The sequence below is a fragment of the Streptomyces brevispora genome (assembly GCF_007829885.1).
GTDB lineage: Bacteria > Actinomycetota > Actinomycetes > Streptomycetales > Streptomycetaceae > Streptomyces > Streptomyces brevispora.
The window spans coordinates 3,759,936-3,817,125 of sequence record NZ_VIWW01000001.1; the positions used below are offsets into that span (position 1 = coordinate 3,759,936).

53 protein-coding genes, 4 tRNA genes and 2 pseudogenes (2 of these 59 only partly in view) are annotated in these 57,190 nt (G+C 68.7%); 45 read left to right on the forward strand and 14 right to left on the reverse strand.

The features are described from left to right. The 4 genes from FHX80_RS17560 to FHX80_RS17575 form a co-directional block, all read right to left on the reverse strand. On the reverse strand, positions 1–1,339 hold the 5' portion of the coding sequence (locus FHX80_RS17560; RefSeq protein ID WP_145765050.1) for a 2-oxoacid:acceptor oxidoreductase subunit alpha. The gene continues 614 nt to the left of window position 1, outside the view; the window shows 1,339 of its 1,953 coding nt (coding positions 1–1,339); it begins with the start codon at positions 1,337–1,339; its stop codon lies beyond the left edge, outside the window. A 307-nt stretch (positions 1,340–1,646) separates the two neighbouring features. Further along, entirely contained in the window at positions 1,647–2,306 is a 660-nt protein-coding gene (locus FHX80_RS17565) for a response regulator transcription factor (protein WP_145767360.1), read from the reverse strand. Between the two features lie 271 nt (positions 2,307–2,577). Then, positions 2,578–3,933 carry a sensor histidine kinase gene (locus tag FHX80_RS17570; protein ID WP_145765051.1) on the reverse strand — a complete coding sequence of 452 codons (1,356 nt, stop codon included), beginning with the start codon at positions 3,931–3,933 and terminating at the stop codon, positions 2,578–2,580. Positions 3,934–4,240: 307 nt separating this feature from the next. Continuing rightward, positions 4,241–5,467 carry a sensor histidine kinase gene (locus FHX80_RS17575; RefSeq protein WP_145765052.1) on the reverse strand — a complete coding sequence of 409 codons (1,227 nt, stop codon included), beginning with the start codon at positions 5,465–5,467 and terminating at the stop codon, positions 4,241–4,243. A 169-nt stretch (positions 5,468–5,636) separates the two neighbouring features. Here FHX80_RS17575 and FHX80_RS17580 point away from each other — a divergent pair, with 169 nt between their 5' ends. The 14 genes from FHX80_RS17580 to FHX80_RS17645 all read left to right on the forward strand — a co-directional run bounded on the left by FHX80_RS17580 (position 5,637) and on the right by FHX80_RS17645 (position 18,073). Then, on the forward strand, positions 5,637–6,047 hold the full coding sequence (locus FHX80_RS17580) for an NADH-quinone oxidoreductase subunit A (protein ID WP_145765053.1): 411 nt from the start codon (positions 5,637–5,639) through the stop codon (positions 6,045–6,047). Continuing rightward, on the forward strand, positions 6,038–6,766 hold the full coding sequence (locus tag FHX80_RS17585) for an NADH-quinone oxidoreductase subunit B (protein ID WP_145765054.1): 729 nt from the start codon (positions 6,038–6,040) through the stop codon (positions 6,764–6,766). The genes FHX80_RS17580 and FHX80_RS17585 overlap by 10 nt, the downstream gene beginning before the upstream one ends. Then, positions 6,763–7,995 (forward strand): NADH-quinone oxidoreductase subunit C, encoded by a 1,233-nt coding sequence (locus tag FHX80_RS17590; protein ID WP_145765055.1) that lies wholly within the window; start codon positions 6,763–6,765, stop codon positions 7,993–7,995. Before FHX80_RS17585 ends, FHX80_RS17590 begins: the two co-directional genes overlap by 4 nt. Next, positions 7,992–8,960, forward strand: coding sequence for a complex I subunit 1/NuoH family protein (locus FHX80_RS17595; RefSeq protein ID WP_145765056.1), 969 nt, complete (start codon positions 7,992–7,994; stop codon positions 8,958–8,960). The genes FHX80_RS17590 and FHX80_RS17595 overlap by 4 nt, the downstream gene beginning before the upstream one ends. Continuing rightward, on the forward strand, positions 8,960–9,559 hold the full coding sequence (locus FHX80_RS17600; RefSeq protein WP_145765057.1) for a NuoI/complex I 23 kDa subunit family protein: 600 nt from the start codon (positions 8,960–8,962) through the stop codon (positions 9,557–9,559). Before FHX80_RS17595 ends, FHX80_RS17600 begins: the two co-directional genes overlap by 1 nt. A gap of 62 nt (positions 9,560–9,621) precedes the next feature. Further along, entirely contained in the window at positions 9,622–10,170 is a 549-nt protein-coding gene (locus FHX80_RS17605; RefSeq protein ID WP_145767361.1) for an NADH-quinone oxidoreductase subunit J family protein, read from the forward strand. Then, on the forward strand, positions 10,170–10,592 hold the full coding sequence (nuoK, locus tag FHX80_RS17610; RefSeq protein WP_145765058.1) for an NADH-quinone oxidoreductase subunit NuoK: 423 nt from the start codon (positions 10,170–10,172) through the stop codon (positions 10,590–10,592). The genes FHX80_RS17605 and nuoK overlap by 1 nt, the downstream gene beginning before the upstream one ends. Further along, a complete protein-coding gene (locus tag FHX80_RS17615; protein ID WP_145765059.1) occupies positions 10,589–12,589 on the forward strand; it encodes an NADH-quinone oxidoreductase subunit 5 family protein in 2,001 nt (666 codons plus the stop codon). The genes nuoK and FHX80_RS17615 overlap by 4 nt, the downstream gene beginning before the upstream one ends. Positions 12,590–12,616: 27 nt before the next feature. Continuing rightward, entirely contained in the window at positions 12,617–14,167 is a 1,551-nt protein-coding gene (locus tag FHX80_RS17620) for a complex I subunit 4 family protein (protein WP_145767362.1), read from the forward strand. Continuing rightward, positions 14,164–15,687, forward strand: a complete 1,524-nt coding sequence (locus FHX80_RS17625) for an NADH-quinone oxidoreductase subunit N (protein WP_145765060.1) — start codon at positions 14,164–14,166, stop codon at positions 15,685–15,687. Before FHX80_RS17620 ends, FHX80_RS17625 begins: the two co-directional genes overlap by 4 nt. A gap of 97 nt (positions 15,688–15,784) precedes the next feature. Further along, positions 15,785–16,249 carry a large conductance mechanosensitive channel protein MscL gene (gene mscL, locus FHX80_RS17630; RefSeq protein ID WP_145765061.1) on the forward strand — a complete coding sequence of 155 codons (465 nt, stop codon included), beginning with the start codon at positions 15,785–15,787 and terminating at the stop codon, positions 16,247–16,249. Between the two features lie 198 nt (positions 16,250–16,447). Beyond that, positions 16,448–17,311, forward strand: coding sequence for a zinc metalloprotease HtpX (htpX, locus tag FHX80_RS17635; RefSeq protein ID WP_145765062.1), 864 nt, complete (start codon positions 16,448–16,450; stop codon positions 17,309–17,311). After that, positions 17,308–17,700 (forward strand): YccF domain-containing protein, encoded by a 393-nt coding sequence (locus FHX80_RS17640; protein WP_145765063.1) that lies wholly within the window; start codon positions 17,308–17,310, stop codon positions 17,698–17,700. Before htpX ends, FHX80_RS17640 begins: the two co-directional genes overlap by 4 nt. A gap of 100 nt (positions 17,701–17,800) precedes the next feature. After that, positions 17,801–18,073, forward strand: coding sequence for a GlsB/YeaQ/YmgE family stress response membrane protein (locus tag FHX80_RS17645; protein WP_145765064.1), 273 nt, complete (start codon positions 17,801–17,803; stop codon positions 18,071–18,073). Between the two features lie 12 nt (positions 18,074–18,085). On the opposite strand, the gene FHX80_RS17650 is transcribed toward FHX80_RS17645, so the two are convergent. From FHX80_RS17650 to FHX80_RS17660, 3 genes are all read right to left on the reverse strand, one after another. Then, a complete protein-coding gene (locus tag FHX80_RS17650; RefSeq protein ID WP_145765065.1) occupies positions 18,086–18,745 on the reverse strand; it encodes an alpha-ketoglutarate-dependent dioxygenase AlkB family protein in 660 nt (219 codons plus the stop codon). Next, positions 18,745–19,251, reverse strand: coding sequence for a methylated-DNA--[protein]-cysteine S-methyltransferase (locus FHX80_RS17655; RefSeq protein ID WP_145765066.1), 507 nt, complete (start codon positions 19,249–19,251; stop codon positions 18,745–18,747). Before FHX80_RS17655 ends, FHX80_RS17650 begins: the two co-directional genes overlap by 1 nt. A gap of 150 nt (positions 19,252–19,401) precedes the next feature. Continuing rightward, on the reverse strand, positions 19,402–19,890 hold the full coding sequence (locus FHX80_RS17660) for a YajQ family cyclic di-GMP-binding protein (RefSeq protein WP_123461029.1): 489 nt from the start codon (positions 19,888–19,890) through the stop codon (positions 19,402–19,404). Positions 19,891–20,106: 216 nt separating this feature from the next. Between FHX80_RS17660 and FHX80_RS17665 the strand changes: the two genes are divergently transcribed. Both FHX80_RS17665 and FHX80_RS17670 read left to right on the forward strand, forming a co-directional pair. Continuing rightward, positions 20,107–20,188, forward strand: a tRNA-Tyr gene (locus FHX80_RS17665). Between the two features lie 64 nt (positions 20,189–20,252). After that, entirely contained in the window at positions 20,253–20,702 is a 450-nt protein-coding gene (locus FHX80_RS17670; RefSeq protein WP_145765067.1) for a 2-thiouracil desulfurase family protein, read from the forward strand. Positions 20,703–20,751: 49 nt separating this feature from the next. On the opposite strand, the gene FHX80_RS17675 is transcribed toward FHX80_RS17670, so the two are convergent. Both FHX80_RS17675 and FHX80_RS17680 read right to left on the reverse strand, forming a co-directional pair. Next, positions 20,752–21,408, reverse strand: coding sequence for an SDR family oxidoreductase (locus FHX80_RS17675; RefSeq protein WP_145765068.1), 657 nt, complete (start codon positions 21,406–21,408; stop codon positions 20,752–20,754). Between the two features lie 36 nt (positions 21,409–21,444). Further along, positions 21,445–22,722, reverse strand: a complete 1,278-nt coding sequence (locus FHX80_RS17680) for an amidohydrolase family protein (protein WP_145765069.1) — start codon at positions 22,720–22,722, stop codon at positions 21,445–21,447. A gap of 287 nt (positions 22,723–23,009) precedes the next feature. Between FHX80_RS17680 and FHX80_RS17685 the strand changes: the two genes are divergently transcribed. From FHX80_RS17685 to FHX80_RS17720, 8 genes are all read left to right on the forward strand, one after another. Beyond that, positions 23,010–23,082 (forward strand) — tRNA-Thr (locus FHX80_RS17685). A 45-nt stretch (positions 23,083–23,127) separates the two neighbouring features. Beyond that, a tRNA-Met gene (locus tag FHX80_RS17690) sits at positions 23,128–23,200 on the forward strand. An 88-nt stretch (positions 23,201–23,288) separates the two neighbouring features. After that, positions 23,289–23,453, forward strand: coding sequence for a 50S ribosomal protein L33 (gene rpmG / locus FHX80_RS17695; RefSeq protein WP_003956487.1), 165 nt, complete (start codon positions 23,289–23,291; stop codon positions 23,451–23,453). 119 nt (positions 23,454–23,572) lie between these two features. Further along, on the forward strand, positions 23,573–24,025 hold the full coding sequence (locus FHX80_RS17700; protein ID WP_145765070.1) for a MaoC family dehydratase N-terminal domain-containing protein: 453 nt from the start codon (positions 23,573–23,575) through the stop codon (positions 24,023–24,025). Further along, a complete protein-coding gene (locus FHX80_RS17705; RefSeq protein WP_145765071.1) occupies positions 24,025–24,453 on the forward strand; it encodes a MaoC family dehydratase in 429 nt (142 codons plus the stop codon). Before FHX80_RS17700 ends, FHX80_RS17705 begins: the two co-directional genes overlap by 1 nt. Before the next feature lie 167 nt (positions 24,454–24,620). After that, the gene (locus FHX80_RS17710) at positions 24,621–25,169 is read left to right on the forward strand and encodes a TetR/AcrR family transcriptional regulator (RefSeq protein WP_145767363.1); all 549 of its coding nucleotides are present in this window, start codon (positions 24,621–24,623) and stop codon (positions 25,167–25,169) included. Positions 25,170–25,244: 75 nt separating this feature from the next. Then, positions 25,245–26,675, forward strand: coding sequence for an MFS transporter (locus tag FHX80_RS17715; RefSeq protein ID WP_145765072.1), 1,431 nt, complete (start codon positions 25,245–25,247; stop codon positions 26,673–26,675). A 70-nt stretch (positions 26,676–26,745) separates the two neighbouring features. Then, the gene (locus tag FHX80_RS17720) at positions 26,746–27,801 is read left to right on the forward strand and encodes a UDP-N-acetylmuramate dehydrogenase (protein WP_145765073.1); all 1,056 of its coding nucleotides are present in this window, start codon (positions 26,746–26,748) and stop codon (positions 27,799–27,801) included. Between the two features lie 24 nt (positions 27,802–27,825). Here FHX80_RS17720 and FHX80_RS17725 read toward each other — a convergent pair whose 3' ends face one another. Beyond that, positions 27,826–28,461, reverse strand: a complete 636-nt coding sequence (locus tag FHX80_RS17725) for an NAD(P)-dependent oxidoreductase (RefSeq protein WP_145765074.1) — start codon at positions 28,459–28,461, stop codon at positions 27,826–27,828. A gap of 87 nt (positions 28,462–28,548) precedes the next feature. Between FHX80_RS17725 and FHX80_RS17730 the strand changes: the two genes are divergently transcribed. Beyond that, a complete protein-coding gene (locus FHX80_RS17730) occupies positions 28,549–29,154 on the forward strand; it encodes a TetR/AcrR family transcriptional regulator (protein WP_145765075.1) in 606 nt (201 codons plus the stop codon). Between the two features lie 16 nt (positions 29,155–29,170). Here the strand turns inward: FHX80_RS17730 and FHX80_RS17735 are convergent, their stop codons facing one another. After that, positions 29,171–30,193 (reverse strand): adenosine deaminase, encoded by a 1,023-nt coding sequence (locus FHX80_RS17735; RefSeq protein WP_145765076.1) that lies wholly within the window; start codon positions 30,191–30,193, stop codon positions 29,171–29,173. Positions 30,194–30,318: 125 nt separating this feature from the next. After that, positions 30,319–31,545 (reverse strand): pyridoxal phosphate-dependent aminotransferase, encoded by a 1,227-nt coding sequence (locus FHX80_RS17740; protein WP_145765077.1) that lies wholly within the window; start codon positions 31,543–31,545, stop codon positions 30,319–30,321. 235 nt (positions 31,546–31,780) lie between these two features. Between FHX80_RS17740 and FHX80_RS17745 the strand changes: the two genes are divergently transcribed. The 16 genes from FHX80_RS17745 to FHX80_RS17825 all read left to right on the forward strand — a co-directional run bounded on the left by FHX80_RS17745 (position 31,781) and on the right by FHX80_RS17825 (position 52,858). After that, positions 31,781–31,853, forward strand: a tRNA-Trp gene (locus tag FHX80_RS17745). A gap of 106 nt (positions 31,854–31,959) precedes the next feature. After that, positions 31,960–32,247, forward strand: coding sequence for a preprotein translocase subunit SecE (gene secE / locus FHX80_RS17750; RefSeq protein WP_073732696.1), 288 nt, complete (start codon positions 31,960–31,962; stop codon positions 32,245–32,247). Between the two features lie 73 nt (positions 32,248–32,320). Continuing rightward, positions 32,321–33,250, forward strand: coding sequence for a transcription termination/antitermination protein NusG (nusG, locus tag FHX80_RS17755; protein ID WP_145765078.1), 930 nt, complete (start codon positions 32,321–32,323; stop codon positions 33,248–33,250). A 190-nt stretch (positions 33,251–33,440) separates the two neighbouring features. Then, entirely contained in the window at positions 33,441–33,875 is a 435-nt protein-coding gene (rplK, locus tag FHX80_RS17760) for a 50S ribosomal protein L11 (protein ID WP_024494105.1), read from the forward strand. Positions 33,876–33,955: 80 nt separating this feature from the next. Further along, the gene (gene rplA / locus FHX80_RS17765) at positions 33,956–34,678 is read left to right on the forward strand and encodes a 50S ribosomal protein L1 (RefSeq protein WP_145765079.1); all 723 of its coding nucleotides are present in this window, start codon (positions 33,956–33,958) and stop codon (positions 34,676–34,678) included. Positions 34,679–34,836: 158 nt separating this feature from the next. After that, positions 34,837–35,733, forward strand: coding sequence for an SCO4651 family lipoprotein (locus tag FHX80_RS17770; RefSeq protein WP_145765080.1), 897 nt, complete (start codon positions 34,837–34,839; stop codon positions 35,731–35,733). A gap of 274 nt (positions 35,734–36,007) precedes the next feature. Further along, entirely contained in the window at positions 36,008–36,565 is a 558-nt protein-coding gene (gene rplJ, locus FHX80_RS17775) for a 50S ribosomal protein L10 (protein ID WP_145765081.1), read from the forward strand. An 83-nt stretch (positions 36,566–36,648) separates the two neighbouring features. Further along, positions 36,649–37,032 carry a 50S ribosomal protein L7/L12 gene (gene rplL / locus FHX80_RS17780; RefSeq protein ID WP_145765082.1) on the forward strand — a complete coding sequence of 128 codons (384 nt, stop codon included), beginning with the start codon at positions 36,649–36,651 and terminating at the stop codon, positions 37,030–37,032. Positions 37,033–37,629: 597 nt separating this feature from the next. Beyond that, positions 37,630–41,115, forward strand: coding sequence for a DNA-directed RNA polymerase subunit beta (rpoB, locus tag FHX80_RS17790; RefSeq protein WP_145765083.1), 3,486 nt, complete (start codon positions 37,630–37,632; stop codon positions 41,113–41,115). Positions 41,116–41,244: 129 nt separating this feature from the next. Next, positions 41,245–45,144, forward strand: a complete 3,900-nt coding sequence (locus tag FHX80_RS17795) for a DNA-directed RNA polymerase subunit beta' (protein WP_145765084.1) — start codon at positions 41,245–41,247, stop codon at positions 45,142–45,144. Between the two features lie 425 nt (positions 45,145–45,569). Next, complete coding sequence (gene rpsL / locus FHX80_RS17800) at positions 45,570–45,941, forward strand: 30S ribosomal protein S12 (protein WP_003948652.1); 372 nt, start codon at positions 45,570–45,572, stop codon at positions 45,939–45,941. A gap of 2 nt (positions 45,942–45,943) precedes the next feature. Next, complete coding sequence (rpsG, locus tag FHX80_RS17805; RefSeq protein WP_014047773.1) at positions 45,944–46,414, forward strand: 30S ribosomal protein S7; 471 nt, start codon at positions 45,944–45,946, stop codon at positions 46,412–46,414. A gap of 38 nt (positions 46,415–46,452) precedes the next feature. Further along, positions 46,453–48,582: an elongation factor G gene (fusA, locus tag FHX80_RS17810; RefSeq protein WP_145765085.1), complete on the forward strand. Its 2,130-nt coding sequence runs from the start codon at positions 46,453–46,455 to the stop codon at positions 48,580–48,582. 161 nt (positions 48,583–48,743) lie between these two features. Further along, entirely contained in the window at positions 48,744–49,937 is a 1,194-nt protein-coding gene (gene tuf / locus FHX80_RS17815; RefSeq protein ID WP_145765086.1) for an elongation factor Tu, read from the forward strand. A gap of 811 nt (positions 49,938–50,748) precedes the next feature. Continuing rightward, positions 50,749–51,318, forward strand: coding sequence for a hypothetical protein (locus FHX80_RS17820; RefSeq protein ID WP_145765087.1), 570 nt, complete (start codon positions 50,749–50,751; stop codon positions 51,316–51,318). A 619-nt stretch (positions 51,319–51,937) separates the two neighbouring features. Then, complete coding sequence (locus FHX80_RS17825; protein WP_145765088.1) at positions 51,938–52,858, forward strand: hypothetical protein; 921 nt, start codon at positions 51,938–51,940, stop codon at positions 52,856–52,858. Between the two features lie 183 nt (positions 52,859–53,041). Here the strand turns inward: FHX80_RS17825 and FHX80_RS17830 are convergent. Further along, positions 53,042–54,540, reverse strand: a pseudogene (locus FHX80_RS17830) (endonuclease/exonuclease/phosphatase family protein); the annotation flags it as partial. Continuing rightward, a pseudogene (locus tag FHX80_RS17835) lies at positions 54,438–54,968 on the reverse strand (RNA ligase family protein); the annotation flags it as partial. The pseudogenes FHX80_RS17835 and FHX80_RS17830, both read right to left, overlap by 103 nt. Before the next feature lie 526 nt (positions 54,969–55,494). On the opposite strand from FHX80_RS17835, the gene rpsJ reads away from it, so the two are divergent. The 4 genes in view from rpsJ to rplW are tightly spaced (at most 14 nt apart) and all read left to right on the forward strand, a layout consistent with a single transcriptional unit that may run on beyond the window. Next, on the forward strand, positions 55,495–55,803 hold the full coding sequence (gene rpsJ / locus FHX80_RS17840) for a 30S ribosomal protein S10 (RefSeq protein ID WP_003948644.1): 309 nt from the start codon (positions 55,495–55,497) through the stop codon (positions 55,801–55,803). A gap of 14 nt (positions 55,804–55,817) precedes the next feature. Next, a complete protein-coding gene (gene rplC, locus FHX80_RS17845; RefSeq protein ID WP_014154591.1) occupies positions 55,818–56,462 on the forward strand; it encodes a 50S ribosomal protein L3 in 645 nt (214 codons plus the stop codon). A 4-nt stretch (positions 56,463–56,466) separates the two neighbouring features. Beyond that, a complete protein-coding gene (rplD, locus tag FHX80_RS17850; protein WP_145765089.1) occupies positions 56,467–57,117 on the forward strand; it encodes a 50S ribosomal protein L4 in 651 nt (216 codons plus the stop codon). Continuing rightward, positions 57,117–57,190: the start of a 50S ribosomal protein L23 gene (rplW, locus tag FHX80_RS17855; protein WP_014154589.1), read on the forward strand. 250 nt of this gene lie beyond the right edge of the window; the window shows 74 of its 324 coding nt (coding positions 1–74); it begins with the start codon at positions 57,117–57,119; the stop codon falls past the right edge of the window. The genes rplD and rplW overlap by 1 nt, the downstream gene beginning before the upstream one ends.

Here is a 57,190-nt window from a genome sequence, read left to right on the forward strand (position 1 = left end):
AGGGCTCGGAGCCGTTGGCCAGGTAGCCGTCGGAGAGGAGGAAGACCGGGGTGCGGTAGGTCAGGGCGATCCGGGCGGCGTCGAGCGCCGCGTCGAAGCAGTCCGCCGGGGTCTTCGGGGCCACGATCGGCACCGGGGCCTCGCCGTTGCGCCCGTACATCGCCTGGAGCAGGTCGGCCTGTTCGGTCTTGGTGGGCAGGCCGGTGGACGGCCCGCCGCGCTGGATGTCGATGATCAGCAGCGGCAGTTCGAGGGAGACGGCGAGGCCGATGGTCTCCGACTTCAGGGCCACCCCCGGCCCCGACGTGGTCGTCACCCCGAGCGCACCGCCGAACGCGGCACCCAGTGCGGCGCCGATGCCCGCGATCTCGTCCTCGGCCTGGAAGGTGCGCACGCCGAAGTTCTTGTGCTTGGACAGCTCGTGCAGGATGTCGGAGGCCGGGGTGATCGGGTAGGAGCCCAGATAGACCGGCAGGTCAGCCTGCCGGCCCGCCGCGATCAGCCCGTAGGACAGCGCGAGGTTCCCCGAGATGTTGCGGTACGTGCCGGTGGGGAAGGCCTGGGAGGCCGGGGCCACCTCATAGCTGACCGCGAAGTCCTCGGTGGTCTCCCCGAAGTTCCAGCCGGCCCGGAAAGCGGCCACGTTCGCCTCGGCGATCTGCGGCTTCTTGGCGAACTTGGCCCGCAGGAAGGTCTCGGTGCCCTCGGTCGGACGGTGGTACATCCAGGAGAGCAGCCCGAGTGCGAACATGTTCTTGGAGCGCTCGGCCTCCTTTCGGGAGAGCCCGAACTCCTTCAGCGCCTCGATGGTGAGGGTGGTCAGCGGCACCGGGTGGACGTTGTACGCCTCCAGCGAGCCGTCCTCCAGCGGACTTGTCGTGTATCCGACCTTGGCCATGGGGCGTTTGGTGAACTCATCGGTGTTCACGATGATTTCGGCGCCGCGCGGCACATCCTCGATATTGGCCCTGAGCGCGGCCGGGTTCATCGCGACGAGCACATTGGGTGCGTCGCCGGGAGTCAGGATGTCGTGGTCGGCGAAATGCAGCTGGAACGACGACACGCCCGGCAGGGTGCCTGCGGGGGCCCGGATCTCGGCGGGGAAGTTCGGCAGGGTGGAGAGATCGTTCCCGAAGGATGCGGTCTCCGAGGTGAACCGGTCACCCGTGAGCTGCATACCGTCGCCGGAGTCACCCGCGAAGCGGATGATCACCCGGTCCAGACGGCGGATCTCCTTGTCACCGTTGCCCGGTGCGGACTGGGGGGCACGCTGTCCCCCCACGAGCGCCTCACTGGCCTCATCGGCCTGATCGGCTGGGCTACTGACCTGGCTGGTCACTTACTGGACCTCCCTCGGCGCGGCGGCTCGGAACCATCCGGCCCGCCGGCGGTCCCAGGCCCCACCCTACGTCTGTAAGGGTCGCCTTCCTCTGGCCGATCACATGGTGGACGGCATTTTGAGACGCTTTTCGGCGCTGTTCCGTCATGATTCATCAGCCACCCGGTTCCTCGCCGGAGCCTCACTGGAGGCGGCCTGGAGCGAGTCGCCGGGTGCCCTGTCCGGACGTTGCCGGGAAGTACCCCGGCAACCATCTGACAGAGTGTCAGATGGTTGGGTGTTCCATCAGCAGTTCAGAGGTGTTCCATCAGGAGTTCAGATAGGTCAGCACGGCCAGCACCCGCCGGTGGTCGCCGTCGCTGGGGGACAGCCCGAGCTTCTGGAAGATGTTGCTGACGTGCTTCTCCACCGCGCCGTCGCTCACCACCAGCTGCTTGGCCACCGCCGAGTTCGTCCGCCCCTCCGCCATCAGGCCGAGGACCTCGCGCTCACGCGGCGTCAGCCCGGCCAGCACATCCTGCTTACGGCTCCGGCCCAGCAACTGCGCCACCACCTCGGGGTCCAGCGCCGTCCCGCCCTGCGCCACCCGGACCACCGCGTCGACGAACTCCCGCACGTCGGCGACCCGGTCCTTCAGCAGATACCCGACACCCCGGCTGGACCCGGCCAGCAGCTCGGTGGCGTACTGCTCCTCCACGTACTGCGAAAGGACCAGCACCCCGATCCCGGGGTACTCCTTGCGCAGCCGCACCGCGGCGCGCACACCCTCGTCGGTGTGGGTCGGCGGCATCCGCACGTCGGCGACCACCACATCGGGCAGCGCGTCCTGCGCGGCGAGCTCGCCCACCGTCGCGATCAGGGCTTCCGCGTCCCCGACCCCTGCCACGACGTCATGACCGAGATCGGTCAGCAGCCGGGTGAGTCCCTCCCGGAGCAGTACCGAATCCTCGGCGATGACTACGCGCACCCTGTCCTCCACCACGACGTCCTTTTCCCCCACTGCTCGCTGTTCCCGCCCGTATGCCGTTCAGGTTTCCGGTCTCCCGGTCTCCCAGCATCTCAGTATCGGCGGTGACGCCGTGAACGTTCGGAGGGTTGCGTTGCCGGGTTGCGTCGCCTCGCGGGGCGCGGGGCGACGCGGTGGCCGGGCGGGGCGCGGGGCAGCCCGGTCGCGGGGCGGGCCCGGTATTCGGGACCGCCCGGCGACCGGGCCGGGAGAGGAGGAGGGCGGAGGCCGGTCAGCCGCGCCAGGGGAGTTCGGCCGTGATCTTGGTCGGGCCGCCCACCGGGGACTCGACGACCAGGACCCCGTCCACCGCGTCCAGTCGCTCGGTCAGACCGGCGAGCCCGCTGCCCGACGTCAGGTCGGCGCCGCCGCGTCCGTCGTCGGTGACCTGGAGCAGGAGCCGGTCCGCGGTGCGCCACACGTCCACGGAGGCCGTGCGCGCCCCGCTGTGCTTGCTGACGTTCTGGAGCAGTTCGGACACGGTGAAGTAGGCGATGCCCTCGATGGCCTGCGCCGGCCGGGACGCCAGGTCCACCTCGACCGTGACCGGGACGGTGCAGCGGGAGGCGATGGCGGAGAGCGCGGCGTCGAGGCCGCGGTCGGTGAGGACGGCGGGGTGGATGCCGCGGGCCAGGTCGCGCAGTTCCTGGAGGACGACCTTGACCTCGCCGTGCGCCTCGTCGACCATCAGGGCCGCGGCCTCCGGGTCCTTGGTCAGCTTCTCCTTGGCGAGCCCCAGATCCATGGCGAGGGCGACGAGGCGGGCCTGGGCGCCGTCGTGCAGATCACGTTCGATGCGGCGCAGGTCGGCGGCGGCCGTGTCGACGACGACACCCCGGTCCGACTCCAGCTCCGTGACCCGTGTCGCCAGCCGGGACGGACCCAGCAGCCCGGCCACCATCAGCCGGTCCACCGAGGCCAGACCGCGGATGATCCACGGCGTGATCAGGACGATCACCAGCCCCATGGCGCTGGTCGCCCCCAGATCGAAGGTGGAGTCCAGATAGACCTGGTGGGTGGCGTCCCCGTACAGCTGGATGCCGCTGACCCCCACATGCGTCGGGAACACCCAGTGCCACAGCGGGTAGGTGAGGGCCGCCCAGCCCCACGACCAGAAGGTCAGCGAGACGCTGAAGGCGAAGACCGCCCACGGGAAGTGCAGCACCGAGTAGAGCAGGTGCCGCCAGGACACCCCGCTCTTCAGGACCGCCCCGACCCAGGACATCAGACCCCCGGTCCGGCCGCGTACCGGCGCGGGAGCGGGCACGTCCAGCTTCAGCAGGCCACGGGCCCTGGCCCGCTCCATCGCCCCGAAGCCACGGCACACGCTCAGCCCGGCGGCCAGGACGGGAATCCCCAGGAAGGTGATCAGCAGGCCGGCGCTCAGCGACACCATGGTGATCGCGAAGGAGAACAGCACGACGCTGATCGGCAGGCTCAGCAGCAGATAGGCGAACTCGCGCCAGGTCCGGCCCTCAAGGGGCGCGCGCAGCCAGGCCGGGAAGAAATGCCTCTCCGCGGGGCGGTCCCCGAAGCCGGTCCCCGGTCGCTCATGGTCCCGCGTGTCCGGTCCGTATGCCGTGGCCATGGGTTCCGTCCGTTTCCTCTGCTCGGTTACTGCCTCGGCGGCTGCCTGTGTGGCTGTCGGTGCGACTGCCTGCGTGGCCGCCTGCGTGACTGCCTCTGTCTGCCGTGCGTACTGCTGTGCGTACTGCTGTGCGTACTGTTGTGCGTACTTCAATTGTGCTGGCCCGCCGAGCGGCCCACCATGAGGCCGGTATCCCTCTTCGACCGGGGGTTTTCCCTACCTCCAGGGCTACCTTCAGGGCTGCCTTCAGGGCTGCCCGCAGGGTTGTTTCAGGGCTGCCTCCAGGGCCCGTCGGGGCCCGTGGCTCTCAGCGCCGTTCGGCCGCTCCGGTCCGGTCCTTACGGGGCCCGACCGCGCCCTTCTCGTCCTCCCGGTCGCGCCAGGGCAGCTCCGCGGTGACCGTCGTCGGGCCGCCGGGCGGGGAGTCGAGGACGAACAGACCGTCGACGGCGCCCAGCCGTTCGGCCAGCCCCGACATCCCCGTACCGCCGTCCATCGAGGCGCCGCCGCGTCCGTCGTCGGTGACCTGGATCAGCAGCCGGTCCGCCGTCCGCCACACGTCCACGGAGGCCGTGCGCGCCCCGCTGTGCTTGCTGACGTTCTGGAGCAGTTCGGACACGGTGAAGTAGGCGATGCCCTCGATGGCCTGCGCCGGCCGCCCCGGCAGATCCACCTTCACCGTCACGGGAACGGTGCAGCGGGAGGCGATGGCGGAGAGCGCGGCGTCGAGGCCGCGGTCGGTGAGGACGGCGGGGTGGATGCCGCGCGCGAGGTCGCGCAGTTCCTGGAGGGCGAGCTTGATCTCGCCGTGGGCCTCGTCGACCATCAGGGCCGCGGCCTCCGGATCGACCGTCAGCTTCTCCTTCGCGAGGCCGAGCCCCATGGCGAGGGCGACGAGGCGGGCCTGGGCGCCGTCGTGCAGATCGCGTTCGATGCGGCGCAGGTCGGCGGAGGCGGTGTCGACGACGACACCCCGGTCAGACTCCAGCTCCGCGATCCGGCGTTCCAGTTCGTCGGAGGGCGAAAGCAGCCCGCGCACCATGCCCCGGTCGGCGTTGGACAGGAGCCGCGCCGTATAGGGGAGCACCGGCCACACGACGATGAGGCTCACCAGCGTCACGGCGAAGGTGAGCACGCCCCACGGCAGTCGGATGAAGGAGTACAGCACCGCTCGCCAGCCCACCGGATCCTTCAGGCTCGACCACAGCCAGGCGAAGAACCCCCCCTCCCGGCGGACCCGGGCCATCGGGCTCGGCTCGTCGATCCGCAGCCCGAGCAGACTCCGCGCCCGGCCCCGCTCGGCCCGGCCGATCATCCGCGCACCCTGCAGCCCGGCGGCCAGCAGGGGCAGACCGATCACCGTGACCGCGAGCCCCACGCCGACGCCGATCATGAACACCGTGTAAACAAATCCGGCGATCGCCATCGGGAGATTGGCGAGGAGATGCGCGATCTCCTTCCACGTCCACGCGTCGAGGGCGGAGCGGGCGGGCGGCGGCCGGTCATTGCCGGGTACCTGGGGGCTCATGGTCATACACCCAGCGTGCCGGGTGGGGCACCCCGACGCCATGGGGTTCATGGGTGGCGATGAAGTAGGGATAACCCCACCAGTTGCCCGACGCGACTGCTTACCGTTCCTTTACAGGGCCTAGACTCCCGTGCGTACAGATCGTCGAACAGGTTTGAGGGAGCGAGGGGCGGACGTGGCGGACGTTACGGACCTGCCGGGACCGACCGTTCTCGCGTCGGAGTACTTCCACAGCTACTCGGTCGTCGGACTGCTCGCCGTCGTCGGGGTGCTGTTCGTCGCCGTCGCCTTCGGAGCCGGCCGGCTGCTGCGCCCCGTGGTCCCGACGCCGGAGAAACTCCTCACGTACGAGTGCGGCGTGGACCCCGTGGGGGAGGGCTGGGCCCACACCCAGGTCCGGTACTACGTGTACGCCTTCCTGTACGTGATCTTCGCCGTCGACTCGATCTTCCTGTTCCCCTGGGCGACCGTCTTCGCCGCGCCGGGATACGGCGCGACGACGCTGGTGGAAATGTTCATCTTCCTCGGTTTCCTGGCCGTGGGACTGCTCTACGCATGGAAGAAGGGCGTCCTCGAATGGACGTGACGAACCCGTCGTCCGCCGGTCAGCCGCAGTCGCAGCCGGGCCCGGAGTCGGGTCCCGTACCCGGACCGGCACCCGACTCCGTACCCACGTTCCTTCCTGAGCCGAAACGGCTGGGCGTGCTGTCGCGGCTCGCACCCGAGCCGATGAAGGTGGTCCTCAACTGGGGCCGCCGCTACAGCCTCTGGGTCTTCAACTTCGGACTCGCCTGCTGCGCCATCGAGTTCATCGCCGCCTCCATGGCCCGCCACGACTTCATGCGGCTCGGCGTGATCCCGTTCGCCCCGGGTCCCCGTCAGGCCGACCTCATGGTCGTCTCCGGCACCGTCACGGACAAGATGGCCCCGGCGGTGAAGCGGCTGTACGAGCAGATGCCCGAGCCCAAGTACGTCATCTCCTTCGGCGCCTGCTCCAACTGCGGCGGCCCGTACTGGGATTCGTACTCCGTGACGAAGGGCGTCGACCAGATCATCCCGGTCGACGTCTACGTCCCCGGCTGCCCGCCCCGGCCGGAGGCCCTGCTCCAGGGCATCCTCAAGCTCCAGGAGAAGATCGCGCGCGAGTCGCTGGGCGAGCGCTACGGGACGGGCGGCGCCGCCCGTCCCTCCGCCACCGCGCTGCGCAGCGGACTGGTCGCCGCACCGTCGGCACCGCCGGCACCGTCCGCTCCGGACCCGTCGGCACCGTCCGCTCCGGACTCGTCCGGGGAGGAGCGGAAGTGACCGCCGCCGAGCGCTACGACCGGCTGCCGGACGCCGTCACCGAGATCTTCGGCGAGGACGCCACGGCGGAGCAGGCGTACGACCTGCTGACCGTCGATGTGCCGCCCGCCTCCTGGATCGCCGCCCTGGAAACGGCGCGCGACGGGCTCGGCTGCACCTATTTCGACTGGCTGAGCGCCGTGGACGAACCGGGCACGGGCTTCCGGGTCTGCGCGCATCTCGCCGCGCTGCCCGACCGTTCCGGACCCGGCCCGGCGGTCCGCCGGCTGCTGGTCCGCACCACCGTTCCGCACGAGGCGGCCGTGCTGCCCACCGCGATCGACGTCTACGCGGGCGCGGCCTGGCACGAGCGCGAGACGCACGAGATGTTCGGCATCGCCTTCGACGGCCACCCGCACCTGGTCCCGCTGCTGCTGCCCGAGGGCTTCGAGGGCCACCCGCTGCGCAAGGACTTCGTCCTGGCCGCCCGCGTGGCCAAGGCCTGGCCGGGCGCCAAGGAGCCGGGGGAGTCGGAGCACGGCGGCCCGAAGCGCCGCACGATGCTGCCGCCCGGCGTCCCCGACCCGAACGAATGGGGCCCGCTGAAGGGCCAGCTCCCGCCTGCCCCCACCCGCCCCACCCGCACGGCGCGGCCCGCGGGCGACCGCCCGGCCCGCCGCACCCGCAGCGCGAGCGACGGCTCGGCGAGCCAGCAGCCGGCGGCGGCGTCCCCGACTGCGGTGGACCCGGCGGCGGTCCCGACGGTCGTGGACCCGACGGTCGTGGACCCGGCGGCCGGGGGCGATTCGGCGGTTGCGGACAAGGCGACCGGGGGCAAGACGACCGAGGACAAGGCGACCGGCAACCCGGCGGCCGGGGGCGGGGCGCCCGCGGGCTCGGCTCCGACCGCGGACGCGCCGTGGCACAACGCCCGCCCGGCGTTCGACGACTCTCCGGGCCCGGATGCCGAGACGTCGGGCACGGGCGCGTCCACGTCCCGGCCCCCGCGGCGTCCGAGGAGCGGGGGCCCGGAAGCGGAGCCCCCGGTTCGGGAAGAGGCGGGCAGGGGAGAGGCCCAGCGCAACGGCACCCCCACCGCCACACCCCCGACCCCGGAACCCCCCACCGAACCTCTCACCGAGCCCCCCGCCGGACACTCCTCCGACGCGGCGGACACCTCAGAGGCCCCCGAGCCCCCCAACACCCCCGACACTCCCCCTAACACCCCCGCCGGAGGCGATACCGAGTGAACGACGTACTGGACGTCGCCCTCCACCTCGTCATCGTCTTCGCGGTGTTCATGGTCGTCCCCCTCGTCGTGGGCCAGACCGAACACAAGGTGATGGCCCACATGCAGGCCCGCCTGGGCCCCATGTACGCCGGCGGCTTCCACGGCTGGGCCCAGCTCGTCGCGGACGGCGTGAAGTTCGTGCAGAAGGAAGACATCGTCCCGGCCGAGGCCGACCGCCGCGTCTTCCAGCTCGCCCCCGCCGTCGCGCTGCTCCCGTACCTCCTCGTGCTCGTCGCCATCCCGATCGGCCCCGGCGACGGCGCGGTCGGCCAGGTCGTCGACGCGGGCATCTTCTTCGTGCTCGCCGTGATGGGCATCGGCGTGCTCGGCTCGCTCATGGCGGGCTGGGCGTCGGCCAATAAGTTCTCGCTGCTCGGCGGCCTCCGCACCGCCGCGCAACTGCTCGCGTACGAGCTGCCGATGCTGCTCGCCGCCGCCTCCGTGGCGATGGCGGCCGGCACCGTATCCCTTCCCGGCATCCTCGATGCCTTCGAGTGGTGGTGGCTGCCATGGCAGATCATCGGCGCCCTGGTCTTCTTCGTGGCCGGACTCGCCGAGCTCCAGCGCCCGCCGTTCGACATGCCGGTCGCCGACTCGGAGATCATCTTCGGTGCGTACACCGAGTACACCGGCCTCCGCTTCGCCCTCTTCCTGCTCGCCGAGTACGCGGGCATCGTCGTGCTGTGCGGACTGACCACCGTCCTCTTCCTCGGCGGCTGGCACGGCCCGCTGGGCGCCGACGGACTGGGCTGGGTCTGGACGCTCCTGAAGGCCGCCGTCCTCGCCTTCGTCGTCATCTGGCTGCGCGTGAGCTATCCACGCCTCCGCGAGGACCAGCTGCAGAAGCTCGCCTGGACCACGCTCATCCCGCTCGCTCTCGCGCAGATCGCGCTCACCGGCATCGTGAAGGTGGCGATCAACTAGTGCCCCCGATCCCCGGCGCAGGCCTGGCCAAGGGTCTCGCCGTCACCCTGCGGACGATGACGAAGAAGACCGTCACCGCCCAGTACCCGGACGTGCAGCCCGAACTGCCTCCCCGCTCCCGCGGCGTCATCGCGCTGTTCGAGGAGAACTGCACGGTCTGCATGCTCTGTGCCCGCGAGTGCCCCGACTGGTGCATCTACATCGACTCCCACAAGGAGACGGTGCCCGCCGCGGCCCCCGGCGGGCGCGAGCGCAGCCGCAATGTGCTGGACCGCTTCGCCATCGATTTCTCGCTCTGCATGTACTGCGGGATCTGCATCGAGGTGTGCCCGTTCGACGCGCTCTTCTGGTCGCCGGAGTTCGAGTACGCGGAGACGGACATCCTCGAACTCACCCATGAGCGCGACAAGCTCCGCGAGTGGATGTGGACGGTGCCGGAGCCGCCGGCCCTCGACCCGGGCTCCGAGGAACCGAAGGAGATCGCCGCCGCCCGCAAGACGGCCGAGAAGCTCCGGACCCAGCGTGAGCAGGAAGCAGCCGCAGCCGCCCCGCCCGCCCCGACGGACCCCGCCCCGACGGACAAGGAGGGCCAGGCGTGATCACCGCTGCCGCTACCGCCACCGTCGGTGCCACCGCCCTCGGCGCCACCTCCGGCCCCGTCATCACCGTCACCGGGAGCCACCCCGGCTTCCTCTCCCCGAGCGGTATCGAGATCGCCTTCGTCCTGGTCGGCATCGCCACCCTCGGCGCGGCCCTCATCACCGTCACGACCAAGCAACTGGTGCACGCCGCCCTCTGGCTGATCGTGACGCTCGGCGGCCTCGCCGTCGAATACCTCCTGCTCACGGCCGAGTTCATCGCCTGGGTGCAGGTACTGATCTACATCGGTTCCGTCGTCGTCCTCCTGCTGTTCGGCCTGATGCTCACCAGAGCCCCCATCGGCCGCTCCCCGGACGCCGATTCGGAGAACCGCTGGGCCGCCCTGGCAGTGGCCGTCGCCGCCGCCGGCACCCTCGTCTGGGTCGTCGTGGACGCCTTCCGCACCACCTGGATCGACCTGGACGGGCCGGCCCAGGGCTCCACCGAAGCCACCGGCGCCTTCCTCTTCCGGCACTGGGTGCTCCCCTTCGAAGCGCTCTCCGTGCTCCTGCTCGCCGCCCTCGTCGGCGCGGTCGTCCTGTCCCGCAAGGACCGAGAGGACAAGAGCTGATGCACCTCGCCTACCCCGCCGTGCTCGCCGTCCTCCTCTTCTGCACCGGGCTCTACGGAGTGCTCGCGCGCCGCAACGCGATCCTGGTCCTGATGTCCGTCGAGCTGATGCTCAACGCCGTCAACCTCAACCTGGTCGCCTTCGACGTCTGGCTCCGCGACGCCCTGCACTCCGGCCAAGCCCTCGCCCTGTTCACCATCGCCATCGCGGCGGCGGAGATCGGTATCGGCCTGGCCATCGTCCTCGCCGTGTACCGCAACCGCGGCAGCTCCGACGTCGACCGTCTCCGCGACACCGCCGAGACCGACGAGGCCGAAACCCTCCCGGACGGCGACAGCGACGGCACCGACCACGCCGCCGGCACCGAAGACCAGGCCACTGCTCCGGCAGGGAAGGCAAAGAAGGCAGAGGCCACCCCGTGACCACCACGACCCTCGCCGTCCTCGTCCCCCTCCTTCCGTTCCTGGGAGCCGCGGCCGGACTCCTGCTCGGGCGCAACGCCCCGGAATTCGTCCGCCCGCTCGCGGTACTGCCCTCCCTCGCCTCCCTCGTCATCGCGGCCGTCGTCGCGGCCCGCCAGGGCGGCGGCCGGGCCATCGACGCCGCGACCCAGCTCACCCCCACCGGCTCGGTCCCGATCGACCTCGCCCTGCACCTCGACGGCTTCGCGGTCCTGGTCGCCGTCCTGGTCGCCCTCGTGGCGAGCTGCGTGCAGATCTACTCGACCGCGTATCTGCGCGACGACCCCCGCTACCCCTCGTACGCGGCCCTCGTCTCCCTCTTCACCTCCGCGATGCTGCTCGTCGTCTACTCCGGCGACCTGATGGTGCTCCTGGTCGGCTGGGAGATCATGGGCATCTGCTCGTACTTCCTGGTCGGCCACTACTGGGAGACGCCCGAGGCGCGCGCCGCCTCCCTCAAGGCCTTCCTGGTCACCAAGCTCGGCGACGTCCCCTTCCTCATCGGCCTGTTCGCCCTCGCCGCCGACACCGGCACCTTCCGCATCACCGGCATCCTCGGATCCGTCGCCCACGACGGCCTCGACCACCCCACCGTGATCGCCCTGCTCCTTCTCGCCGGTGTCGCGGGCAAGTCCGCGCAGTTCCCCCTGCACACCTGGCTGCCCGACGCGATGGCCGGCCCCACCCCCGTGTCCGCGCTGATCCACGCCGCGACGATGGTCGCCGCCGGCATCTACTTCGTGGCCCGGCTGCTCCCCGTCTTCGCCGCCTCGGGCGCGGCGCTCGTCGTCCTCGCCGTCATGGCCGCCGTCACGATGATCGGCTCCGGACTCGCCGCCCTCGCCCAGGACGACATCAAACGCGTCCTCGCCTACTCCACGATCGGCCAGCTCGGCTACATGTCCGGCGCGCTGGCCGTCGGCGACCGGGGCGCCGCCGTGTTCCACCTCCTCTCGCACGGCGCGTTCAAAGCCGTCCTCTTCCTTGCCGCGGGCGTCGTCATCCACGCCGCCGGCACCAACTCGCTGGCCACCATGTCCCGCATGGGCGGCCTGGCCAAGCGCATCCCCGACGCCTACTGGACGATGACCGTCGCGCTCCTCGCACTGGCCGCCATCCCGCCGTTCGCCGGCTTCTTCTCCAAGGAAGCCGTCCTCGTCGCCGCCGAGCACACCGCCCTCGGCGACCGCCACGTCGCCCCGGCCGCCGCCGGCTGGACCGTCCTCGTCGCCGGACTCCTGGCCGCCGTCCTCACCGCCGCGTACGCCACCCGACTCTGGCTCCTCGCCTTCCGGGGCCGCGGCGCCGAGGCCCCCGACCACGGCCGGCAGCCCGTCGCCATGACCTCGGTCCTCTGGGTACTGGCCGTCCCCACCATCGCCTTCGGACTCACCGTCGGCGTGATCGGCGACTGGTTCGACGGCCACAGCCTCGCCCCGTCGCTGACCACAGCCGTCCTCTCCACCGGCGTCGGCCTCGTCGGCGGCCTCGTCACCTACGGGGCCTGGCGCCACACCACGGCACTGGCCGCCCGGACGCCCATGGGCGTCGTCGTCGCCCACCCCGACGCGGAACCCGCCCTCATCGAGGTCGAGGCCATGGAGAGCCACACCGCCGCCTACGGAGCCGCCGGTGACGCCCCCGACCCGGCCGACCCCGGCCGGCTGCTGCTCGGCCCGCTCCACCGCCACGCGGCCGACGGCTTCCACCTGGACGCCCTGTACGCCGCGCTGTTCGTCCGCCCCGTCCAGGCCGCGGCGAGCCTCGTCCGCTTCCTGGACCGCGAGGTCGTCGACACCTACGTACGCGGCTCCGCCACCGGCGCACGCTGGCTCGGCACCGCCGTCCGCCGTGCCCAGACCGGCAATGTGCAGACCTACCTCAGCGCACTGCTCGCCGGTTCCCTGGTCCTGGCGGTCGCCGCCGTCGTCTTCGCCAACGTCAACGCCGGGTCGTGAGCCGTGTTCGATATCAGCGCATCCGTGATGCAGTTCCTTCTGGCGTTCATCGTCGTCGTCCCGCTCCTCGGGGCCGTCGCGGCCCTGCTCCCGGCCCCGCCCGGACTGAAGGGCAGGAACCCCGACCAGGCCGTGCTCCGCCACGGCGTGACCGTCACCGGCGTGATCCTCGTCGCCACGATCGTGCTGGCCGCCGGCTTCGACCACGACCACCCGTCGAAGATGCAGGCCACCACCGACATCAGCTGGATCCCGGCGCTCGACGTCCGCATCCATCTCGGCATCGACGGCATCTCACTCCCCCTCCTCGTACTGACCGCGCTGCTGACCTTCCTCTGCGCGCTCCACAGCTACTTCAAGCTGCCCGCGGGCCCCTCCCCGAAGGCGTTCGTCGCACTGATCCTCGTCCTGGAGTCCGGCACCCTCGCGACCTTCGCCGTCCTCGATCTGCTGCTGTTCTTCCTGGCGTTCGAGATGGTCCTCATCCCGATGTACTTCCTCATCGCCCGCTGGGGCGGTGCGCAGAAGCAGGCAGCCGCCTGGAAATTCATCCTCTACACACTGCTCGGCTCGGTCGTCATGCTGCTGGGCCTGCTCCTCATCGGACTGAAGAGCGGCACCTTCGACATGGTGGCACTCGCCACTGACAACGGCCGCGGCCTCACCTCGTCCGTGCAGGTCATCGCCGTTCTCGCGATCGGGATCGGACTCGCGGTCAAGACCCCGATGTGGCCGCTGCACAGCTGGCTCCCGGACGCCCACACAGCCGCCCCCACCGTCGGCTCGGTCCTCCTCGCGGGCGTCCTGCTGAAAATGGGCACGTACGGATTCGTCCGGATCCTGCTCCCGGTCGCCCCCGACGGCATGCACACCTTCGCGCCCTACCTCGCGGCGTTCGCGGTCGCCGGCATCATCTACGGATCGCTCGCCTGCCTGGCCCTCGCCAGACCCGGCGCCAAGGGCGACCTGAAGCGCCTGATCGCGTACTCCTCCGTCGGCCACATGGGCTTCGTGCTCCTCGGCATCGCGAGCATGACCCCCACCGGTGTCAACGGCGCGCTCTTCGCCAACATCGCCCACGGGCTCATCACCGGCCTGCTGTTCTTCCTGGCCGGCGCGGTCAAGGACCGGTACGGCACCGCCGACCTCGACACCCTCTCCGGTGCCACCGGCGCCGCGCTCTACGGCAGCGCGCCCCGCCTCGGCGGCCTCCTCGCGTTCACCGCGGTGGCCTCCCTCGGCCTGCCCGGCCTCGCCGGGTTCTGGGGCGAGATGCTCGCACTGTTCGGCGCCTTCGACCCCGCCGACGGCCTGAGCCGCCCCGCCTTCCTGACCTTCATGTCGGTCGCCGCGTTCGGCACCCTGCTCACCGCCGCGTACATGCTCATCCTGGTACGCCGCGTCTGCATGGGCGCCAAGCGCGAGGAACCCCACCGGATCCCCGACATCCAGAACCACGAGTTCGCCGCCTGGACCCCCCTCGCCGCCCTCACCGTCCTGGCCGGCCTGTGGCCCGCCGTCCTCCTCGGCCTCACCGACCCGGCCGTGCAGAAGCTCCTCGCAGGAGGCAAGTCGTGACCACAGCGGCCGAGAGCACCACCAGCCTCGTCCAGTCCGTCGACTGGCTCGCCATCGCGCCCCCGGTCACCGTCGCGGCCGTCGCACTCGTCGTCCTGGTCGCCGACCTCTTCGTACCCCGGACACACAAACCGCTCCTCGGCTACGGAGCCGTCGCCGGACTCGTGGCCGCCCTCGCCCTCCTCGTCCCACTGCGCGACGGCGACCGCTCCACCTTCTGCCTCACCACCGGCACCCGCGCCTGCAGCTACACCGCCGACCACTTCACCCTGATCATCCAGGTCCTCGTGCTCGGCGGAGCCCTGCTCACCGCGCTGCTCTCGATCGGCGACACCCGCAAGCTCCCGGCCGGCGAGTTCTGGTTCCTGCTGCTGTCCTCCGCCGCGGGCGCCGCGCTGCTGCCCGCCGCCCGCGACCTCGCCACCCTCGTCGTCGCCCTCGAAGTCGCCTCGCTGCCCGCGTTCGCCCTCGTCGGCATCAAGCGCGGCGACCGGCGCTCCTCCGAGGCCGCTCTGAAGTTCTTCCTGTCCTCCGTCGTCGCGACCGCCGTGATGCTCCTCGGCGTCAGCTTCGTCTACGCGGCGACCGGCACCCTCCACCTCACCGAGATCGCCGGCCGGCTCGACGACGTCCCCGGGCAGCTCGCCACCCTCGCCCAGGCGGGCGTCGTCCTCACCCTCGTCGGCTTCGCCTTCAAGACAGCCGCCGCGCCCTTCCACTTCTGGGTCCCCGACACCTACGTCGGCGCCCCCCTGCCGATCGCCGCCTACCTCTCGGTCGTCGGCAAGGCGGTCGGCTTCTCCGGCCTCATCCTCGTCACCGTGGTCGCGTTCCCCTCCTACGCGGACGTCTGGGGCCCCGCCCTCGCCGTCCTCGCCGCGCTCACCATGACCATCGGCAACGTCGCCGCGCTGCGCCAGAGCGCCACCCGCGCCCGCAGCGCCGTACGCCTCCTCGCCTGGTCGTCCGTCGCCCAGGCCGGCTACCTCCTGGTGCCGATCGCCGCAGCCGCGTACGCCGGCGACCGGCAGATCGGCTCCACCGTCGCGTACGCCCTGATGTACGCCGTCGTGAACCTCGGCGCCTTCGCGGTGGCCGCCCTGGTCGCCCGTACCCACCCGCACAACCGGATCGCCGACTACCGCGGCCTCTACGCCACCCGCCCCCTGGCCGCCCTCACCATGGGCTTCTTCCTGCTCTGCCTGGCCGGACTCCCGCCGGGCATCATCGGACTCTTCGCCAAGGTCACCGTCTTCTCCTCGGCCGTCGACGCCGGACTCGGCTGGCTCGCCGTCGTCATGGCCGTCAACGTCGTGATCGCGCTCTACTACTACCTCCAGTGGACCGCCGCACTGTTCCGCGGCCCCGCGCCGGAAGGTACGGAGCAGCCGCAGACCACTTCCCGGCAGCGGACCCCGGCCCCGCTGACCGCCGCGATCGTCCTCACCGCCGTCGCCGGGATCGCCCTCTCGGGAGCCCCGCAGACCGTCCTCAGGTTCGCCGCCGTCAACCTGTTCTGACGACTTCAAGACCGGCTTGCCCCCAGCAGTCCGCACAGGGCAGGGTCATGCCCGCACACGGCGCATTCGGCGTCGACGTCACAGAGGAGCAAGAGCAGTGCTGAACGGTTTCAAGGACTTCATCCTGCGCGGAAACGTGATCTCGATGGCGATCGGCCTCGCCGTCGGAGCCGCGTTCACCGCAGTCGTCACCGGATTCAGCAACGCGTTCATCGTGCCGCTGATCGGCATCATCACCCGGGGAACCGGCGACTTCAGCAAGGCGCACTTCAAGTTCGACGACGTGACGTTCCCCTACGGACTCTTCGTCAGCGCCGCGATCGCCTTCCTCATCACCGCTGCGGTCCTCTACTTCTGTGTCGTCGTGCCCATGGCCAAGGTCCAGAACCGCTTCACGGCCAAGAAGGACGAGGAGCAGGCCGACATCAAGGCCGCCCTGCGTGACTGCCCCCGCTGCTACACGGAGATCCCGGCCATCGCCTCCCGCTGCGCGCACTGCACCAGCGAGGTCGAGCCCGCCCCCGAGGCCCTGGCGCTCGCGAACCTCCCCGTCCAGCGCTGACCCGCCGCACCCCCCTCCACCCGTACGGCCTACGGCTGCTCCGGTACGAACAGCCGGAGCCGGCCGGGCCTGCGCGGCCGTGAGCACAAGGGAACTAGCTCTCCTCGCCTGGCGTTGACCAGTACGGGAGGCTCCACTGGGGAGTGGAGCACCACCAAGCAAAGGGTTCCCCTGCTTGCACCACTTGGAGGGCGTACCGTGCACCGCCGGCACAACGGGCTGAGAACCGCCGTACTCCTCGGGGGCCTGTCCGCACTCATCATCCTCATCGGCAGCTTCTTCGGACGTACCGGCCTGATCGTCGCGCTCGTGGTAGCCGTGGGCACCAACGCCTACGCGTACTGGAACAGCGACAAGCTGGCGCTGCGCGCCATGCGTGCCCGCCCGGTGAGCGAGTTCGAGGCGCCCCGGCTCTACCGCATGGTCCGCGAGCTCTCCACCGCCGCCCGCCAGCCCATGCCCCGGCTCTACATCTCCCCGACGCAGGCCCCCAACGCCTTCGCGACCGGCCGCAACCCGCGCAACGCCGCGGTCTGCTGCACCGAGGGCATCCTGCAGATCCTGGACGAACGGGAGCTGCGCGGCGTCCTCGGCCATGAGCTCAGCCATGTCTACAACCGCGACATCCTGATCTCGTCCGTCGCCGGCGCCCTCGCCTCCGTGGTCATGTTCCTGGTCAACTTCGCCTGGCTGATCCCGATCGGCCGCTCCAACGACGACGAGGGCCCCGGCGTCCTCGGCTTGCTGTTGATCATGATCCTGGGCCCGCTCGCCGCCTCCGTCATCCAGCTGGCCGTCAGCCGCTCCCGCGAGTACGAGGCGGACGCCTCGGGCGCCCGGCTGACGGGTGACCCGCTGGCCCTGGCGAGTGCCCTGCGGAAGCTGGAGGCGGGCACCAAGCAGCTTCCGCTGCCGCCCGAGCCCAGGATCGAGACCGCGAGTCACATGATGATCGCGAATCCCTTCCGCCCCGGACAGGGCGTGTCCAAAATGTTCTCGACACACCCGCCGATGGCGGAGCGCATTGCCCGACTCGAGCAGATGGCAGGTCATCGCCCGTGAAAACCATTCTGAACGTCATTTGGCTGGTCCTGTGCGGCTTCTGGATGTTCCTCGCTTACCTCGCCGCGGGCCTCCTGCTGTGCATCACGATCATCGGTATCCCATTCGGCCTCGCGGCCTTCCGCATCGGTGTCTACGCCCTGTGGCCCTTCGGCCACCGTGTCGTCGACCGCCGGGACGCGGGCGCGCCCTCCTGCGTGGGGAACGTGCTCTGGCTGGTCCTCGCCGGCTGGTGGCTGGCGCTGGGCCACATCACCACCGGCATCGTCCTGTGCATCACGATCATCGGCATCCCCCTGGGCATCGCGAACTTCAAGATGATCCCCGTATCGCTGATGCCCTTCGGCAAGGAGATCGTCAGCACCGACGAAGAGTTCGCTAGCTGGTAGTGAACCGGACGGCAACCGGGCCGCACACCGTGCCGCGCAACCGCCCGGCCCTCACGAACGTCTTGGATTCCGAGACCGAGGGACGGGTAGGTTCGCACACATGGTTATTGTCAGTTGGATCATTCTTGGACTGGTCGCCGGCGTCATCGCCAAGATCCTGCTGCCGGGGCGCGACCCCGGCGGCCTCATCGGCACCACGCTGACCGGGATCGTCGGTGCGTTCCTCGGTGGGTGGATATCGACGCGCTTCCTGGACCACCCGATCTCCAAGGACCCCTTCGATTTCGCGACCTGGGTCGCGGCCATCGGCGGTTCGCTGATCCTGCTGATCGTCTACCGGCTGTTCTTCGGCAACTCCCGCGAACGCCGCTGAGACCGTCCGTCCTCAGATACCCAACCCGGTCTCGCGCAGGGTCAGATTGAGCCGACCACCGCTCATCCCTGTCGCGGGACCGGCCGTCCCCGGACGGATCCTCGGCACCCCGTGGAACGCGAAACGCGACGGCCCGCCGAAGACGAACAGATCCCCCGAGGCCAATTCCACATCCGTGTAGGGCCTTCCCCGGGACTCCGTGTTCCCGAAGCGGAAGACACAGGTGTCACCGATGCTCAGCGACACCACAGGGGCACCGGACCGTTCCTCCCTGTCCTGGTGCATGCCCATCCGCGCCGCGTCGTCATAGAAGTTGATCAGCGCGGTGTCCGGCCTGTACGTCCGCACCGGACTCTCCCGCCCGTACGCCTCCACCAGCGCCGCCCGCCCCAACTCCCCGAGCCACTGAGGGAACGGTGCGACCGGTGCGCCGTTCACGTCGTCCGCCGTGCGCGAGTACCGGTACGGCTGCCAGTGCCACCCGAGGCACACACTCCGTACGGACATCACTCCACCGCCCGGCAACGCCGTGTGCCGCAGCGGTACGGGCCCGCGCGCCCACTCCCGGCAGGCCGCCACCAACTCCCGCTGCTGCTCCACGGACAGCCACTCGGGGACATGCACGGCCCCCGGCGCGACCTCCGCCCGCGGCCTGGGAAAGAGCCCGGCCATCAGCTCACCGCCAGGGCGCCCTCAAGCCCCAGAAGCCGCTCCTTGCACTCCAGACCGCCCGCGTAACCACGCAGCGCCCCGTCCGCGCCGATCACCCGGTGGCACGGCCGTACGACCAGCAGCGGATTGCGCCCGATCGCCGTGCCCACGGCCCGTACCCCCGCCCCGGAGGACCCGACCCGCTCGGCGATCTGCCCGTACGACACCGTCTCCCCGTAGGGGACCTCGTCCAGCGCGGCCCAGACCCGGCGCTGGAAGTCGGTGCCCCGGCCGTCCGCGAGGACGATGTCGAAGCGGGTCCGCCGCCCCGCGAAGTACTCCCGCAGCTGGGCGGCGATTCCCGCGAAGGCCCCGGGCTCAAGGGTCCAGCCGTCCTGGACGGCCGCCGCGCCCTTTTGCCCCGGCAGGGAGAGCGAGACGAGCGCGACCCCGGCCGGTCCCGCGGCCTTCTCGCCGACCAGCAGCAGTTCGCCCAGCGGGCTGTCGACCGTCGCGTACATGGTCATGACTCGTCTCTCTCCTCGTCCGGCAGACAGCCGGATCATCGGCTGCCACGGACCGGTCTGCGTCGCCCGCGCCGCCGTGACCGGCGGTATGCGGACATGACGTCCGGATGCGGAGCGGCATATTCCGCCCCGCGTCCGGACCGCAGCGCCTTACCGGTAGTTCGCGAACTGCACGGCGAAGTCGAAGTCCTGGCCCTTCAGCAGTGCCTGAACGGCCTGCAGGTCGTCCCGGCTCTTCGAGCTGACCCGCAGCTCGTCGCCCTGGACCAGCGCCTTGACACCCTTGGGGCCCTCGTCGCGAATGATCTTGGCGACCTTCTTGGCGTTCTCCTGGGAGATGCCCTCCTCGATGGTGGCGAAGAGCTTGTACTCCTTGCCGGACAGCTGCGGCTCACCCGCGTCCAGCGACTTCAGTGAGATGCCGCGCTTGATCAGCTTGGACTGGAAGATGTCGAGGATCGCCTTGACGCGCTCCTCGCCGCTCGCCTCCATGAGGATCTTCTCGCCGGACCAGGAGATCGAGGCTCCGGTGCCCTTGAAGTCGTAACGCTGCGAGATCTCCTTGGCGGCCTGGTTGAGGGCGTTGTCGACCTCCTGCCGCTCGACCTTCGAGACGATGTCGAAACTGGAGTCGGCCATGACGTGTGGCTCCTTGTATCGGGGGTACGGGAAACGAAATGTCTACGGGGCGGCCGAGGGGCCTGCTGACACCACGCCGCCGACCCAAAGCCTAGCCACCCACGCCCGTCCGGGCCGCTGGTCAATCCAGTGGCGTAGCACCCCTGGGCATCAGGTATCGTTTACGTCGTTGCCACAGAGCGCCGTCGAGAGACGGATCTCACGGCAGCATCCCTTGGCGGTGTGCCCGAGTGGCCAAAGGGAGCAGACTGTAAATCTGCCGGCTCAGCCTACCCAGGTTCGAACCCTGGCGCCGCCACAAAGCAAGGCCCTCGTCCTCGGACGGGGGCCTTCTCTGTCGTGCCGTCTCGAGGGGCGTGAACATGGAATCCGTGCTGGTCAGTGCCTGCCTTCAAGGTGTGCCCTGCCGCTTCGACGGCCGGGGCAAGGCCTCACCGGAGATGGCCGCGGCCATCGGCGAACGCCGGCCGGTTTCTTTCTGCCCGGAAGTCGCCGCGGGGCTGCCCACACCCCGCCGTCCCGCCGAGATCGTCGGCGGCGACGGCCACGACGTGCTGGACGGCCGCGCACGCGTCGTGGACGACACCGGGCACGATGTGACCGAGGCGTTCCTGGACGGCGCCGGGCGGGCGCTGGAGGCGGCACGCAGGGCCGGCTGCACCGAGGCGCTGCTGATGGCCCGCAGCCCTTCGTGCGGGCGGGGCGCGGTCTATGACGGTACGTTCACCGGCGAGCTGCGCGAGGGCGACGGGGTCGCCGCGGCCCTCCTGGAGCGGCACGGCATCACCGTACGTCCGGCACCGGGCGGCTGAACGGGGCGGCTGAACCGGGGCAGCGGGTCCGGCGCCCCGGTTCAGCCGGTCAGTTCCCCGCGACGTCCTTCACCGCGACCATCACCGGCATGTTGCCCGAGATGAGCTCAAGCGTCAGCCCCGCCGTCGCCGGGGTGTCCAGGAGCTCCAGGAGCATGGCCGCCACGTCGTCGCGCGGTACCGGGCCGCGGCCGGTCGAGGCGGCGAGCAGCACCTGGCCGGTGCCCGCGTCGTTGGTCAGCATGCCGGGGCGCAGGATCGTCCAGTCGAGCGCCGTCCTGGAGCGCACGTACGCGTCCGCCGCACCCTTGGCCCGCAGGTACGCGTCGAACACCTCGTCGCCGGGGTGGTCGGGGTCGGCGCCCATGGACGAGACCACGACGTAACGCCGCACCCCCGCCCGTTCCGCCGCGTCGGCGAAGAGCACCGCGGCCCCGCGGTCCACCGTGTCCTTGCGGTCCGAGCCGCTGTTGGGGCCCGCACCGGCGGCGAACACCGCCGCGTCGGCCCCGCGCAGCACCTCCGCGGTCTCCTCCACGGTGGCCGACTCGAGATCCAGGACCACCGGTTCGGCGCCGACCGCCCGGAGGTCGTCGCTCTGTTCGGGATTGCGGATGACGCCTACCGCCTCATCCCCGCGTGCAGCGAGCAGCCGCTCCAGCCGCAGCGCGATCTGGCCATGTCCACCTGCGATGACAATGCGCATGGTCACGACGTTACGCCGGAGCACGCCGATGCGCGCTCAGGGCCCGCCGCCGGCACCCGTTTCCGGCCGTCCCTGGCGGGGGAGTCCCGGCCTGCCGCCCGTCTCCGAGTCGCAGTACTCGCGTACCGCGCTGGTCCGGGCGACCACCCGGCCGCGGTGCACCACGATCCGGCTGTACGCCAGCGAGAGCACCCCCGTGAGCTGGTCGCCGCGCACGGCGAGCAGCTCGGCCGGGAAACCCGCCTCGACCCGCACCTCGGGCAGCCCCATCGCACGCCTGGCCCCCGTGGACACCGCTTCGTAGGCGTGCTCGGGCCGCAGTCCGCTCTGCGAGGCCAGCAGGAAGGCGGCCTCCAGCGGGTCACCGCGCCCCACCGGGTTGGCGAGGTCCCGCAGCGCCCCGCTGCCCGCCGCGACCCGCACCCCGGCCGCGCGCAGCAGCCGTACGGGGGCGGTGCCCCGGCCCTCCACCCCGCAGCAGCCGCCCTGGGGCAGGCAGATCACCGTCACCCCGGACGCGGCGAGCTGGTCGGCCGCGCGGCCTGCGGCCTCCCGGGTGAACCGCGAGAGGCCCGCGCAGGGGCCGATGGCGACCCCTTGCCGCAGCCCGCCCGCCATGGCCGCGAACCGGGCCAGCCGGGCCGGGTCGTCACTGTCCGTGTGCAGGTCCACGGGGCAGTCGTGCTCGGCGGCGATCTCCAGGACCGCTTCCGCGTATCCCGTCGGGTCCGGATCCAGGTCGGGACAGCCGCCGACCGCGCCCGCCCCCATCTTCACCGCGTCGCGCAGCATGGCCAGACCGTCGGCGCCCGCGATGCCGGTGAGCAGCCGGGGTACGGCGACCGGTGTCAGATCGACGAGCCCGCGCAGCGAGCGGCGTGCCTGGAGGACGGCTGCGAGGGCGGTGAGGCCTTGTATGTCCCCGATCCGTACGTGTGAGCGCAGGGCGGTCGCGCCGTGGCCGAGTTGCAGCAACGCGGCCTCGGTGGCGCGCTGCTGGATGTCCTCGGGGAGCCGCGAGGCCGGTCCCGAGGCGCCGGGTCCGGTGCTGTCCGCGGTGAGTGCGGTGTCGCTGTGGGCGTGCGGTTCGGCCGGTGCGGGGAGCAGGAGGTGGCCGCGCAGATCGGTGCGCGCGCCGGGCGCGGGGAGGCTGCCCGCGGTGCCGACGGCCTCGATACGGCCGCCGCCGAGCCGTACGTCCACGATGCGGCCGTCGGGGAGACGGGCGCCGCAGAGGGTCAGTACGGAGCTCTCCCGGCCGTTGGCCGCGTCGGCGGCGTGGTCGTCTGGCGGCCGCGGCCGGCTGTCGGGCATCGCGCTCCAGGGAGGGGCAGGATCACGCAGAGTGATTCGCGGCTAGGGGTGTGATGGGTCGGGTTCGAAGAGGAGCTGAACAGTCGTACCGGTGTCGTCCAGTGGGGTGTGCGGGACCGGGGTGCACGTACGGGGCAGAGGGTGGTCCGGTGGCTGTCGAACCGCTGATCACGCGCTGGACGGGCGGCTGATCGGGGGTTCGGAGCGGTGCCGATCAAGGGCTTGGGATGGGGCTTCGAAACGGATTTGGGCGATCGGCGACCGACCGTGTAATGTCTTCATCGCTCGCCCCAATAGCTCAGTCGGTAGAGCGTCTCCATGGTAAGGAGAAGGTCTGCGGTTCGATTCCGCATTGGGGCTCTGGTGATCGGGAAACCCCGCTTCGGCGGGGGGACTCGTCATCAAAGCGGTGTAGCTCAGTCGGTAGAGCAAGCGGCTCATAATCGCTGTGTCACCGGTTCAAGTCCGGTCACCGCTACTAACAGTAGCCGATTGTGGGGTCGGTCCTTCGATCGGCTACTCTTTTTTGCGTTCATCCGTCCATCGTCCGTCCAAGGAGCACTCACGTGGCTGCCACCGACGTCCGCCCGAAGATCACGCTGGCCTGCGTGGAGTGCAAGGAGCGGAACTACATCACCAAGAAGAACCGGCGTAACAACCCGGACCGTCTTGAGATGAAGAAGCATTGCCCGCGCTGCAACTCGCACACCGCGCACCGCGAAACGCGCTGAATCAGGCTCGTACACGAGGCCGTCCCCGTTGGGGGCGGCCTCGTGTCGTTGTACAGGGCTGTACTGCTTACAGGGCCGCACTTCGGCCCATTCGTCTTTCATCAGGAGGTTGCGAGCTCATGGCGCTCGACCAGTCCTTCGTGGGGCGGACGTATCCGCCCACGGCGCCTTACGAGGTCGGCCGGGAGAAGATCCGCGAGTTCGCCGAGGCGGTGGGCGACGCCAATCCCGCGTATATCGATCCCGAGGCGGCCAGGGCGCTCGGTCACAGCGATGTGATCGCGCCCCCGACGTTCGTGTTCTCGATCACCTTCAAGGCCGCGGGCCAGGTCGTGCAGGACCCCCAGCTGGGCCTGGACTACAGCCGGGTGGTGCACGGCGACCAGAAGTTCGTGTACACCCGGCCGGTACGGGCGGGGGACCGGCTGACGGTCTCCTCGACCATCGAGTCGGTCAAGTCCATGGCGGGCAACGACATCCTGGACGTCCGTGGCGAGGTCCACGACGAGTCCGGGGAGCATGTCGTGACGGCGTGGACGAAGCTGGTGGCGCGCGCCGCCGAGGAGGCGTGATGACGGCGAAGGTGAGTTACGGGTCGGTCGAGGTCGGTACGGAGCTGCCGGCCCAGTCGTTCCCGGTCACCCGGGCGACGCTGGTGCAGTACGCGGGCGCCTCCGGCGACTTCAACCCGATCCACTGGAACGAGAAGTTCGCCCGCGAGGTCGGACTGCCGGACGTGATCGCGCACGGCATGTTCACGATGGCCGAGGCGATCCGGGTGGTCACGGACTGGACCGGCGATCCCGGCGCGGTCGTCGAGTACGGGGTGCGGTTCACCAAGCCGGTCGTCGTGCCGAACGACGACAAGGGCGCACTGATCGAGGTCAGCGGCAAGGTGGCCGCCCTGCTGGACGACAAGCGGGTGCGCGTCGACCTGACGGCCATGAGCGACGGCAAGAAGGTGCTGGGCATGTCCCGCGCCGTGGTGCAGCTCGGCTGACACCGTACGGAGCCGAGTGAAGTAAGGGGCGCGGTCCATGGGCTGCGCCCCTTACGCATGGGCGAGGGCAGCGGCATCCGCGAGCGGTGGCGGTGGCGGCGATGGGCTGTGGTGGCGTCCGGTTGACTAAGTTAGTGATTGAGTACTAACTTATCCGCATGGCAAGGATGAGTGCGGACGAGCGACGCGAGAGCGTCATCCGCGCGGCGATCACCGAGTTCGCCCGCGGCGGGTACAACGGCACGTCCACCGAGGTGATCGCCAGACGGGTGGGCGTCTCGCAGCCGTACCTCTTCCGTCTCTTCCCCAACAAGCAGGCGATGTTCCTGGCCGCCGCCGAGCGGTGCATCGCGGACACCCGCAAGGTCTTCGCGGACGCGGCCGAGGGCCTCGAAGGCGACGAAGCGCTGCATGCCATGTCCGCGGCCTATCAGCGCCTGATCGTGCACGACCCCGACCGGCTGCTGATGCAGATGCAGATGTACGCGGCCGTCGCGGCGGCCGGGGCCGCCGGGGATCACGAGTTCGGCGAGTCGCTGCGGGCCGGCTGGTTGCAGATGTTCGACGACGTCGCCCTCGAGCTCGGTGCCGATCCCGACGCGGCGACCACGTTTCTCGCGTACGGCATGCTCGTCAACACCCTGACCTCGCTCGGCTATCCGGCGGATCACCGGATCTGGTCCAGGTTCTACGACTCGGCCAAGCCGCCCGCCTGATCGGTGCCACCCGGGTTCGGCCCGGTTTACTGCCCAGAAAAGTTAGTAATCAATGACTAACCCCGAGGGGGAGCAGTGGAACAGCACACGAAGGGCCGCTCGCGAGCAGTCTGGGCCCTCGTCATCACCAGCATCGCCGGCTTCATGGCGGCCCTCGACAACCTCGTCGTCACCACCGCCCTGCCGTCCATCCGCGAAAGCCTCGGCGGCGAGCTGGGGGAGCTCGAATGGACGGTGAACGCGTACACGCTCACCTTCGCCGTACTGCTGATGTTCGGTGCCTCCCTGGGTGACCGGTTCGGCCGTCGCCGGCTCTTCGTCATCGGGCTCAGCGTCTTCACCGGCGCCTCCGCCGCGGCCGCCCTCTCGCCCGGAATCAACGAACTGATCGCCTTCCGCGCGGTCCAGGGCGTCGGCGCGGCGATCATGATGCCGCTGACGCTCACCCTGCTCACGGCCGCCGTGCCGCCCGCCCGCCGCGGCGCCGCGCTGGGCGTCTTCAGTGCTGTGACCGGACTGGCCGTGGCCAGTGGGCCGCTGGTCGGCGGCAGCCTCACCGAACACCTCTCCTGGCAGTGGATCTTCTGGCTGAACGTGCCGATAGGCCTGATCCTGCTGCCGCTCGCCCGGCTGCGCCTGGCCGAGTCGTACGCCCCTGACTCCCGGCTCGACGTCCCCGGCACCCTCCTGGTCAGCGGAGGGCTCTTCGGGATCGTCTACGGCCTGGTGAACGCCAACTCCAACGGCTGGACCGACCCCGTCGTCCTGGCCGCCCTCATCGCCGGCGCCGCGCTCATGGGCGGGTTCATCCGCCACGGCTTCCGCGCCAAGAACCCGATGCTGCCGATGCGGCTCTTCCGGAACCGGGCGTTCTTCGGGATCAACATGGCCGGTCTGCTGATGTTCCTCGGCATGTTCGGTTCGATCTTCCTGCTCAGCCAGTACCTCCAGGGCGTGCTGGGCTACTCGCCCACCGAGGCCGGTCTGCGGATGCTGCCCTGGACGGGAATGCCGATGCTGGTGGCGCCCATCGCCGGGGTGCTCGCCGACCGGTTCGGCGGCCGCCCGGTGGTCGTGACCGGGCTCGCCCTCCAGGCCGTCGGCCTCGGCCTGTTCGCCGTAGCCCTCGCCCCCGACGCCTCCTACGCCTCGCAACTGCCCGGACTGATCGTCGGCGGCATCGGAATGGCCCTGTACTTCGCACCCGCCGCCAGCCTGGTGATGTCCAGCGTCCGCCCCGGCGAACAGGGCATGGCCTCCGGCGCCAACAACGCGCTGCGCGAGGTCGGCGGAGCCCTCGGAGTCGCCGTGCTCGCCACGGTCTTCTCCTCGCAGGGCGGCTACGACTCCGCGCAGACCTTCACGGACGGGACCGTCCTCGCCGTCTGGCTCGGCGCCGGAGTGGTGGCCCTCGCCGCGCTCGTCGCCCTGATGATCCCGGGGCGCCGCAGCACCCCCGCGCAGGCTCCCGAGCAGGCCGAGGTGTCAGTTCCTGTGGCTGCCTGACGGGCAGCCACGCCGATACGGTCCGCGGCCCCGCCCTGACGGCGGGGGAGCGGACCGTACTCTTGTCCCCGTGCAGGAACTCCACGACGCGCCCCTCGCCCCCCTGACCACCTTCCGGCTCGGCGGCCCCGCCACCCGCCTCCTCACCGCGACGACCGACGCCGAAGTGGTCGAGGCCGTACGCGCGGCCGACGACAGCGGCACCCCGCTCCTGGTCATCGGCGGCGGCAGCAATCTGGTCATCGGCGACAAGGGCTTCGACGGCACCGCCCTGCGCATCGCCACCAAGGGTTTCGTGCTGGACGGCGTGGCGCTCGAACTGGCCGCCGGAGAGGTCTGGACGGACGCCGTCGCCCGCAGCGTGGAGGCCGGTCTCGCCGGGCTCGAATGCCTGGCCGGAATCCCCGGCTCCGCCGGTGCGACGCCGATCCAGAACGTCGGGGCGTACGGGCAGGAGGTGTCGTCCACCATCACGGAGGTCGTCGCCTACGACCGGCACACCCGTGAAACGGTCACCATTCCGAACGCCGAGTGCGACTTCTCGTACCGGCACAGCCGCTTCAAGGCCGAACCCGACCGCTTCGTGGTGCTGCGCGTCCGCTTCGGGCTGGAAGACGCGGGCGGCCTGTCCGCGCCCCTCAAGTACCCCGAAACGGCCCGTGCCATGGGTGTCGCGGAGGGCGAGCGCGTTCCCGCCTCCGCCGCCCGCGAAACCGTGCTCCGGCTCCGGGCCGGCAAGGGCATGGTGCTCGACCCCGAGGACCACGACACCTGGTCGGCAGGCTCGTTCTTCACCAACCCGATCCTGGACCAGGAGCAGTACGAGGCGTTCCTCACCCGGGTGACGGACCGGCTCGGGCCGGAGGTGTCGCCGCCCGCCTTCCCCGCGGGCGAGGGACGCACCAAGACCTCGGCGGCCTGGCTCATCGACCGGGCCGGATTCACCAAGGGATACGGCACCGGACCGGCCCGCATCTCCACCAAGCACACGCTCGCCCTCACCAACCGGGGCGCCGCGACCACGGACGACCTGCTGGCCCTGGCCCGCGAGGTCGTCGCCGGGGTCCACGAGGTCTTCGGCGTCACGCTCGTCAACGAACCGGTGACCGTGGGCGTGACCCTTTAGCAGGACCCCGTAGGGGCCGGCCGCTCAGTACGCCACGCCCACGCCCTGCTTCACCGCCGCCGGGTCGTCGGTCAGCGCCAGCATCGCGTGCGCCACGTCGGCCCGGGAGATGGACCGGCCGCTGCGCGGGTTGCTGCCGTAGACCGTCCGGTACGTCCCCGTCAGCGGGCCGTTGGTGAGCTTCGGAGGGCGTACGGACGTCCAGTCCGTCGCGGAGGCCGCGAGTGCCGCCTCCATCGCGGTGAGGTCCGCGTAGACCTCCTTGAGGATCGCGCCGATCGCCGCGAGCATCATCCGGTCGAGCAGCGGGTCGTCCGCGGGCTTCGGCGCGACCGGGGCCGCGCTCACCACCAGCAGCCGGCGCGTCCCCTCGGCCTCCATCGCCGCCAGCACACCGCGGGTCAGCCGCTCGGCGGTTCCGCCGGCCTTCCGGCCCCGTGCGCCCAGGCCGGAGAGCACCGCGTCGCGGCCCGCGACCGCCTCGCGCAGCGCCTCCGGGTCATCGACCCGGGCCACCGTGTGGACCGTCACGTCGGCGAGCGGGACCGGCAGCCGCGCGGGGTCACGCACCACCGCCGCCACCTGGTGTCCCGCCGCCACCGCCTGGCGGACGATCTCCTGACCGATACCGCCTGTCGCGCCGAACACAGTGAGTCTCATGGCGCACCCTCCTCGGGTGGGTAAGTGTTCACTCACCTCTAGAGTGAGTGAGTACTCACCCCCTCGTCAAGCTTCGTTGGAGTGCACATGGAGCAGCAGCCGACCCGCGCCCGCATCATCGACGCCGCTCACCGGCTGATGCGCACCATCGGCCTGGCCCGCGCCACCACCAAGGAGATCGCCAAGGCCGCCGGCTGCTCGGAGGCCGCGCTCTACAAGCACTTCCCGAGCAAGGAGGAGCTCTTCGTGGCGGTGCTGAAGGAACGGCTCCCCAAGGTCGACGGCATCCTGAAGCGGCTGATCGCCGACCCGGGGGAGGGGGAGCGGACGGTCGAGCAGAACCTCACCGAGATCGCCCGCGAGGCCGCCCTCTTCTACGAGCAGAGCTTCCCGATCGCGGCGTCCCTGTACGCCGAGCCGAGGCTCATGAACCGTCACAACGAGGCGATGCGGGAGCTGGGTACCGGCCCCCACGTGCCGATCCGCGGAGTGGACGCGTATCTGCGCGCCGAGCAGTCCGCGGGCCGGGTACGGGCCGACGCCGACACCTACGCGGCCGCGTCCCTGCTGCTGGGGGCCTGCGCCCAGCGCGCCTTCGCCTACGTGGCCTTGGAGGACGGGCGGCCGCCGCAGTCCCTCGACGAGTTCGCCGCGTCGACGGCCCGCGCGCTGCTGCGGGGGATCGGGGAGTAGGCCGGGCCGCGGGCGGTCAGCCCATCGGCTTCGCCAGCCAGGCGTCCACGCCCGCCAGGAGCTTCGCCCGTACCGCGTCCGGCGCCGCCGAACCCCGTACCGACTGACGCGCCAGCTCCGCCAGTTCCTCGTCGGTGAACGCGTGATGGCGCCGCACGAGGTCGTACTGCGCGGCCAGCCGGGAGCCGAAGAGCAGCGGATCGTCCGCGCCGAGCGCCATCGGCACCCCGGCCTCGAACAGAGTGCGCAGGGGGATGTCGGAGGGCTTCTCGTAGACGCCGAGCGCCACGTTCGACGCCGGGCACACCTCGCAGGTCACCCCGCGCTCCGCCAGCCTGCGCAGCAGCCGCGGGTCCTCGGCGGCCCGCACCCCGTGCCCCACCCGGGACGCCTCGAGATCGTCCAGACAGTCGCGGACACTGGACGGGCCCGACAGCTCACCGCCGTGCGGGGCCGCCAGCAGGCCGCCCTCCCTGGCGATGGCGAAGGCCCGGTCGAAGTCGCGCGCCATGCCGCGCCGCTCGTCGTTGGAGAGCCCGAACCCGACGACGCCCCGGTCCGCGTACCGCACCGCGAGCCGGGCCAGGGTCCTGGCGTCCAGCGGGTGCTTCATCCGGTTCGCCGCGATGACCACCCGTATCGGCAGCCCGGTCTCGCGCGACGCGCCGTCCACCGCGTCCAGGATGATCTCGATCGCCGGGATCAGCCCGCCGAGCAGCGGCGCGTACGAGGTGGGGTCGACCTGGATCTCCAGCCAGCCGGAGCCGTCCGAGACGTCCTCCTGGGCGGCCTCGCGCACCAGCCGCTGAATGTCCTCGGGCGACCGCAGACAGGACCTGGCGATGTCATAGAGCCGCTGGAAGCGGAACCAGCCGCGCTCGTCCGTCGCGCGCAGCTTGGGAGGCTCCCCGCCGGTCAGCGCGTCCGGCAGCCGCACGCCGTATTTGTCGGCGAGTTCGATCAGCGTCGTGGGCCGCATCGACCCGGTGAAATGCAAGTGCAGGTGGGCCTTGGGCAACAGCCGTACATCACGCTCCATTCCAAGATCCTGCCGCACGGACGGGGTGTCGCGGTAGCCGCTTTCCCCATCGAGTTGCCCCCCGAACAGGAAAGCGACCCCCGGCCGCAGCCAGGGGTCGCCCACTCGGAGAATGCGGGAGGCTGTCAGGCCTTGGCCTCGCCCAGCAGCTTCTGGAGCCGCGAGACGCCCTCGACGAGGTCGTCGTCGCCCAGCGCGTAGGAGAGACGCAGGTAGCCCGGCGTGCCGAAGGCCTCACCCGGCACGACCGCGACCTCGGCCTCGTCCAGGATCAGCGCCGCCAGCTCCGCCGAGGTGGCCGGACGCTTGCCGCGGATCTCCTTGCCGAGCAGCGCCTTCACCGAGGGGTACGCGTAGAACGCGCCCTCGGGCTCCGGGCACAGCACGCCGTCGATCTCGTTGAGCATCCGCACGATGGTCTGCCGGCGCCGGTCGAAGGCGGTACGCATCTCGGCGACCGCGTCCAGGTTCCCGGAGACGGCGGCCAGCGCGGCGACCTGGGAGACATTGGAGACGTTCGACGTGGCGTGCGACTGCAGGTTGGTCGCGGCCTTCACCACGTCCTTGGGGCCGACCATCCACCCCACGCGCCAACCGGTCATCGCGTACGTCTTGGCGACACCGTTGACCACGATGCACTTGTCCCGCAGCTCGGGCACGATCGCCGGCAGCGAGGTGAACTTCGCGTCGCCGTAGACCAGGTGCTCGTAGATCTCGTCGGTCAGTACCCACAGGTCGTGCTCGACGGCCCAGCGGCCGATCGCCTCGGCGTCGGCCTCGCTGTAGACCGCACCGGTCGGGTTCGACGGGGAGACGAACAGGACGACCTTCGTACGCTCGGTACGGGCGGCCTCCAGCTGCTCCACGGAGACCCGGTAACCGGTGGTCTCGTCGGCGACGACCTCCACCGGGACGCCGCCCGCGAGGCGGATCGACTCGGGGTAGGTGGTCCAGTACGGAGCCGGGACGATGACCTCGTCGCCCGGGTCGAGGATCGCGGCGAAGGCCTCGTAGATGGCCTGCTTGCCGCCGTTGGTCACCAGGATCTGGGAGACGTCAACCTGGTAGCCGGAGTCGCGGAGCGTCTTCTCTGCAATGGCGGCCTTGAGCTCGGGGAGCCCGCCCGCCGGGGTGTAGCGGTGGTACTTCGGGTTGCGGCAGGCCTCGACCGCGGCGTCGACGATGTAGCCGGGGGTCGGGAAGTCGGGCTCGCCGGCACCGAAGCCGATCACCGGACGGCCGGCGGCCTTGAGGGCCTTGGCCTTGGCGTCGACGGCGAGGGTGGCGGACTCGGAGATTGCACCGATGCGGGCGGAGACCCGGCGCTCGGAGGGAGAAGTAGCAGCGCTCATACCCCCATGCTCCCAGACCGTAATCCGCGTCGGCACAGGGGTTTCAGGGACCGGACAGCACTCGGACAGCATGCGGACAAACAACCGGACAGCATCGGACAGGAGTGGTCGGGAGCTATCTGTTCGACGCCGGGCCGTTGAACACGTACACTCACCTGTCGTTGGCCTTCACCAACCGCACTGTTCATGCACCCGGGGCATCCGGGAACATGCGGTAGGTTGGTGGAAACCACAAAGGGTCGTAGCTCAATTGGTAGAGCACTGGTCTCCAAAACCAGCGGTTGGGGGTTCAAGTCCCTCCGGCCCTGCTACACACTCCTTCGCCAGGATGTGTGCGCATGTACGTACTTAAATGCATCGCCGTGCGGCTCCACCGGGCGCGGCACGGCCATGACCCGGAATCAGGTGAGTAGCGTGACGGACGCCGTGGGCTCCATCGACATGCCTGATGCCGAGGATGAAGTCCCCGAGTCGAAGAAGAAGACCCGGAAGGGCGGCAAGCGCGGCAAGAAGGGCCCCCTGGGCCGTCTCGCGCTCTTCTACCGCCAGATCGTGGCCGAGCTCCGCAAGGTTGTCTGGCCGACTCGCAACCAGCTGACGACATACACCTCAGTGGTGATTGTGTTCGTCGTCGTCATGATCGGTCTCGTTACCGTGATTGACTTCGGATTCCAGCGGGTCATCAAGTACGTCTTCGGCTGATCCCGCGGAGGGCGCCTCATGGGCGCCCCTTTCGCATGTTCCACCCATTTGTATCCAGGAAGAAGCAGCCACCGTGTCTGACCCGAACCTGAACGACGCCGTCGAGCCGACGGCGGGCGCCTTCGAGTCCGCCGAGGACGAGCTCGACATCGTCGAGGCGGCGGACGCTGTGGAGCCGGACCAGGCTGAAGCTGCCGACGCTTCCGCGGGCGAGCCCGCCGAGCAGGCCGCAGTGCACACCGAGTCCACCGACGAGGCCGCAGCGGCCGACGACGGTGACGCCGAGGCCGAGAGCGCCGACGACGAGGCCGCCGAGGCGTCCACGGACGACGACGCGGAAGCCGAGGACGAAGCCGACGAGGATGAGGCCGAGCCGGCCGCCCCCGTCGACGCCGTCACGGCCCTGCGCGAGGAACTGCGCGCCCTGCCGGGCGAGTGGTACGTCATCCACACGTACGCCGGTTACGAGAAGCGTGTGAAGGCCAACCTGGAGCAGCGCGCCGTCTCGCTGAACGTGGAGGAGTTCGTCTATCAGGCCGAGGTGCCTGAGGAGGAAATCGTCCAGATCAAGAACGGCGAGCGCAAGAACGTCCGTCAGAACAAGCTCCCGGGCTACGTCCTGGTGCGCATGGACCTGACGAACGAGTCCTGGGGCGTCGTCCGCAACACTCCCGGTGTCACCGGCTTCGTGGGCAACGCCTACGACCCGTACCCGCTGACTCTCGACGAGATCGTCAAGATGCTGGCGCCGGAGGCCGAGGAGAAGGCCGCCCGTGAGGCCGCCGAGGCCGAGGGCAAGCCGGCTCCGTCCCGCAAGGTCGAGGTCCAGGTGCTGGACTTCGAGGTGGGCGACTCCGTCACCGTCACCGACGGCCCGTTCGCGACGCTGCAGGCGACGATCAACGAGATCAACGCCGACTCGAAGAAGGTCAAGGGTCTCGTCGAGATCTTCGGCCGCGAGACGCCGGTCGAGCTCAGCTTCGACCAGATCCAGAAGAACTAGCGCCTGCTCCGAGCAGGCACCTGCCAGCTTCTGGACACATGCCTACCAAGCAGGTCAGACCGGCTGTCAAAGCCCGTCTGACCTGCTTGGTTTTTGGTCGCGCAGCTATACCCGTTATCGTTGTGCGGTATGCCTGCATCCGGATGACCGGATGACGGCGAAAACTCTCACTAGGACCCGGAGAGAGCACATGCCTCCCAAGAAGAAGAAGGTCACGGGGCTTATCAAGCTCCAGATCAACGCCGGTGCGGCCAACCCGGCCCCGCCGGTCGGCCCCGCACTGGGTCAGCACGGCGTCAACATCATGGAGTTCTGCAAGGCCTACAACGCCGCGACCGAGTCGCAGCGTGGCATGGTCGTGCCGGTGGAGATCACGGTCTACGACGACCGCTCCTTCACCTTCATCACCAAGACTCCGCCGGCCGCCAAGCTGATCCTCAAGGCCGCGGGTGTGGACAAGGGCTCCGGCGAGCCGCACAAGACCAAGGTTGCCAAGCTGACGGCCGCCCAGGTCCGCGAGATCGCCACGACGAAGCTCCCCGACCTGAACGCCAATGACCTCGACGCCGCGTCGAAGATCATCGCCGGCACCGCCCGTTCCATGGGCATCACGGTCGAAGGCTGATTCAGCCCCACCGCCCTCAGTGGTAGGACCAAGCGCTGGTCCGCACCACGACTCCACACTCTGAAACCACAGGAGTAGAAGTGAAGCGCAGCAAGAACCTCCGCGCTGCGGACGCCAAGATCGACCGGGCGCGCAACTACGCCCCGCTCGAGGCCGTCCGTATCGCCAAGGACACCGCCTCCACGAAGTTCGACAGCACCGTCGAGGTCGCGTTTGCCCTGGGTGTTGACCCTCGCAAGGCCGACCAGATGGTCCGTGGCACCGTGAACCTCCCGCACGGCACCGGCAAGACCGCCCGGGTCCTGGTCTTCGCGACCGGTGACCGTGCTGCGGCCGCGGAAGCCGCGGGCGCCGACATCGTCGGCGCCGACGAGCTCATCGACGAGGTGGCGAAGGGCCGTCTGGACTTCGACGCCGTCGTCGCGACCCCGGACCTCATGGGCAAGGTCGGCCGCCTCGGCCGCGTGCTCGGTCCGCGTGGTCTGATGCCGAACCCGAAGACCGGCACTGTCACCCCCGATGTCGTGAAGGCTGTCAACGACATCAAGGGCGGCAAGATCGAGTTCCGCGTCGACAAGCACTCGAACCTGCACTTCATCATCGGCAAGACCTCGTTCGACGAGACCAAGCTGGTGGAGAACTACGCAGCGGCGCTGGACGAGATCCTCCGTCTGAAGCCGTCCGCCGCCAAGGGCCGCTACATCAAGAAGGCCACCCTGGCCACCACGATGGGCCCCGGCATCCCGCTGGACGCCAACCGCACCCGTAACCTCCTCGTCGAGGAGGACCCGGCCTCCGTCTGAGCCTCCGCGCTCGTACGACCGCCGCGTCACGTGTGACATTGACGGGCCCCGCAACCTTTCGAGGTGCGGGGCCCGTCCTCGTACATGCGTACCAGTGACTGTCGGAGCCCTGCGTTAGCGTGGGGTCACCGAGAGCCGGACATGGGGTGGGAGCGGATATGAGGACCAGTATCGTGCGGCGCGTGGGGCTGTCCGTGGCCGTGGCAGCGGCGCTGACGTCGGTCGCGGCCTGCGGCGGATCGGACAGCGGCAGCGAGAGCCGCGGCGGCGCGGTGACGAAGGCCGAACCGATCGCCGCACTCCTCGCGGTACAGAAGAAGACCGGTGGGGCGAACTCGGCGAAGGTCGAGGGCACCACCACCATGGGCACCCAGATGACCATGAAGCAGACCGGGTCCATCGACTGGTCCGACGGCATCAGCGGCACCATGGACATCACGTACACCGGCGGCGCCATGGCGGACGCCATGAAGCAGTCCGGCAGCGACGGCACGATGCAGACGCGCTACTTCAAGGACGGCTACGCGGCCAACGTGGGCGATGCCTTCGCCAAGCAGGCCGGCGGCAAGCACTGGATCAGCTACGGCTACGAGGACCTCGCCGCGCTCTCCGGCGCCTCGGGCGAGCTGATGAAGGAGCAACTGCAGAACACCACCCCCGACCGGGGGGTGAAGGCGCTGCTGGCCTCCGGGGACGTGAAGAAGGTGGGCCAGGAGGACATCCGGGGCGTCGCCACCACGCACTACTCCGGCACGGTCGACGTCGCCGAGCTGACCGCCAAGAACTCCGAGCTGGACGCCGCCCAGCTCGCCGCGTTCAAGAAGCAGCTCAAGGACTCCGGGATCACCACCGAGAAGGTCGACATCTGGGTCGACGGGAACGACCTGCTGGTGAAGAAGACCGAGCGCGGCCGGATGAAGACCGGCGAGCTCAATTCCACCGTGTTCTACAGCGACTACGGAACCAAGGTGTCGGTCGTGCGGCCGCCGGCCTCCGACACCATCGACTTCTCCGAGTTCCTGCAGCAGCAGGGAGCGTCCGGCGAGGCGTCCTGAACCTCCCGCAGTACCCGAAGTGGGACGGATTTGCTCGGCGCGACCCCGGTCGCGTACTCTTCTGCAGAAGCCAAAGACCGCTGGTCGTTGCTGCAATCCCGTAAGGGGGAACAGCAACCGAAGGATCCGTTGAGCACGGACGACCTGCGCAGGTGACTGTGGAAAGCTCCCGGACTTCGTGCGGTTGAGCTACGCCCTGGCACTTGTGCTGGGGCGTTTCGTCTTTCCGGCCCCTTCTGAGCGGTCCTCATCACCCGGAAGGAGGCCGACGCTCATGGCAAGGCCCGACAAGGCTGCCGCGGTAGCCGAGCTCGCGGACCAGTTCCGCAGCTCGAACGCCGCTGTGCTGACCGAGTACCGGGGTCTCACCGTGGCACAGCTCAAGCAGCTGCGCCGTTCGCTCGGTGAGAACGCCCAGTACGCCGTGGTGAAGAACACGCTGACCAAGATTGCGGCCAACGAGGCCGGGATCGACACGCTGGACGACCTGTTCGCAGGTCCGACGGCGGTTGCCTTCGTCACCGGTGACCCGGTGGAGTCGGCGAAGGGTCTTCGTGACTTCGCCAAGGACAACCCCAACCTCGTCATCAAGGGCGGTGTCCTTGACGGCAAGGCGCTGTCCGCCGATGAGATCAAGAAGCTCGCGGACCTCGAGTCCCGCGAGGTTCTGCTCGCCAAGCTGGCCGGTGCCATGAAGGGCAAGCAGACTCAGGCTGCGCAGCTCTTCCAGGCTCTGCCGTCGAAGTTCGTCCGCACCGCGGAAGCGCTTCGTGCCAAGCGGGAAGAGCAGGGCGGTGCCGGTACGCCGGCTCCCGCCGAGGCCGCCGAGTAATTTCGCTCAGCGGTCCAGCGGGCCCCACGTACGCCCGCCGACATATACATCCGGCACCTGCCGAATAGTGGAAGGACGCCATCATGGCGAAGCTCAGCCAGGAAGACCTGCTCGCCCAGTTCGAGGAGCTCACCCTCATCGAGCTCTCCGAGTTCGTTAAGGCGTTCGAGGAGAAGTTCGACGTCACCGCCGCCGCGGCCGTCGCCGTCGCGGGCCCCGCCCAGGGTGGCCCGGCTGCCGAGGCCGCTGAGGAGCAGGACGAGTTCGACGTCATCCTCACGGGTGCCGGCGAGAAGAAGATCCAGGTCATCAAGGTCGTGCGTGAGCTGACCTCGCTGGGTCTCAAGGAGGCCAAGGACCTCGTCGACGGCGCCCCGAAGCCCGTCCTCGAGAAGGTCGCCAAGGAGGCCGCCGAGAAGGCTGCCGAGTCCCTCAAGGGCGCCGGCGCCTCCGTCGAGGTCAAGTGACCCTGCGAGTCTTCTGACTCGTCTGGACCCCCGTACCGCGAGGCACGGACGTCACATCGCGAAAGGCGGTCACCCGTACGGGTGGTCGCCTTTCGGCGTACCCGTGGGGGTGCCTTGCTCTTCCTGTGCTGACGAGTATGGTGATCTTCGCCGTGCGCCTCTCGGAGGGGAGCGCGGACGGCGCCGAGGGGCGGCATATGCGGGCCTCTGGGCCCTGCCCCGGCTGCGGGGCCTTGACGAACCGCACGAGGCGCGCAATTCTCAAGACGCGTCGACACATCGATCCGGATCCGAGGCATGGATCGACGGCGAAGAGGGCAGTAAAGAAGAGCGCAGCTCATGCACGGCTAGACATAGGTGTTGAGAACAAGCTGTTGAGAGCAACGTGGGTCTCTGAGAACCCCGACTGGACATCAGTGTGCCACTTGGCTACACTGACCCTTTGCGCTGCCTGTTAGCTGCCTCCTGCCCGTCACCAGGGGCATACCCATCTTGTGCACCGTGGACTGAGCATCCCTGAACAGGGACATCTATCCATGTGTCCAGCTTGGGACCGGTACGCGCGTAGTGAGTCCGAGCCCTCGGAAGGACCCCCTCTTGGCCGCCTCGCGCAACGCCTCGACCGCGAATACGAACAACGGTGCCAGCACCGCCCCGCTGCGCATCTCTTTTGCAAAGATCAAGGAGCCCCTCGAGGTTCCGAACCTCCTCGCGCTGCAGACCGAGAGCTTTGACTGGCTCCTCGGCAACGCCGCCTGGAAGGCTCGCGTCGAGGCTGCTCTGGACAGTGGACAAGACGTCCCCACCAAGTCCGGCCTGGAGGAGATCTTCGAGGAGATTTCACCGATCGAGGACTTCTCCGGGTCGATGTCGCTTACGTTCCGCGACCACCGCTTCGAGCCCTCGAAGAACTCGATCGACGAGTGCAAGGAGCGCGACTTCACGTTCGCCGCCCCGCTCTTCGTCACGGCCGAGTTCACCAACAACGAGACCGGCGAGATCAAGTCCCAGACGGTCTTCATGGGCGATTTCCCGCTCATGACCAACAAGGGCACCTTCGTCATCAACGGCACCGAGCGTGTCGTCGTGTCGCAGCTGGTCCGCTCGCCGGGTGTCTACTTCGACTCGTCGATCGACAAGACGTCCGACAAGGACATCTTCTCCGCCAAGATCATCCCTTCCCGGGGTGCCTGGCTGGAGATGGAGATCGACAAGCGCGACATGGTCGGTGTCCGCATCGACCGCAAGCGCAAGCAGTCCGTCACCGTTCTCCTGAAGGCTCTCGGCTGGACCACCGAGCAGATCCTCGAGGAGTTCGGCGAGTACGAGTCGATGCGCGCCACCCTGGAGAAGGACCACACCCAGGGCCAGGACGACGCGCTGCTCGACATCTACCGCAAGCTGCGCCCGGGCGAGCCGCCCACCCGCGAGGCTGCTCAGACGCTGCTCGAGAACCTCTACTTCAACCCGAAGCGCTACGACCTCGCGAAGGTCGGCCGCTACAAGGTGAACAAGAAGCTCGGCGCCGACGAGCCGCTCGACGCCGGTGTTCTCACCAGCGACGACATCATCGCGACCATCAAGTACCTGGTGAAGCTGCACGCCGGGGAGACCGAGACGGTTGGCGAGTCCGGCCGTTCGATCGTCGTCGAGACCGACGACATCGACCACTTCGGCAACCGTCGTCTGCGCAACGTCGGCGAGCTCATCCAGAACCAGGTCCGTACGGGTCTGGCGCGGATGGAGCGCGTCGTGCGTGAGCGCATGACGACCCAGGACGTCGAGGCGATCACGCCGCAGACCCTGATCAACATCCGGCCGGTCGTCGCCTCCATCAAGGAGTTCTTCGGCACCAGCCAGCTGTCGCAGTTCATGGACCAGAACAACCCGCTGTCGGGTCTCACCCACAAGCGCCGTCTGTCGGCGCTCGGCCCGGGTGGTCTCTCCCGTGAGCGGGCCGGCTTCGAGGTCCGTGACGTGCACCCGTCCCACTACGGACGCATGTGCCCGATCGAGACCCCCGAAGGCCCGAACATCGGTCTGATCGGTTCGCTCGCCTCGTACGGACGCGTCAACGCGTTCGGTTTCATCGAGACGCCGTACCGCAAGGTCGTCGACGGCCAGGTCACCGACGAGGTCGACTACATCACGGCCGACGAGGAAGACCGTTACGTCATCGCCCAGGCGAACGCGACGCTCTCCGACGAGCTGCGCTTCACCGAGCCCCGCGTCCTGGTCCGCCGTCGTGGCGGAGAGGTCGACTACGTGCCCGGCACCGAAGTCGACTACATGGACGTCTCGCCGCGCCAGATGGTGTCCGTCGCCACCGCGATGATCCCGTTCCTGGAGCACGACGACGCCAACCGTGCCCTCATGGGCGCGAACATGATGCGTCAGGCGGTGCCGCTCATCAAGTCCGAGGCGCCGCTGGTCGGCACCGGCATGGAGTACCGCTGCGCCACCGACGCCGGTGACGTGCTGAAGGCCGAGAAGGACGGTGTGGTCCAGGAGGTCTCCGCGGACTACATCACCGTGACCAACGACGACGGCACGTACACCACGTACCGCATCGCGAAGTTCATGCGCTCCAACCAGGGCACCTCGGTCAACCAGAAGGTCGTCGTCTCCGAGGGCGACCGGGTCATCGAGGGCCAGGTGCTCGCCGACGGTCCGGCCACCGAGAACGGTGAGATGGCCCTGGGCAAGAACCTGCTCGTGGCGTTCATGCCGTGGGAGGGTCACAACTACGAGGACGCGATCATCCTGTCGCAGCGCCTCGTGCAGGACGACGTCCTCTCCTCGATTCACATCGAGGAGCACGAGGTCGACGCCCGTGACACCAAGCTCGGCCCGGAGGAGATCACCCGGGACATCCCGAACGTCTCCGAAGAGGTCCTCGCCGACCTCGACGAGCGCGGCATCATCCGGATCGGTGCCGAGGTCGTCGCCGGTGACATCCTCGTCGGCAAGGTCACGCCCAAGGGCGAGACCGAGCTGACCCCCGAGGAGCGTCTGCTCCGCGCGATCTTCGGTGAGAAGGCGCGCGAAGTGCGCGACACCTCGCTGAAGGTGCCGCACGGTGAGATCGGCAAGGTCATCGGCGTCCGCGTCTTCGACCGCGAAGAGGGCGACGAGCTGCCGCCGGGCGTGAACCAGCTGGTCCGCGTCTACGTCGCGCAGAAGCGCAAGATCACCGATGGTGACAAGCTCGCCGGCCGTCACGGCAACAAGGGCGTCATCTCGAAGATCCTGCCGATCGAGGACATGCCGTTCCTGGAGGACGGCACCCCGGTCGACATCATCCTCAACCCGCTGGGTGTCCCGTCCCGAATGAACCCGGGACAGGTCCTGGAGATCCACCTCGGCTGGCTCGCCAGCCGCGGCTGGGACGTCTCCGGCCTCGGTGACGAGTGGGCCAAGCGCCTGCAGACCATCGGCGCCGACCAGGTCGCCCCCGGCACCAACGTCGCGACCCCGGTCTTCGACGGTGCCCGCGAGGACGAGATCACCGGCCTCTTCCAGGCCACGATCCCGAACCGCGACGGCGACCGGCTGGTCCAGCCCTCCGGCAAGGCCAACCTGTTCGACGGCCGCTCCGGCGAGCCGTTCCCCGAGCCGGTCTCGGTCGGCTTCATGTACATCCTCAAGCTCCACCACCTCGTCGACGACAAGCTCCACGCTCGTTCGACGGGTCCGTACTCCATGATCACCCAGCAGCCGCTGGGTGGTAAGGCTCAGTTCGGTGGACAGCGCTTCGGTGAAATGGAGGTGTGGGCCCTTGAAGCTTATGGTGCCGCTTACGCCCTCCAGGAGCTGCTGACGATCAAGTCCGACGACGTGACCGGCCGCGTGAAGGTCTACGAGGCCATCGTCAAGGGCGAGAACATTCCCGAGCCCGGCATTCCCGAGTCCTTCAAGGTGCTCATCAAGGAAATGCAGTCGCTCTGCCTCAACGTGGAGGTGCTGTCCTCGGACGGCATGTCCATCGAGATGCGCGACACGGACGAGGACGTCTTCCGCGCGGCGGAGGAGCTCGGAATCGACCTGTCCCGGCGCGAGCCGAGCAGCGTCGAAGAGGTCTGACGGGTTGGCCGGCCGGATCCCTGTGATCCGGCCGGCTCTCCCCGGACCCGTTCAGACCATTGCTGAAGTGCCCCGATTTCTCGCGTGATGCGAGGGGGCTCGAACCCCCGAAAGAGGGATTGACGACAAGTGCTCGACGTCAACTTCTTCGACGAGCTGCGGATCGGCCTTGCCACCGCGGACGACATCCGGACCTGGTCCCACGGCGAAGTGAAGAAGCCGGAGACCATCAACTACCGCACGCTCAAGCCCGAAAAGGACGGACTCTTCTGCGAGAAGATCTTCGGTCCGACCCGGGACTGGGAGTGCTACTGCGGCAAGTACAAGCGTGTCCGCTTCAAGGGCATCATCTGTGAGCGCTGTGGCGTCGAGGTAACTCGCGCCAAGGTGCGCCGTGAGCGCATGGGCCACATCGAGCTTGCCGCTCCCGTCACCCACATCTGGTACTTCAAGGGCGTTCCGTCACGTCTGGGCTACCTGCTGGACCTCGCGCCGAAGGACCTCGAGAAGGTCATCTACTTCGCCGCGTACATGATCACGTTCGTCGACGAGGAGCGCCGTACCCGCGACCTCCCGTCGCTGGAGGCGCACGTCTCCGTCGAGCGCCAGCAGGTCGAGAACCGTCGCGACTCCGACCTGGAGAACCGCGCCAAGAAGCTGGAGACCGACCTCGGCGAGCTCGAGGCCGAGGGCGCCAAGGCCGATGTGCGCCGCAAGGTGCGCGAAGGTGCCGAGCGCGAGATGAAGCAGCTGCGCGACCGTGCGCAGCGCGAGATCGACCGCCTCGACGAGGTGTGGAGCCGCTTCAAGAACCTCAAGGTCCAGGACCTGGAGGGCGACGAGCTGCTCTACCGCGAGCTGCGTGACCGCTTCGGCACGTACTTCGACGGCTGCATGGGTGCCGCTGCTCTGCAGAAGCGCCTGGAGTCCTTCGACCTCGACGAGGAGGCCGAGCGCCTCCGCGAGATCATCCGCACCGGCAAGGGCCAGAAGAAGACCCGTGCGCTCAAGCGCCTCAAGGTCGTCTCGGCGTTCCTGCAGACCAGCAACAAGCCCAAGGGCATGGTGCTCGACTGCGTGCCGGTCATCCCGCCGGACCTGCGTCCGATGGTGCAGCTGGACGGTGGCCGCTTCGCGACCTCCGACCTGAACGACCTGTACCGCCGCGTGATCAACCGCAACAACCGCCTCAAGCGTCTCCTTGACCTCGGTGCCCCCGAGATCATCGTGAACAACGAGAAGCGGATGCTGCAGGAGGCCGTCGACGCGCTGTTCGATAACGGCCGCCGCGGTCGCCCGGTCACCGGTCCCGGTAACCGCCCGCTCAAGTCCCTCAGCGACATGCTGAAGGGCAAGCAGGGTCGATTCCGTCAGAACCTTCTCGGTAAGCGTGTGGACTACTCCGCGCGTTCCGTGATCGTCGTCGGCCCGCAGCTCAAGCTGCACCAGTGCGGTCTGCCGAAGGCCATGGCGCTGGAGCTCTTCAAGCCGTTCGTGATGAAGCGCCTGGTGGACCTGAACCACGCGCAGAACATCAAGTCGGCCAAGCGCATGGTCGAGCGCGGCCGCACCGTGGTGTACGACGTCCTCGAAGAGGTCATCGCCGAGCACCCGGTGCTGCTGAACCGTGCGCCCACCCTGCACCGCCTCGGCATCCAGGCCTTCGAGCCCCAGCTGGTCGAGGGCAAGGCCATCCAGATCCACCCGCTCGTCTGCACCGCGTTCAACGCGGACTTCGACGGTGACCAGATGGCCGTGCACCTTCCGCTCTCCGCGGAGGCGCAGGCCGAGGCCCGCATCCTGATGCTGTCCTCGAACAACATCCTGAAGCCGGCCGACGGTCGTCCCGTCACCATGCCGACCCAGGACATGGTGCTGGGTCTGTTCTTCCTGACCACCGACGGTGAGCTCCGTGACACCAAGGGCGAGGGCCGTGCGTTCGGTTCCACGGCCGAGGCGATCATGGCGTTCGACGCCGGTGAGCTGGCGCTCCAGTCCACCGTCGACGTCCGCTTCCCGGTGGGCACCATCCCGCCGCGTGGCTGGGTGCCGCCGGTCGCCGAGGAGGGCGAGCCCGAGTACCAGCCGGGTGACACCTTCCGGCTGCGGACGAGCCTGGGCCGCGCGCTCTTCAACGAGCTGCTGCCCGAGGACTACCCGTTCGTCGACTACTCGGTCGGCAAGAAGCAGCTCTCCGAGATCGTCAACGACCTCGCCGAGCGCTACCCCAAGGTCATCGTGGCGGCGACGCTCGACAACCTGAAGGCGGCGGGCTTCCACTGGGCCACCCGTTCCGGCGTCACCGTCGCCGTTTCGGACATCGTCGTGCCCGAGGCCAAGAAGGCCATCGTCAAGGGCTACGAGGACCAGGACGAGAAGGTCCAGAAGCAGTACGAGCGCGGTCTGATCACCAAGGACGAGCGCACGCAGGAGCTCATCGCGATCTGGACCAAGGCGACCAACGAGGTTGCCGAGGCGATGAACGCGAACTTCCCCAAGACGAACCCCATCTTCATGATGGTTGACTCGGGTGCCCGAGGAAACATGATGCAGATGCGTCAGATCGCCGGTATGCGTGGTCTGGTGTCCAACGCCAAGAACGAGACGATTCCTCGTCCCATCAAGGCGTCCTTCCGTGAGGGCCTCACCGTTCTGGAGTACTTCATCTCCACGCACGGTGCCCGTAAGGGTCTGGCGGACACCGCCCTGCGTACCGCCGACTCGGGTTACCTGACCCGTCGTCTGGTGGACGTCTCGCAGGACGTGATCATTCGCGAGGAGGACTGCGGCACCGACCGCGGCCTCAAGCTGAAGATCGCCGTCAAGGGCGCCGACGGCGTGCTCCGCAAGACGGAGGACGTCGAGACCTCGGTCTACGCCCGCATGCTCGCCGAGGACGTCGTCATCGACGGCAAGGTCATCGCGCCTGCCAACGTCGACCTCGGTGACGTCCTGATCGACGCCCTGGTGGGCGCCGGCGTCGAGGAGGTCAAGACCCGCTCGGTCCTGACCTGTGAGTCCGCGGTCGGCACCTGTGCCTTCTGCTACGGACGCTCGCTCGCCACCGGCAAGCTGGTCGACATCGGTGAGGCGGTCGGCATCATCGCCGCCCAGTCCATCGGTGAGCCCGGTACCCAGCTGACGATGCGTACCTTCCACACCGGTGGTGTGGCCGGTGACGACATCACCCAGGGTCTGCCCCGAGTCGTCGAGCTCTTCGAAGCCCGTACGCCCAAGGGTGTCGCCCCGATCTCGGAGTCCGCGGGCCGGGTCCGTATCGAGGAGACCGAGAAGACGAAGAAGCTCGTCGTCACGCCGGACGACGGGAGCGAGGAGATCCCCTTCCCGATCTCCAAGCGCGCCCGTCTGCTGGTCGGCGAGGGCGACCACGTCGAGGTGGGCCAGAAGCTCACCGTGGGTGCCACCAACCCGCACGACGTGCTGCGGATCCTCGGTCAGCGCGCGGTCCAGGTCCACCTGGTCGGCGAAGTCCAGAAGGTCTACAACTCGCAGGGTGTGTCGATCCACGACAAGCACATCGAGATCATCATCCGGCAGATGCTCCGCCGTGTGACGATCATCGAGTCCGGCGACGCGGAACTGCTGCCGGGCGAGCTCGTCGAGCGCTCGAAGTTCGAGACCGAGAACCGTCGTGTGGTCCAGGAGAGCGGTCACCCCGCCTCCGGCCGTCCGCAGCTGATGGGTATCACCAAGGCCTCGCTGGCGACGGAGTCGTGGCTGTCCGCGGCTTCCTTCCAGGAGACGACCAGGGTCCTGACGGACGCGGCGATCAACGCCAAGTCCGACTCCCTGATCGGCCTCAAGGAGAACGTCATCATCGGTAAGCTCATCCCGGCGGGTACGGGTCTGTCCCGCTACCGCAACATCCGGGTCGAGCCGACCGAAGAGGCCAAGGCCGCGATGTATTCGGCCGTCGGCTACGACGACATCGACTACTCGCCGTTCGGCACGGGCTCCGGCCAGGCCGTTCCGCTGGAGGACTACGACTACGGTCCGTACAACCAGTAAGCGAGTCGCTTGATACGACCGAAGGGCGGTCACCCCGTACGCGGGGTGGCCGCCCTTCGGCGTGTGCGGGCCGGCGCGCGGCCGGTCGGAGAGCGGGAGCGGGGTGGAGGACGGGGCCTCGACGGAGGCCGTCGTGCGGGCCCGGCAGGGCCCGCTGACGTAGGGCGTGTCCGGACGGCGCGTCCGGGGGACAGCACTTGTTTTGACCGGAGTCGATGAGGTAGGTACGATCAGACCTTGTGCCTGGGGTGTGCCTGGGCTCGTGTGCGTGTCCTCAACCGCACGGCGAGTCCGTCTTTGGCCACCGTGATCTGCGCGTTGACGGCCTTCGGGGCAGTGACCCGCAGCATTCGACACACCCGACCGCGTGGGTCGGAGTTGTTTCAGGTTAGTTTCACCGACGGCACACAGAAACCGGAGAAGTAGTGCCTACGATTCAGCAGCTGGTCCGGAAGGGCCGGCAGGACAAGGTCGAGAAGAACAAGACGCCCGCGCTCGAGGGTTCTCCCCAGCGCCGTGGCGTCTGCACGCGTGTGTTCACGACCACCCCGAAGAAGCCGAACTCCGCGCTCCGGAAGGTCGCGCGTGTGCGTCTGACCTCCGGTATCGAGGTCACGGCCTACATTCCGGGTGAGGGACACAACCTGCAGGAGCACTCCATCGTGCTCGTGCGTGGTGGCCGTGTGAAGGACCTGCCGGGTGTTCGTTACAAGATCATCCGCGGCTCCCTTGACACCCAGGGCGTCAAGAACCGCAAGCAGGCCCGCAGCCGCTACGGCGCCAAGAAGGAGAAGTAAGAATGCCTCGTAAGGGCCCCGCCCCGAAGCGCCCGGTCATCATTGACCCGGTCTATGGTTCTCCTCTTGTCACCTCGCTGATCAACAAGATCCTGCTCAACGGCAAGCGTTCCACCGCCGAGCGGATCGTGTACGGCGCCATGGAAGGCCTCCGCGAGAAGACCGGCGCTGACCCGGTCATCACGCTGAAGCGCGCGCTTGAGAACGTCAAGCCCTCGCTCGAGGTCAAGTCCCGCCGTGTCGGTGGCGCCACGTACCAGGTGCCGATCGAGGTCAAGCCCGGTCGCGCCGCTACCCTCGCACTGCGCTGGGTCGTCGGTTACTCCCGTGCCCGTCGCGAGAAGACGATGACGGAGCGGCTCATGAACGAGCTGCTCGACGCCTCCAACGGTCTTGGCGCTGCCGTCAAGAAGCGCGAGGACACCCACAAGATGGCCGAGTCGAACAAGGCCTTCGCGCACTACCGCTGGTAGTCGCTCACCCCATCGAGACCGAGAGAAGATTGAGCCTTATGGCCACCACTTCGCTTGACCTGGCCAAGGTCCGCAACATTGGGATCATGGCCCACATCGACGCGGGGAAGACGACCACCACCGAGCGGATCCTCTTCTACACCGGTGTGAGCTACAAGATCGGTGAAGTCCACGACGGCGCAGCCACGATGGACTGGATGGAGCAGGAGCAGGAGCGCGGCATCACGATCACGTCGGCCGCGACGACCTGTCACTGGCCGCTCAATGATGTTGACCACACCATCAACATCATCGACACCCCCGGTCACGTCGACTTCACCGTCGAGGTGGAGCGTTCGCTCCGCGTCCTCGACGGTGCCGTCACCGTGTTCGACGGTGTGGCCGGCGTCGAGCCGCAGTCCGAGACCGTGTGGCGTCAGGCGGACCGCTACGGCGTTCCGCGCATCTGCTTCGTCAACAAGCTCGACCGCACCGGTGCCGACTTCTTCCGTTGTGTCGACATGATCGTCGACCGCCTTGGTGCGGTCCCGATCGTCATGCAGCTCCCCATCGGTGCGGAGGCCGGCTTCCGAGGCGTCGTCGACCTCGTCACGATGAAGGCCTTCGTGTACCCCGAAGAGGCCGTCAAGGGCGAGATGTACGACACCGTCGAGATCCCGGACAACCTCAAGGAGGCTGCCGAGGAATGGCGCGGCAAGCTCCTCGAGGCCGTCTCCGAGAACGACGACGCCATGATGGAGCTGTACCTGGAGGGCGTCGAGCCCACCCAGGACCAGCTGTACGCCGCGATCCGTCGGATCACCCTGGCGTCGAAGGGCTCGGCCGACTCCGTCACCGTCACCCCGGTGTTCTGTGGTACCGCGTTCAAGAACAAGGGCGTCCAGCCCCTGCTCGACGCGGTCGTCCGTTACCTGCCTTCCCCCCTGGACGTCGAGGCCATCGAAGGCCACGACGTCAAGGACCCCGAGGTCGTCATCACGCGCCGTCCCTCGGACGACGAGCCGTTCTCCGGTCTCGCGTTCAAGATCGCGAGTGACCCGCACCTCGGCAAGCTCACCTTCGTCCGGATCTACTCCGGTCGCCTCGAGGCCGGCACCGCGGTGCTGAACTCGGTCAAGGGCAAGAAGGAGCGCATCGGCAAGATCTACCGCATGCACGCGAACAAGCGTGAGGAGATCGCGTCGGTGGGCGCCGGCGACATCATCGCCGTCATGGGCCTGAAGCAGACCACCACGGGTGAGACGCTGTGTGACGACAAGAAGCCGGTCATCCTGGAGTCCATGGACTTCCCGGCGCCGGTCATTCAGGTCGCCATCGAGCCCAAGTCCAAGGGTGACCAGGAGAAGCTGGGTGTTGCCATCCAGCGCCTCTCCGAGGAGGACCCGTCCTTCCAGGTGCACTCCGACGAGGAGACCGGCCAGACCATCATCGGTGGTATGGGCGAGCTTCACCTCGAGGTGCTCGTCGACCGCATGAAGCGCGAGTTCCGCGTCGAGGCGAACGTCGGCAAGCCGCAGGTCGCGTACCGCGAGACGATCCGCAAGGCCGTCGAGCGTGTCGACTACACGCACAAGAAGCAGACTGGTGGTACCGGCCAGTTCGCGAAGGTGCAGATCGCCATCGAGCCCATCGAGGGCGGCGACGCGTCGTACGAGTTCGTCAACAAGGTCACCGGTGGCCGCATCCCCCGTGAGTACATTCCCTCGGTGGACGCGGGTGCTCAGGAAGCCATGCAGTTCGGCATCCTGGCCGGTTACGAGATGGTCGGCGTCCGCGTCACCCTTCTCGACGGTGGTTACCACGAGGTCGACTCCTCGGAGCTCGCCTTCAAGATCGCCGGTTCGCAGGCGTTCAAGGAGGGTGCCCGCAGGGCGTCCCCCGTGCTCATGGAGCCGATGATGTCGGTCGAGGTGACCACGCCCGAGGACTACCTCGGCGATGTCATCGGCGACCTCAACTCCCGCCGTGGCCAGATCCAGGCCATGGAGGAGCGCAGCGGCGCTCGCGTCGTGAAGGGCCTCGTGCCCCTCTCGGAGATGTTCGGCTACGTCGGAGACCTCCGCAGCAAGACCTCGGGTCGCGCAAGCTACTCGATGCAGTTCGACTCCTACGCCGAGGTTCCGCGGAACGTCGCCGAGGAGATCATCGCGAAGGCCAAGGGCGAGTAACTCTCCCGAGCTCACGCTTTAGGCTTGTCACCGGAGCCCGGTGGGGCATTCGGCGCAGCGCGCAAGCTCTGCGCCGAATGCCCCCGGGTCCCGGCATCCCAGCAAAGATCACCTGGCGCCGATGAAGCAAGGCGTACAGAACCACTCCGCAGGAGGACCCAGTGGCGAAGGCAAAGTTCGAGCGGACTAAGCCGCACGTCAACATCGGCACCATCGGTCACATCGACCACGGTAAGACGACCCTCACGGCCGCCATTACCAAGGTGCTTCACGACGCGTACCCGGACCTGAACGAGGCCTCGGCCTTCGACCAGATCGACAAGGCTCCCGAAGAGCGCCAGCGCGGTATCACCATCTCGATCGCGCACGTCGAGTACCAGACTGAGCAGCGTCACTACGCTCACGTCGACTGCCCGGGTCACGCCGACTACATCAAGAACATGATCACGGGTGCGGCGCAGATGGACGGCGCCATCCTCGTCGTCGCCGCGACCGACGGCCCGATGCCGCAGACCAAGGAGCACGTGCTCCTGGCCCGCCAGGTCGGCGTTCCGTACATCGTCGTCGCCCTGAACAAGGCCGACATGGTGGACGACGAGGAGATCCTGGAGCTCGTCGAGCTCGAGGTCCGTGAGCTCCTCTCCGAGTACGAGTTCCCGGGCGACGACCTTCCGGTCGTCAAGGTCTCGGCGCTCAAGGCTCTTGAGGGTGACAAGGAGTGGGGCCAGACCGTCCTCGACCTGATGAAGGCCGTCGACGAGTCGATCCCGCAGCCCGAGCGTGACGTCGAGAAGCCGTTCCTGATGCCGATCGAGGACGTCTTCACGATCACCGGTCGTGGCACCGTCGTCACCGGTCGTATCGAGCGTGGTGTCCTCAAGGTCAACGAGACCGTCGACATCGTCGGTATCAAGACCGAGAAGACCACCACCACGGTCACCGGCATCGAGATGTTCCGCAAGCTGCTCGACGAGGGCCAGGCCGGTGAGAACGTCGGTCTGCTCCTCCGTGGCATCAAGCGCGAGGACGTCGAGCGCGGCCAGGTCATCATCAAGCCCGGTTCGGTCACGCCGCACACCGAGTTCGAGGCCCAGTCCTACATCCTGTCGAAGGACGAGGGTGGCCGTCACACCCCCTTCTTCAACAACTACCGCCCGCAGTTCTACTTCCGTACCACGGACGTGACGGGCGTTGTGACCCTTCCCGAGGGCACCGAGATGGTCATGCCGGGTGACAACACCCTCATGAACGTCGCGCTGATCCAGCCGGTCGCCATGGAAGAGGGCCTGAAGTTCGCCATCCGTGAGGGTGGCCGGACCGTGGGCGCCGGCCAGGTCACCAAGATCCTCAAGTAATTACTTGAGCGTCTGACCTGGTAGCTCCGCACAGAGCACCAAGAAGGGCCCTGCCCCACCGCGAAAGCGGTGGGGCAGGGCCCTTCTTCTTTTTCGCGTTCATTTTCAGGCGGGGCTCCGCTGCGAGGCGAGGGCTGGTAGCTGAGGCCGCCGGACGGGGCGAGGCGGATCTGTCGCTGCTCGGCGTGGACACCACCGCGGCCTCGGCGTGTCCGGTTCCGCGGGCCGGTCGCGGCCGGCCCCTCTCAGTCACGACGCGGAGCCCTGCGGGGCGAGGAACACCGCCGAGCGCCCGGGCCATGCCCGGCCCTCGGCGTCCTGCGTTGCCCCGGGGCGGCCAAGTCAACACACCCCCCCCGCCTGGCGATGCTGATGGTGACGGCTGCAAGCCGCAGGGCGACGAGCTGCGCAGAGCTGCGACCCGCCCGGTGATTCAGCGCAAAGGAGCCTTGAGCAGTGGCGCCTGGGTCGTTTAGTTAAATGTGTGGGGCATTTAGATCCCGCTCGACTCGCTCGACCTACAGCAAGGGTGGTGGGGCGCCACTCCGGAAAACGCGGCGTGTCGCCGGAAATTCGAGCAGATGTCGAGGAGTCACCCAAGAAGGCTAATCGGGCATCAACTGGCTTTGAAATCAATTCAGTTGGACGGCTCGAAGTGGGCTGGAACCGATGTGCGCCGACTCGTGAATACGGCCACTCGGATTAATTCTCCCATTTTCAGCCAGTCTGATAAATGACTTATGACCTTCTTAGGTATCTTCATTCACAGAGCGGCAGTCCAGCCGCTCTCTCCGAGACAGGAAGAACTGACATGAGCAAGCGATCTATTGCTGTAACCGCCGCCATCGTCGGAGCTGCAGCCCTCGCCGCCACGGGCATCAACTACGCTGCTGCTGCTGGCCCGGAGGCCGCTCCGGTCTCCGCCCCGGCTGTCCAGAAGGCGGCTGCTCCCGCCGCGGCGCCGCTCGGTGGCGACGCGGGCAAGGGCAACGAGAAGGACCGTGGCGGAGACCGTGGCGGAGACCGTGGCGGAGACCGTGGCGGAGACCGTGGTCGTGACCACTTCCGCGGTCGGATCGACTTCAACGAGCGTTCCTACTCCGCGGAGTCGGGCGGCGGCTGCATGACCGTGGTCAGCGGCCTGGGCTCGCGGAGCTTCAACGTCCGCAACGACAGCTGGAAGACGGTTGAGGTCTTCCGTGGCGCGACCTGTGACAACGGGTCTCCCGTTGCCACGGTCGGACCGTGGAGCACCAGCAACAGCATCCAGCCCCACTTCGTTCATGGTGGCGTGCACGTGCGCGACGGTGTCGTGGGCAGCTTCCGCGTGATCGACGACCACCGTGGCCGTGACCGCGACCGTGACCGTGGCGACTGGTAGTACTTGCCGCTAGCACGGTAAATGCCCCGGCCCGTCGGAATCGGGCCGGGGCTATCAGCCAAAGGTTACATCAAGTGGGCGCACTGCGCCCAAGGTAGCCGAATGCCTGTACGAAAGACCTCGCGCCGGTACCGCCGCTGAGGTGAAAACAGGCGCTCAACGCATATGTCGCGCTTCGCTGAAGGTATACCGAGGTATGTGTAATTCTTCGGCCTCGGTTGACCTTAGGCGGAGGGCCTCCGGTCGTTTCTTCCGATCTGGATACCTCGCTGGGATCCGGCCTGTCTGATGGTCTTCGTGCCTTTCCGTGCCGAATCGGTTGTCGGAAACGTGCAGAATCTTGAGGCAGTCGTAAGCAGTGGGCGAGCTGCACGCCTGTACTGCTGTTCGGGTCCCAGGGAGGTCGGCTACTGAAGTCGGGTCGCCTGTCGTCGGCCATGTCGCACATTCCGTATCCGTGCGGGGAAATGTGAAAAGGCGTCATGGCCGGCAAGTCGCACCCTCTGAAGTGCATGAACGCGGACTGTGTACGGCTCGCGCCCTGACCGGGCCGCGACTCGGCCTGTTCTGCCGCGTCTGCGATGCCGAATTCGAACCCAACTTCAGACTTGAGAGATTCATGAAAACGCTGCCCAAATCGCGCAGGAAATCAAAGACCCCAGCCGCCGCAGCAATCTCGAAGAGGCTTGAAGAAACCATCGAAAGTGCCGAGTACTGGGCAAGGAGGATGCCGCGGGAAGCCGTGCGCCTGGTGCGTAAGGAGCGCCTTTACGGCATCGTTGCAGGAGGGATCAGCCTGTCCACTGGTTTTCTGGTCTGGCCTATGGTCGCCGAGTCCTCGGCGCTGACGGTGCAGGTTCTCGTCTCCGGGCTGTCGGGCCTGGCGGCGTTGGCCATTGCCGCGCCCTACGCGAGCGGTCTGAGTGATCGCGGCGAGGACGCCATCAAGCTGGGCGGCGTGTACGGGACAGCGCATCGCGAACTCACCTACGCGAGAGAAAGAGGCGGCGTAGGGTCGGCGAAGAACGCATCGCGACTGTCCGAAGTCCTTCAGCAGTTCGACTTCATTGAGGAACGCAGGGACTCTCTCGGGATTCCGGCCAGGCCCAGAATGGTAAGCATGTCCGACCTCTCGATGATCCAGGGGGTCGAGGCGCGAGAGAGCGCCATTCCCATCGAGCCGAGTAAGCGTCCACGGAAGCCGGCGCCTGCGGTACCGGCGGAAAGCGGTCGCACGGTAGTGGTGGATCAGGATGCGGTCGCCACGCTCATCTACCTCCTCGCAACCCAGTTGGCGTCGAACAATCAGAACGCGCCGGCAGGGTTCACGGATCGTCCGTTCGCGTATCAGCCCGAGATCTGGGAGCAGGGTTCGGCAGGGCGCCTCGAACCGGACAGGCAGCTCCCCTTGCCATTCGAGCTCTCGCGAGGTTCGGAGCCGGAAGGGCGTGACGAAGAACGTCTCACGGCAACGCCCAACAGGCGTCTGTCGAAGTTGTCCGGTCCGGCGGGGCCACTGCGACGGTTCAGCCGTTCGTGACGGCGTGCCCGGTCGTGAACGACAGGGGCATCACGTGATCCGGGGTGGTTCGGTTCGCCGGTCTTGCCGGTCTTGCCGGTCCCGTGAGTGACGTGACGTGGTGTGACGGCATGTCCTTGAGCGTGGCCTGGCCGACCATCCTCGAGCGTGGCCTGGCCGACCGAGGGAACGCCGTCCGCCCCGTCAGAGGGCGAACGGCGCATCCCCGTTCGACCGGAGAGCGGACAAGCTCACCGGCGCCAGCGAAGCGTCCCGGATGCCGCGCAGGATCTGCGCCCCGGTCTCCGCCGGCCGGGGCCCGTCCGGCCCGGTCGCACCCAGCCCGATCGCGTACCCCGTGCGACCGCCGGCCGTGATCGGGTTCGGCCAGATCCGGCAGCCGGGGGCGCCCGCCTCGGCGTCGCTCACCGCGCTCAGCGCGACGGCCGCCGCGTCGCCCAGTTCGGCTCGGCGGGCGACCGTGTCGGCGGGGGAGAGCGCTCCGGTCGCCACGGTGACCAGGTCCACCCGGAGCCCGTCCAGGTGCCAGCGCAGTCCGGGCACCCGGGCGCCCGTCACCTCGCGCAGGTCCCGCGCGCCCGGCAGCGTGGCGGCCAGCCGGTGCCGTAGCCGTGCCGGATCGGGTGCGCCGGGCAGCGCTGCCACCAGGTCCAGGTCCGCGCCGGGCAGTGCGCACCCCGTGCGCCGGGAGCCGACCAGGTGGACGCGCGCGCCGGGGAGCGCGGCGGCGACCCGTTCCACGAGGTGTCCGACGCCGTCGGAGGCCGGGAGCCTCGTGGTGGTGGTGGGCTTCGCTCCGGCCGGGCACCTCGCGGCGGTGCCGGGCTCCGCCCCTGCCGGGAGCTCCGCGGCAGGGGCGAGCTCCACCCGTACGCCGTAGTGGGCGGAGATGTACAGCCCCGCCGGACCGGGCGCATCGCCGGTCAGGTCTGCTGTCCGGGCCCGCAGCCCGTGCGCGCGCAGCAGCACCCGGTTCAGCCGGGAGACGCGGCCCGTCAGCGAGGAGACCGCGGCCAGCGGGTTGACGGAGGGGTCGAAGGTGGGGGTCCGGTCGGCGGGGCCGTGCACCGCGTGCCACGCGTCCGTCATCGCCAGCCGGGTCTGCGGGCGGTCCCCCCGTCATTGAAGTCGCCGACGAGCAGCACATCGCCTTCGACTCCGGCCAACCCCGTTGCCAGTGAGGCGAGTTCGGTGTCCCGGCGGGCGGCCCCGGCGGGGGAGTGGTCGCTGCTGAGGTGCGTCACGGCCACGGTGACGGGGCCGTCGGCCCGCTCCACGACGGCCGCCGTCACCGCCTTGTGCGGGCCGAGGGAATGCACCCCGGCCTCGCTCACCGGAAGCCGGCTGAGCAGCAGTAGACCGCAGTCCGGTACGTCCCGGCCGGCCGGGTCGGTGGCGAGCGTGTACCGGTCGCGCACCCAGCCGGAACCCAGCAGCAGATCGAGCAGCGCGGGCTCCGCCTCCTGGAGCGCGATGACGTCCGCGTCCGCCGCGTACAGGGCGTCGAGCAGCAGGGGGCGGCGGCGGACGGTGTCGATGCGGTCGCTGTCGTACCGGTCCCAGAGGGTGTTCCAGGTGAGAACGCGGCGGCCGGAAAGCCCTCGGCGGGGCGTACGACGTAACCCTCCTGGCGTCCGGTGTCCAGGCGCAGGGCCCGCAGCGTCCGTTCCGCGCGGGCGTCGAACACCCCGCGCCACAGCACCGGCGGCGTCGGGATCCCCAGGTCCCGCAGGAACGCCACGGTCCGGTCCCAGCCGAGACAGTGGTCCCCGTCCCAGACGGCGAAGCCGTAGAAGTGGCTCGCCAGGTCCTCGTACGGGATCGAGTGGCGGGCGAACATGTTTTCGCCGCAGATCCGTCGGCCTGCCGGGATGCGGGGGCCGATGCGACCCTGGAGCGCCTTGACCCGGCCCCGGGAGGGGTGGTGCGCCGAGTCCAGGGAGCGGGCGTGCAGTCCGTCGGCGTACAGGGTCGTGTTCTCGCCGTCCAGCTTCTCGGTGACCACGACCTCCGTGCCGGTGAGGTCCCTGAGACCGGCGAGCCGCACGTCGTCCGAGGTGGCTCCGGGTGACCAGGGCAGATGCGGTGTCCGCGGATAGTGCGTACGCATGATGTCTGCCCCCGGTGACGATGCCTTGCCCGGCCGGTCACTGTAAGGGCGGTGAGCCGCGGCACTCGACCGAATTACGCGCCGGGGGGAGCCGGGCGAGGGGTGCCGACGCGTGCCCGCGTTTGACCATCGGACCCCGGGGGGTAAGATCCTCCACCCGATTGGCCAGGCTCACACCCCGTATGGCACACTGACCAGGTTGCTCGGTTGAGTGTCAATGCTGCGCGCCTCCCGCCGGGAGGACCGGAAGCGAGTCCCACAGTACTCGTCGGCCCCATGTGGGCCGGACGTACGGGAATCTTTCGGGAAGCGTATGTGTGGCACCGGCCAGGCACCCGGTGGGGTTTCGCCCCCGACGCTCTTGATTGAGCACAGCGCGGTCTACAGGCCCGCACCCCCTTGGTTGGGAAATCCTTCGGGAGATCTTCGTAGAGGGGATGCGACACGCCCGACCGCGTGGGTCGGAGGCGGAGTAAACAGAACCTCGGGTTCCAGAGCGTTACGAGAGACAGGACTACTAGTAGCCATGGCGGGACAGAAGATCCGCATCCGGCTCAAGGCCTACGACCACGAGGTCATCGACTCCTCGGCGAAGAAGATCGTCGAGACGGTGACCCGCACTGGTGCGTCGGTCGCGGGCCCGGTGCCGCTGCCCACTGAGAAGAACGTGTACTGCGTCATCAAGTCGCCGCACAAGTACAAGGACTCTCGCGAGCACTTCGAGATGCGCACGCACAAGCGCCTCATCGACATTCTCGACCCCACGCCGAAGACCGTCGACTCGCTCATGCGTCTCGACCTTCCGGCTGGCGTCGACATCGAGATCAAGCTCTGAAGGGACGGGCCGAGATGAGCAAGAACATCAAGGGCGTCCTGGGCGAGAAGCTCGGCATGACCCAGGTCTGGGACGAGAACAACCGGGTTGTCCCGGTGACCGTCGTCAAGGCCGGTCCGTGCGTCGTGACGCAGGTCCGTACGAACGACAGCGACGGCTACGAGTCGGTCCAGATCGCCTTCGGCGAGATCGACCCGCGCAAGGTGAACAAGCCCCTCAAGGGCCACTTCGCCAAGGCCGACGTGACTCCGCGCCGCCACCTGGTGGAGCTCCGCACCCCTGACGCCAGCGAGTACACGCTGGGCCAGGAGGTCACTGCCGAGGTGTTCGAGTCCGGCGTCAAGGTTGACGTCACGGGCAAGAGCAAGGGCAAGGGCTTCGCCGGTGTCATGAAGCGTCACAACTTCAAGGGCCTCGGCGCCGGCCACGGCGTCCAGCGCAAGCACCGTTCCCCCGGTTCGATCGGTGGCTGCGCCACCCCTGGGCGTGTCTTCAAGGGCATGCGCATGGCCGGCCGGATGGGTAACGAGCGCGTCACCACCCAGAACCTGACCATCCACGCGGTTGACGCGGAGAAGGGTCTGCTGCTCATCAAGGGCGCGGTCCCCGGTCCGAACGGCGGCCTCGTCCTGGTCCGTACCGCGGCCAAGGGGGCTTGAGGTAATGAGCACCATTGACATCCTTTCGCCGGCAGGCGACAAGGCCGGTACCGTCGAGCTCCCCGCGGAGATCTTCGACGCGAAGACCAGCGTTCCGCTGATCCACCAGGTCGTTGTCGCGCAGCTGGCAGCTGCCCGTCAGGGCACGCACAAGACCAAGCGTCGCGGCGAAGTCCGTGGTGGTGGGCGCAAGCCTTACCGCCAGAAGGGCACCGGCCGCGCGCGCCAGGGTTCGACCCGCGCGCCGCAGTTCGTCGGCGGTGGCGTCGTCCACGGCCCGCAGCCGCGTGACTACTCGCAGCGCACCCCGAAGAAGATGAAGGCCGCCGCCCTGCGCGGTGCCCTCTCCGACCGGGCGCGCCACTCCCGCATCCACGTCGTCACCGGCGTGGTCGAGGGTGGAGTCTCCACGAAGGCCGCGAAGACGCTGTTCGGCAAGATCTCGGAGCGCAAGAACGTGCTCCTGGTCGTCGACCGCAACGACGAGGCCGCGTGGCTCTCCGCACGCAACCTGCCCCAGGTGCACATCCTGGATCCGGGCCAGCTGAACACGTACGACGTGATCGTCTCTGACGACGTGGTCTTCACCCAGGCCGCTTTCGAGTCCTTCGTGTCTGGCCGCCAGACCGCTGAGACCGAAGGGAGCGACGCCTGATGAGCGAGGCGACCGTTACCAGCAAGACCTACTCCGACCCGCGTGACGTTCTCGTCAAGCCGGTTGTTTCGGA

Coding starts and splice junctions, on each gene's coding strand:
- FHX80_RS17570 (WP_145765051.1), bottom strand. CDS start 3,933: ATGGCCACGGCATACGGACCGGACACGCGGGACCATGAGCGACCGGGG.
- FHX80_RS17575 (WP_145765052.1), bottom strand. CDS start 5,467: ATGACCATGAGCCCCCAGGTACCCGGCAATGACCGGCCGCCGCCCGCC.
- FHX80_RS17585 (WP_145765054.1), top strand. CDS start 6,038: ATGGACGTGACGAACCCGTCGTCCGCCGGTCAGCCGCAGTCGCAGCCG.
- nuoK (WP_145765058.1), top strand. CDS start 10,170: ATGCACCTCGCCTACCCCGCCGTGCTCGCCGTCCTCCTCTTCTGCACC.
- FHX80_RS17620 (WP_145767362.1), top strand. CDS start 12,617: ATGCAGTTCCTTCTGGCGTTCATCGTCGTCGTCCCGCTCCTCGGGGCC.
- FHX80_RS17645 (WP_145765064.1), top strand. CDS start 17,801: ATGGTTATTGTCAGTTGGATCATTCTTGGACTGGTCGCCGGCGTCATC.
- FHX80_RS17650 (WP_145765065.1), bottom strand. CDS start 18,745: ATGGCCGGGCTCTTTCCCAGGCCGCGGGCGGAGGTCGCGCCGGGGGCC.
- FHX80_RS17655 (WP_145765066.1), bottom strand. CDS start 19,251: ATGACCATGTACGCGACGGTCGACAGCCCGCTGGGCGAACTGCTGCTG.
- FHX80_RS17660 (WP_123461029.1), bottom strand. CDS start 19,890: ATGGCCGACTCCAGTTTCGACATCGTCTCGAAGGTCGAGCGGCAGGAG.
- FHX80_RS17670 (WP_145765067.1), top strand. CDS start 20,253: ATGGAATCCGTGCTGGTCAGTGCCTGCCTTCAAGGTGTGCCCTGCCGC.
- FHX80_RS17675 (WP_145765068.1), bottom strand. CDS start 21,408: ATGCGCATTGTCATCGCAGGTGGACATGGCCAGATCGCGCTGCGGCTG.
- FHX80_RS17680 (WP_145765069.1), bottom strand. CDS start 22,722: ATGCCCGACAGCCGGCCGCGGCCGCCAGACGACCACGCCGCCGACGCG.
- FHX80_RS17700 (WP_145765070.1), top strand. CDS start 23,573: ATGGCGCTCGACCAGTCCTTCGTGGGGCGGACGTATCCGCCCACGGCG.
- FHX80_RS17705 (WP_145765071.1), top strand. CDS start 24,025: ATGACGGCGAAGGTGAGTTACGGGTCGGTCGAGGTCGGTACGGAGCTG.
- FHX80_RS17710 (WP_145767363.1), top strand. CDS start 24,621: ATGAGTGCGGACGAGCGACGCGAGAGCGTCATCCGCGCGGCGATCACC.
- FHX80_RS17725 (WP_145765074.1), bottom strand. CDS start 28,461: ATGAGACTCACTGTGTTCGGCGCGACAGGCGGTATCGGTCAGGAGATC.
- FHX80_RS17730 (WP_145765075.1), top strand. CDS start 28,549: ATGGAGCAGCAGCCGACCCGCGCCCGCATCATCGACGCCGCTCACCGG.
- FHX80_RS17735 (WP_145765076.1), bottom strand. CDS start 30,193: ATGGAGCGTGATGTACGGCTGTTGCCCAAGGCCCACCTGCACTTGCAT.
- FHX80_RS17740 (WP_145765077.1), bottom strand. CDS start 31,545: ATGAGCGCTGCTACTTCTCCCTCCGAGCGCCGGGTCTCCGCCCGCATC.
- rplK (WP_024494105.1), top strand. CDS start 33,441: ATGCCTCCCAAGAAGAAGAAGGTCACGGGGCTTATCAAGCTCCAGATC.
- FHX80_RS17770 (WP_145765080.1), top strand. CDS start 34,837: ATGAGGACCAGTATCGTGCGGCGCGTGGGGCTGTCCGTGGCCGTGGCA.
- rplJ (WP_145765081.1), top strand. CDS start 36,008: ATGGCAAGGCCCGACAAGGCTGCCGCGGTAGCCGAGCTCGCGGACCAG.
- rplL (WP_145765082.1), top strand. CDS start 36,649: ATGGCGAAGCTCAGCCAGGAAGACCTGCTCGCCCAGTTCGAGGAGCTC.
- rpsG (WP_014047773.1), top strand. CDS start 45,944: ATGCCTCGTAAGGGCCCCGCCCCGAAGCGCCCGGTCATCATTGACCCG.
- fusA (WP_145765085.1), top strand. CDS start 46,453: ATGGCCACCACTTCGCTTGACCTGGCCAAGGTCCGCAACATTGGGATC.
- FHX80_RS17820 (WP_145765087.1), top strand. CDS start 50,749: ATGAGCAAGCGATCTATTGCTGTAACCGCCGCCATCGTCGGAGCTGCA.
- FHX80_RS17825 (WP_145765088.1), top strand. CDS start 51,938: ATGAAAACGCTGCCCAAATCGCGCAGGAAATCAAAGACCCCAGCCGCC.
- rpsJ (WP_003948644.1), top strand. CDS start 55,495: ATGGCGGGACAGAAGATCCGCATCCGGCTCAAGGCCTACGACCACGAG.
- rplC (WP_014154591.1), top strand. CDS start 55,818: ATGAGCAAGAACATCAAGGGCGTCCTGGGCGAGAAGCTCGGCATGACC.
- rplD (WP_145765089.1), top strand. CDS start 56,467: ATGAGCACCATTGACATCCTTTCGCCGGCAGGCGACAAGGCCGGTACC.